Origin of the sequence: Nocardiopsis sp. NPDC101807 (genome assembly GCF_044766605.1) — a bacterium.
GTDB classification, from domain to species: Bacteria; Actinomycetota; Actinomycetes; order Streptosporangiales; family Streptosporangiaceae; genus Nocardiopsis; species Nocardiopsis tropica.
On record NZ_JBIWMK010000015.1, the window covers coordinates 1 to 49,010 of the forward strand.

Sequence of the window (49,010 nt, forward strand, 5' to 3'; positions counted from 1 at the left end):
ACTGTTTCGGGCAGTTACAGAAACCCGTCCAACTCGTCACGCTCGCTGCCTAGCTGATCCAGCAAAACCCCAGTAGAACCAGGGCTTTAGGCCACTCTACCCCGACCAGCGGTCTGGAGTCGAGGCTTTGCATCTGGAGTGGATCTGGAGTGGAGTCGCGAAGACGGCTTCAGAAGCTCCCGAACGACCGCCACGGGCGACTCCACGCCCATGGCACGCCGCTGCTCAAGGGCGGACTCCCACGAGCCCGTGAGCGCCTCCTTGAGATGCTCACGCATCACCTCGGTGGGGTGCGAATACCTCCCCGACACGGTGTGGTCCTTATGGCCCATCCGCTCATCCATCAGCGGCTTCGGAGTCCCCAGCTCCTCCATGAGCGTCTTGTGGGAGTGCCTGAGCCCGTGCGGAGTCAGGTCCGGGGCGATGGGCGCCCAGCACGCCACCGCAGCCTCAGCGCGCTCCTCGCCAACCCGGGAGCTGTCCCAGTCGAACGGCCCCGGGACGCCGCCATTCTCCGCAGGCGCCTGGTAGACGGGCCTCTCACCGGTCATTCCCGGATAGAAGCGCCCCCAAGCCGCCGGATAGAGCAGCCGATACCGGAACGCTGTCTGGTCCCAGTGGTGCCACACGTCGCCGGCGAACAGGTGGACGCCGGGCGCGTGCCGCTCGTCCGCGGGCACCTCATCCCCGCACGGGCACCAGCGGGCACCGGCGGGCACCTCGTGGTGGACCACCTGTCGGGCCTGGATTCGCCATAGCCCCAGAAGGAAGTCCGGGAGGTCGATGGTCCGCTTGGAATCGAACTTCGGACCCTTGTTGTAGAAGGTCTTCGTCTTGCGTCCACGGGAGAGCTGCTTCTGGAGTCGGTATTTACCACTGACGGACCCCAGCTCAACAGCCATGGCTTCGCTGATGCGCATGCCCGTGTAGTACATGCTCGTCAGGAGGATGAACTCGTCGTCTCGCCCCGTGAGCACGGCCGCCCGCTCAGCGAGCAGCAGCGCCGTGAACGGGTTGATGATCGTCGCCGGGCGGGTGGTGGCTTCCCGACGTGAGGTGTACTTGCCGCGGCCCCTGCGGGTGACGGCGGGGTTGCGGTGCATGAGGCCGGCGTCGACCGCGTCAGAGCACAGGGTGCCGAGGAGGCTGATGATTCCCGTGGCGGTCCGGTAGGTGTACCCGGCGTCGTGCAGGGACTTCGCCCAGACCCTGATCTGCGTATCAGCGTTCGCGAGTTCCCGCATCCGCGTCTCCCCCCACCGGGGGAGGATGTGGTTCGTCAGGATGCTCTGGTAGCCGAGGAGCGTATTCAGCTCCAGGTCGAGGCCCTCGTACCACTCTGTGGCCCAGTCGCGGACGAGAAGCTGGGAAGCGTCCTCACGGGCGGCTCCGCGACGGGTCGCTTCGACTTCCTGCTCTTTGGCGTAGTCGAGTGCCTTCTTCTTGGTGGGGAAGCCGGACTGCTTCTCTTGCTTCCCGGCGGCGTTTTTCCAGCACGCACGCCAGCTCTTCACCAGCTTCTCGGCGTAGGCCACGTGTGTCTCCTCGGGGGTCAGGGTTCCATGATGCCCTGCTGGAGTGACGCGTGGGAGGGCTGACACGAAGAAGCCCCGGCCGAGTGGCCGGGGCTGTTCTATGCCCTATGCCGGGCAGGTCCCCGGAGACACTCCGGGATGATCTCGGGGGTCGCGAGCATTTTCGCGAGCTCCCCTAGGAGCCCCGCAGGATCACTTCGGATCGCGTCCAGGGGTGCGTAGATACCGAAGGCGATACAGAGGGTGAGCAGGGGCAGGTCGGGCAGTTCGTGGACGGCCTCGACTGCGGTCAGGGAGACGGGGGCACCGTCCTGGATGGACCAGGTGAGGCCATCGGCGGTCTCAGCGAGCGAGGTCAGGGCACTGTCGCCCAGGTTGGCGACCTGGACCTGGAAGGGGATTAGGGGGTCGTCGGGGCTGTACATCCGGACCATCCTCACGTCGTTGTCGAGAAGGGCCCCGGGGGAAGAAGCGGAGCTGCTTGTGCCATCGGCTGCGGCTCGGTGGCCTTTGGCTGTGAATGCACGGTATGGGACAGGAGGGCAAAAGGTAAAGTCGCGGCCGTTGTCCCAAGATAGATTTTACCTACCCTGAGCAGGCAAAACGCCCGAAGTGGTGGTATAGGGGCATGCTGAAAGCGGCACCCACGGGGTCCCGTGTGCCGCTGGTCGTAAGACGTTCTCCCAGCCTGGGGGGTTCACATGTCGGATCGGTGGATCGCCGCCATGGCTCGGAGCTTGCGCACCGCGTCCTCAAGAGACAGGCCCGCCTCAAAAGCGGTCCGAAGATCAAGGTCGGCCGTGGCGTAGTGGTAGTGCCACTTGTCGTCGTCCCGCACCCACGCCTCTAGAAGCTCTCCGTCACGAAGCGGCGCCTTGCCCTCAAGGCGAAGTTCCGGGTCGGTGTCCTCTATGGGCGGGCGCCCTCCGCGCGGCACGAGGAGGGGGCCTGGATCTGTGGCGGCCGGCGGCGTGGTGCCCGCGAGAATGTGGTCGCTCGCGCCGGGCGCCCATCCGAGGGCGGCCTCGATCTTGCGGAGACTGCGGGCGTTGATCTTCTCGCCCCGACGGGCTTTCCCAAGGGTTTCGACGCTGACCCCGGCTTCGGCTGCGACCGTCCGATACTCCTTCCCGGAGACGAGGATGTGGTCGTCGATAAGTGTGCCTAGTTGTTTGCGCTGGTCAGTCATAGTGTCCACACTACAAAGTTCTCCAATGCACTCCAAGGTTGACCCCGTGATACTGCCATTTTGAGGGGAGCCTTGCCTACCCCTTGGTGGCTACAGCTTGCTATCGGGTGGCTTCTGCACGTGCATGTGGTCCCAAGTAATCCAATGTTACTGATCAGTAGGTCTCCAAAACGCTCCAAAGTACATGTACTTTGAAGCCATGCTCAGTCAGACAGTCGACGGAGCCAAGCTCCGCAGCCTCCGTGAGGCAGCCCGCATGTCGGTCGCCGCGCTCGCTGAGCAGGCCGAATGCAGCCGCTGGCACATCTACGGCATCGAGACCGGGCGCTGGCAGTGCTCCGGAGAGGTCTACGACCTGATCAAGGAAGCACTCGACGCCTCCGATGAAGACCTGCTCGAAGAAGGGGACGCGGCATGACGGACCGGCTGCTCACACGACAGGAAGTCGCCGACCGGCTCGGCATCAAGGCCCGCTGGATCCAGCGCAAGTGCCAGTCCGGAGAGATCCCCTGCACCCGCCTCGGCCCCCGTTACATCCGGTTCACGGAGGCGCAGGTGGAGCAGATCATCGCGTTCCACGCCGACGAGCCGAAGGCGCGGCGCAGGCCGCGGCCGGTCGCTCCGTCGAATGTGACGGAGCTGAAGCCGAAGACCCCGCGTGGGCCCACCAGGCGCAATCGCGCTGGGGCCTGACCACATGAAGATGCCCCCGCCAGGAAGCGACCCCGGCGAGGGCGAAGGCACCTGAACCTCAACGAAAAGGAGAAGTGCCATGGGACACATTACCCGCACCGACACCCACCTCCCACCCCGCATGTACGCGTCGGACCTCAGCGTCACCGACACCGGGGCCCACATCGAGCTCGCGGCCGGCCTGCACATCACGACCCTGCACATGACCGGTGACACCGCCGACCTCCTCGCGGACCTGGACACCCTCACGGTCGCCCTGGATGAGGTGCGCCGGGAGCTGGAGAAGAAGGCTGCGTGGGCTGAGTACGACGTGCCGGCGCCGCGCCCGGCCGCCGAGGTCGAGTTCGTGATCGCCGCTGGCAAGTGGACGCGGGGGGTGGCGGCATGACCGCCGAGTTCGCTGCCGCTGAGGCTCGCCGTCGGGTGCGTGAGCACCGAGAGACGGCCTACCACTCAACCCTGATCCCCGCCCAGTCCGCCCGTGTGTGGCGGATGGACGACGACGGCCTCGGTTTCACTCACATCCGTTGTGGCCGTTGGTTCGGCCCGTACATCGACCCGCAGCAGACCACGGAGCACGCGGTCGCGCACGACAAGGGATGCGAGGTGCGCCGTGAGCGCTGACATGAGCCTTGATCAGATGGGTTTCCGGGACTTCCTCGAAGCCCACCGCCGCAACCTGTCCGCGCTGGAGGCCGCTTACGAGGCCGGGATCGACGGCACGGGGGCGCTCAGCGAGTTGACCGAACTGTTCGACGACGCCGGGTTCTCCCTCGTCCTCGCCCGGTCGAAAGCGACCGCTGACCTCCGCGACCTCGAAGCCGCCGCTGCTGGCGACATGGTCCCGGAGGACGTGGACGGGCTTCCTCAGGAGCTCGTGGACGCGATTCTCGCGGACGCCGAAGACGGGCTGCTGGACCTGGACACGCTGCACGACCCGGTGCCGGTGTGGACCGAGGGGGAGCGCGCCGCTGCTCTGCCCGACCGCGACACGTACCGCGCCGACCACCCGTTCCCGATCGACGACGAGGAGGTGCAGTGGTGACCGCCTACCTGTTCCGTGCCAAAGGGTGCGACGAGACCACCCGCGTCGTCCTGGACCTGACCGACGACGAGGCTGCGACCGCCCGACGGATCGCTGACGCCATCACTGCCGCGTCCGACTACTCGTGCGAGCCGCGCCTGTACGTGGTCCCCGTGTCGGAGGTCGACGAGGACGAGCTTCCCGAGGAGGCCGACCAGTGACCGCCACCGAGGAGCGGACGCTCTCCGCGATCACCCGCCCCGGCGTGTACGACGGCCTCCCCGAGGCTCTTTATCACCGCGACCCCGTGCCCGGCGGTTCGCTGTCCTCCAGCGGCGCCCGGAAGTTGCTCGCCCCCAGCTGCCCCGCACTGTTCCGGTACGAGCAGACGCATCCCCAGCCGCACAAGAAGGCGTTCGACCTCGGCCGCGCCGCCCACGAGCTCGTGCTCGGCGTCGGATCCGGAGTCGAGGTCGTCGAGGTCACGGACTTCAAGACGAAGGCCGCCCGCGAAGCCCGTGACGCCGTCTACGCGGAAGGCAAGACGCCGCTGCTCCCGAAGGAGTACCAGCAGGTCCAGGACATGGCGGAAGCAGTGAAGGCGCACCCGATCGCCGGGCACGTCTTCAAGCCGGGCACGGGCAAAGCCGAGCAGTCGATGTTCTGGAAGGACCCCGCCTCGGGCGTGGTCTGCCGGGCCCGCCTGGACTGGCTGCCGACTCCGACGAAGGGGAAGCGGCTGATCGTCGCTGACCTGAAGTCTGCCCGGTCGGTGGCCCCCGCCGATCTCCAGAAGTCGATCCACGAGTACGGGCTGCACCAGCAGGACGACTTCTACCGGCGGGCGTGCCGGGAGCTGAAGATCGGCGACCGGGACACGAGCTTCGTGTTCGTGTTCGTCGCGAAGACGCCCCCGTACCTCGTGACGGTCGTGGAGCTCGACCACGAGGCCCGCCGGATCGGCAAGGAGCGCAACGACGCCGCGCTGAAGACCTACGCGCGCTGCAAGGAGACCGGTGTGTGGCCCGGATTCTCCGACGACATTGAAGTTCTTTCGCTCCCCGTGTGGGCCGAGCGAGCGCACGACGAGGAGTTCATGGCATGACGATCGACATCCACCAGCAGCAGAGCACCGACGTCGCCACCACGCAGCAGTCCTTCGAGGGTGACGCCCTCGTGCAGTGGGCGATGGCAGCCGACCGGGCGTACCAGATCGCCACGAAGCTCGCGAACACCAGCTTCGTCCCGCAGTCGATGAAGGGCAACGCTGGGAATATCACCGCCGCAATTCTCGCGGGCAACGAACTCGGACTGCCTCCCATGGCGGCGCTCCGCTCGATCGACGTCATCCAGGGAACCCCCGGACTTCGCGCCCACGCCATGCGCGGCCTGGTCCAGTCGCACGGCCACCAGGTGCAGCTCATCGAGTCGACCTCGGAGAAGTGCGTGATGCGGGGCCGCCGCAAGGGCGACGAGGACTGGCAGGAAGTGGAGTGGACGTTCGAGCGGGCTCGTCTGCTCGGTGTGACGGAGCGGAACCCGCAGTGGAAGAAGCAGCCGCAGACCATGTTGGAGGCACGCTCCACCGGCAACATCTGCCGTCTGATCGCGTCCGATGTCCTGCACGCGATGCCCTACGCCAGCGAGGAGCTGGACGGCTACGGGCAGGCCGACGGGGCAATGCAGGTTCGTCCGGTGACCATCCGGGAGCTCGCGCCGGATGCCGCCCCGGGGGAGGAACAGCCGCAGCCTGAGGGTGAGCCGCGCACGGAGCTGCCGAAGGACGACCCGTGGTACGTGCCCACGGACGCCGCCGAGGACGCCGAGACGCTCGCTGAGTACGAGGCCCAGTCATGAGGCCTTCGCCGCAGTCGATGGTGACTCTGCTCCGCCAGCGCCCGATCCAGCTGGTGCCCGCCGCCCCCGCCCCGAAGCCCATCGTGCGCACCGATGGCCCGTGTGGGTTCTGCGAACACGACCGCGCCGACCACGGCACCAGGTACAGCACGTTCGGCGGCGCCCACGAGTGGCTTCCCCGCCACCCCGGCTCGCACATCACCGCCCTGCACCCGATCGGAGACGACCGATGACCGAGTTCTACGCCGACATGCACGGCGGCGAAGAGGTTACCCCCGGGGCGATCGCTGCCGCTGAGACCGCACTCGAAGGGGTTGCTGTGTACGAGACCCCCGAAGAGCTGGTCGAGGAGATCGAGCGGCTGAAGTCGGAGCTGACGGAAGCCGACGCCGCAGCCGAATTCAACTGGAACTCGTACCAGAACGCCATCACCTGGCATCTCGCGATGGCTCGGGAGATTGTCCGGCGCGGCGGCACCATCCCCAAGGACGCGCCCGACCTGCCGGAGACCGTCGCACACCTCGCGAAGATCCACGGCGCTGACCAGGTCCGCGCCGCGCTCGACTCCCTCTGACCATCCCCCTAGGGCGGCCCCGTCGCGGGGGCGCGGGGCCGCCCACCCCCGAAGGAGAAGCACATGGACCACAAGCCCCGAGTCATCGGACTCGACCTCAGCCTCACCAGCACCGGCCTCGCCTCATCCCTGGGATGGACAGACCGCATCAAGACCAAGCCCGACCAGTACCCCACCACGTTCGATCGGCTCCGCGCCATCCGCGCATCGGTTCTCTCGGCGGCCCGGAGCGCCAACCTCGTCGTTGTTGAGCAGCTCGCCATCAGCAGCCAGACCGGGCAGCACCTCACCCGCGCGGGCCTGTGGCACCTGGTTATGGAGGCCATCGACGCTGCTGATGTCCCGTGGGTCGCGGTCACCACGCAGACCTTGAAGAAGTACGCGACCGGCAAGGGCAACGCGAGCAAGGACGAAACCATGCTCGCTGTCGCCCGTCGGTTCTCTGAGTGGGAGGTCAGCGGCAACGACGAAGCGGATGCTCTGGTGCTCGCTGCGATGGGAGCGGACTACCTCGGTCACCCGATCGCGGATATGCCGAAGACCCACCGTGACGCGCTGGACAAGGTGGCGTGGCCGGAGCTGGAGGTGGCCCGGTGAAGCACATCCGCAGCGCACCCAAGGGCACGTCGCTCGTCGCGGACGCCACCCCATGGGCGTGGCAGTCCGAGGCCGCGTGCGCCGGGCTTCCGCTGGAGCTGTTCTACGGAGTCGACGGCGAAACCGACACTGAAGCCGACCTGCGCGAGGAGCGCGCCAAGAAGGTGTGCGACCAGTGCCCGCTCAACACGTGGAAGACGTGCCTGGAGAAGGCGCTCATCCCCACAGAAGGCAAGCAGCACGGCGTGCAGGCGGGCTACACCGCCAAGGAACGCGTGATCATCCGCCGGCGTCGCCAGCGCGCCGCGAAGACCGCAGGGAAGAGGGCCGCGTGATGGGATCCCTCCTCTACTGCTACAAGTCCGGCTGTGGCCACGACGAGTGCCGCCGCCACTGGAACGCCTACGAGATGAACCGCAAGCGCCAGATCGCCTACGGGCGCTGGGAGCCCTACGTGGACGCCGCTCCGGCTCGCGAACACGTCCTGTGGCTGATCGCTGAAGGTGTTCCCATCAAGAACCTCGTGCCGATCTACCCCACGGTTCACGTCCTCGTGTACGGGCGCCCCGCCGAGGGGCAGTCGCCCACCAAGAGGATGCGCCGCGAGTCCGCCGACGCTCTTCTCGCAGTCCGCCCGACCCTGGACATGCTCGGGGAGCGTGCCCGGATCGATGGCGCGGGAGCCCGCCGCAGGGTATGGGCGATGTGCGCTCTCGGGTATTCGCTGGCGGAACAGGCGCGCCGCATGGGGTCGACCGTGTTCCGGTTTCGGCAGCTCCTTGCTGACGACACGGTCACGGTCGGGTTCTACCGGCGGGTCGTCGCCCTGTATGACGACGTGTCGATGGTTCGCCCTGAGGGGTGGGTGGCTGACAAGACGCGTCGGTGGGCCGCTGCGCAGGGGCATCTGCCGCCGCTCGCATGGGACGACGACCTGATCGACCTCCCCGAAGCGGACCTCCAGGTGGAGCTGTCCCGCCGCGTCGCCGCGATGGACGACGACGAGCTGCGCCGCTGCGCCAGCGCCTACAAGGCGGAGGGTGACCGCACGCCGCTGATCTCCGCTGCTGCCCGCGTGTGGCGCCGGCGGCTCGAATCCGACCGCGCCGCCTGACCCAGACTGCCCGCCGTGCCCTCGGATCGCCATGGACACGGCGGGCCCCACCCCAAGGAGGGGACATGAACTCCGCAGCTCTCTGCTACCTCAACAACCTCGCCAACGCCGTCACCGACTGGGACGCCGCCCTCATCCGCCAGGCCGTGCTCGTCACCGCACACCTCCAGAACGGCCGGGTGTCCGCGAACGACTTCCGCGACTACCTGCCCGAGGTCGCCCAGGGCGCCGTCGGCCTCATCATCCGGCAGCTCCCCACGCCCAAGCACGGCGCGCTCGTCCGCAAGGCCACCGTCCAGGGCCACCCGATCACCGTCCCGTCCACCGCGGAGTCCACGCACGGCAAGCCGATTCAGGTGTGGGAGCTGACCTCGGCCGGGTGGGCGGCGGCAAAGGCTCTCATGGAAGAGCGGGTGGCGGCGTGACCCACTCCTACGACCCGTTCACAGCCCCCGCGACCACCAGCCAGCACGATCCCGACGCCGAGCACGACCAGCAGGTCCGCAAGACGTTCGCCCGCGAGCTCGCGATCATGCTCGACGGCGAAGGTCAGGATCGCGCCGCCCACCTCGTCCGCCACGCGCCCACCGACGGGCAGTGGCCATGAGGCACGCCGAAAAGCCCGCACAGCGGCGGGCTGATGCGGACGCGGTCGGCTACGCGTCGGCGGGGCGCTTCGGCAGCTCCGCTCCGGGCTCCCCGACGTACCAGCGCACGAACGTCCGGAGCACCTTCGACCGGTCCGCTTCGGGGTCGGGGCTCTTCTTCACTGCCAGCTCGAACTTCTCCCACAGCTCATCGGTGGCGACGAACCGGCGGGGCTTGTTGGCGGCCATGGCCGGCACTCCTTCTGCTCGGGTCACACGGAGCGTCTCCCCGCGTGGACATAAAGGAGTCTCTCATATGGGTAGCGTCATGGCCATAGTATGGCTATAGTCGAGCCATCAGCAGGGCGCCAGCCCAGCCGAACAAAGGAGAACCGCGTGACCCCCGTCCGCGCCACCCGCGCCGCCACCAGCCCCGTCGTCGGCCACTACGACACCGTCACGGTCACCGACACCGACTGGGACACCGGGCAGCCCACCGGCATCCGCACCATCTACCGCGCCTACCTCGCCAACGGCACCCCCGCCGGGACCCCGATTAGCTGGGGGAACGGCTTCGCCCCCGCCACGAACACCTACCCCACCGAGGCCAAGGCGCGCGCCGGGATCCGCCGTGCCCACCGCCACCTCGCCGAGATCGCGGCCGAACTCGACGCCATCCACGCCCAGTCCGCTACCCACGCCCGCCTGATCGGAGCCTGACCATGACCCCGCGCGTAGGCGCCACCTACATCCACGTTCCCACCGGAGCCCGTTACACCCTCGAAGCGGTCGAGGGCGGGCGGTTCGCAATCCTCGCGCCGCAGGGCAGCACCCTCGCCAGCGCCGACCCGCGCAGTCAGCGTGTGCACGACTCCCACCTGCACGAGAGCGACTTCCAGCCCAACGGACTGCCGCTCCGCCGCGGCTACCGACTCCAGTCGTGGGAGGGCTGATGGAACACCCGCTGCTGCGGGGGCGGGTCGGCATGGACCGGCTCCGCGCGAAGGCCGCGCTGAAGTTGCTGGGAGCCACCCGCAAGGCGCGTGAAAACACTGTCAACCTTCACCCTGTCGCCTCTAGGAGGCTCGTGTGATCCGCCGTCACGTCTGCTTCACCGCCGAGTGCTCCACCTCCGACTGTGAGCCCTTCGACGAGTACACGCCGCACTTCAGCAGCGAGGAAGAGGCCGTCGAGAAGCTCACCCGCGAGTGGGGGTGGACCTTCGACGGCGAGACCGCCCTCTGTGCTGGCTGCACCGCTGTCCGTGAGTGCGAGCAGGCCGGCCATGAGTGGTCATCCGGGTACACCGACCCGTCCACCGGGGTTCGCGAGGAGTACTGCGGGCGGTGTCACGGGGCGTCCCGTCTGCTCGCCACGCAGGGGTCCTGATGGGCGACTCCACGAACCCGTATGACCGCGAGATCGACCACGAAGACGCCTAGGAGGCGCAATGAGCACCACCGCACACCTCTACCGACACCCCAACGGCAGTACCCACCCCGGCCCGCGATGCCAGGGGAAGAGGTGCTTCCCCCCAAAGAGCTACGACTGCGTCCTCCACGGCCAGGACCACCCGCTCACTCCCGACTGCATGTACGCAATCGCCGAGTGGGCCATGGACAACGACCCCGAATGCGGGGCCTCGATCGACGTCCTCCGCATCACCGAGGACCCCGCGTACAAGGCCGCCTGTCGGCGCGCTTGACCCCTGACACGACGGGACCGGGGCGCTCGATTCGCCCCGGTCCCACCCCCAGCAAACCACACCAAGGAGACACGCGTGAATCCCCTGTTCCGCCACCGCAAGTTTGACCTCTCTGGAGGGTGCGGCACTGAGATCGCCGTCTACGAGTCCCGCATGACCATCGGCTTGCTGGATCACCTCGGGCGGACGCTGAGCGACGCGCAGGCTCCCACCCCAATCGGCCCCGACGCTGTCGCTTTGGCCCGCGCGATCCTCGCCGCCGCCGGAAACACCGGGCACCGGGTGATCAGTACCGAGGAGCTCCAGCGTCTCGTCGTGCACAGGGCTGAGCAGAAGGGCGCCCGGTCCATGCGCGAGCGGGCCGCCGAGGTCAGCGACGCCTGGTCCGAGGGGCACGGCGTAGCGGATACGTCGGACTACATCGGAGCCGCGATCCGCGCCCTCCCGCTGCTCCCCGAAGAGCCCGCCCGCACGCCCCTCACCGCCGACAACGACGCCTAGGAGACACCGTGATCACCACCATCCGCCCGACCGGCACCAATGACACCCACTACATCCTCGGGTCCGCCCCCGGATGGGCGCACTGCGACGCGTGGATCGACAGCGGCGAGGTCGCCACCGAAAGCATTCCGACCTGCAAGGCGTGTGCGGCCTACGTGGTGGAGGCAGTCACCACCCCCTAACCCCTCAGCCCGACCGGACCCGCAGCAGCACCAGCGAGCAGCCGGACACCGCGTGCAAGGCGCGGACGGGCACCAGAGCAGACCAGACCGAACCCCCTCAGGAGGGCGCATGAGTCACGAAGACCAGATCAGCCAGCAGATGGACCGCCTCACCATCGCCGCACAGAACACCATCACCCACTGGTCCGACCTCGAAGTCCGAGGCCACCTCAAAGAGCACCCCGACTTCGTCGAACACAGCCTCACCCTCATCGAGGACATGACCCGCACCGTCCGCGCCGCCATTCAGAAAGAACGCCCTGACTGCGGAAACGTCGCCAGCGGGGAGCCCGCACGGGACTTCGACGACCAGGTCAACACGTACAGGGGCCACTCCTGCACCTGCGACTACTGCTACCAGCAGGAGCCCGACCCCGACCTTGACCCCGACTACCTCTACGAGGCCTTCAGCACCCCCGCAGCAGAGCAGGAGGTCAGGCTGGACTACCCCGGATGCAGCCGAGACGACCTCATCCGGCTCCTCGGCACGGCCAAGAACGAAGCCACCGAGACCACCAACACGATCATCGCCGCCGCTGAAGCCGCCGCCAGCTCGGGGCCTGACGCCGCGGTCGCGATCATCGCCCAGTACGTCCTCGACAACGGGCACGTCCTCGACCCCGCAGGGGTCACCACCGGGCGGATGTACACCCTCGCCGCCCAGGACCGAACCGAGCACAACGGCCGGTTCGAGGAGGCCTTCAACCTCTGGGAGAACGCCTGGGAGGAGTGCCACGACATCTACACCGGGCCGCCCACCACGAACGACAACAACAAGGCCGCGACCGCCATCCGTGAGGCCCTCGCCAAGGGGCACGAGCAGGAGTACATCCTCCAGGCCGCCCACCACGCCGGCGCGATGTTCCGCACCGACATTGACTACTTCCTGCCGCGGCAGGACGCCAGATGAGCCCCCTCGGCGTCGCCACGGTCGCCCACGACACCGCGCTCCGCACCCTCGCCACCGTCATGGCCGACGCCATCGCCGAGCGCGGCGGGAGCGCGAAGGAAGTCGTCGAGGCCCTGGAGCTCCTCCGCTCACAGGCCCACCACCTCGTGGACGACCTCATCGACGAAGAGCAACTCCGCCGGCCGCCCGGATACGGGGCGTGGAGAGCGAGACGATACTGCGAACTCAGAGTCCCGACCAGCTGACATAACACCGCCAAGGAAGCACGGAGAAATGAACGAACCCCTGGCCCCCTACACGGCCACACTCGACCACATCAAGCTTCTCGCAGACAAGCGTGACCGCTTGGCCGCCGCACAACTTGAGGCTGAAAACCAAGTCCTCCACCGAGTGGCCGCGGATTTTAACGCTGGGAAGCTCAGCCTCGCCGACCTTTGTGATTTCTGGGACTCCTTTCGAAAGAGTGCCCTTCAGGGCTACTCCAGCCGATGGAAAAAGGCATTCCCCGAGTTCCCTCCCAATCGCCTCTCCGGACATCTCAAGGGGTTCCATCGAGCTCACCTTTACACCCCTGATGAGGACGGTAACTGGCGAGGGAACTACCCCTTCGACGCCGACACGGACCGTCGCCCAAAGTCCGGCGTGAGCGTCGTCTACGTCCTCTACGACATCAAAAACGCTCCCTGCTACGTGGGCAGCACCCACAACCTCGGTGCTCGCCTCGAGAGTCACTACCGCGGGGGCAAGAGGTTCACGAAGTGGCTTGCCTACGCCTGCACAGACAGGGCCGCGGCGTATGCGCTGGAGACCCGCCTTCTCCAGGAGAACAAGCCGTACCTGAACAAGCGCGCCCGAGCCTGAACAACCACTACCAACCGGGGGAGCCATGGGGGTGCGCCTGATGGTCGAGATCTACGACCACTGGAGCGACTTCGGGCTGACGTCCGGCGAGCGCAGCGACCTGCTCGTCATCGCCGAGAACGCCAACGACAAGACCCGAGAGACGTTCGGCAGCATCCACGCGCCGTACATCCTCCACCGCGCTGGCGACAAGTCCCCAGCCGCGTGGAAGAACACCATCGGCAAGCTCATGAAGAAGAGCGCCCTGGAGTACGCGGTCGAGGGCGGTCGGGAAGTCCGCGGCCATCCCGGCCAGACGGCCCGCTACCGGATCCCGCACCTGTGTCCGCTCCGCGATCACGACGGCCTGTGGGGTCAGTGCAAGAGGACCGAAGAATGGGTCACTCCTCAGATGACCCATTCGGACCTAGGTAGTGATCGGACCGAAGGAATGGGTCACTTCTCAGGTGACCCATCCGACGGAATGGGTCACCTGACAGATGCGGAATGGGTCACTTCTCAGGTGACCCCTACCCCTCCTACCCCTCCTACTACTTCCGCCGAAGCGGAAGCAGGCGCCCCCGAGACTCTCTTCGATGTCGCCGCGAAGCCCAAGCCGAAGAAGGCGTCCAAGCCCCCGACGCCGGCCCAGATCGAAGCCCGCAAGATCACTGACGGCTACTTCAAGAAGTACGGCGTCGGATCCAGCCAGACCAACGTGGCCGTCCGCAAGATCGTCGAGACCACCCTGACCAACGGCACCGACCGCGACATCGCGGCTTGGGCCGTCGACGCGATCGGCCGCACCGGCAAGGCCATCACCGCCTGGCGGCTCACCGACGCCATCGCCGACGAGCGCGCAAAGCGCGGCGACACCCCCGGTTCCATGGCTTCCCGCCGCACCGCTGCCGAGTGCTCGGAGCACTCCATGCCCCTGGCGTGCTCCGCGTGCCTGAGCGACATCCGCGCCGGCGACGACGAGGTGCCCCGCCGCCTCCTCGCCGCACACGGCCCCGAGGTCCGCTGGGACCTCGCTGAACAACTCACCAAGGGAGAAGCCGCCTGATGACGGTTCATGACATCACCCCCCGTATTCCTCAGGACGACAGCACTCCGCCGCACGACGTGGGCGCCGAGCAGATCGTCCTGGGCGCGGCCATCCTCGACTCGCGGGTCCTGCGGGACCTGGGGGACCTGATCACCCCGATGGACCTGTACCGGCCCGCGCACCAGGTCATCCTGGAGACCGTCATGGGCATGGCGGACCTGGGTCTGCCCATCGAGCCGGTGGCGGTGCACCGGGAGCTGGTGAAGCGCAAGCAGGCCACCGCGGTTGGCGGCGCACCGTACCTGTACGAGCTCGTGGACAAGGTCCCGACGGTGCAGAACGCCACCTGGTACGCCAAGCAGGTCGCGGACCTGGCGTTCCAGAGGCGCCTGATCGAGGCGGGGACGCGGATCGCTCAGATCGGTTGGGAGGGCGAGGGGGAGCCGACCGTCCTCGCGGAGGTCGCCGACGAGGCCCTGCGGTCCGCTACCGCCGCGGGTGCGACGGGGGAGCCGGACACGCACCGGCTCGGGGATGACGCCGAGTTCATCGACGCGCTGGAGAAGCCGCTGTCGACGGAGAACATGGTGCCCGCCCCCTACGCCGATCTCGGCGAGCGGATCGGTGGCGGGTTCAAGCCGGGCCAGCTGATCTGCGTCGCCGGACGGACCGGTGGCGGCAAGTCGGTGGTGGGCCTGGACATCGCCCGGCACGCGGGGATCCGCCACAAGATGCCGACCCTGTACATCTCGCTGGAGATGCCCGCGGATCAGATCCGGGAGCGCATCTACGCCGCGGAGGCGAAGGTTCCGGGGAAGCGCATCACCGACCACGACCTCACCAACGAGGACTGGGAGCGCATCGCGAAGGTCAGGCCAGCTATCAACGCGGCGCCGATCTGGGTGGCTGCGCCGGCGCAGTGCACGCTGAACATGGTCCGCCAGCGGTTGCAGGCGATGGAGCGCAAGGGCCACAAGCCGCGGCTCCTGGTCGTCGACCACGTCGGGCTGATGTCCTCGACGGGGAAGAACGAGTCCCGGTACACCGAGGTCAGCAACTACGCGCGCGGGTTGAAGCTTGTGGCGATGGAGTTCAAGATCCCCGTGGTCATGCTCTGCCAGGTGAACAGGGCGGTGGGGCAGCGCCCCGACGCGATTCCGCGGGTGTCGGACCTGCGCGACTCGGGCGAGTTGGAGCAGTCCTCGGACCTGGTCGCGATGGTGCACCTGCCCGACTACGACGTGAAGGACAAGGCGGACGGGCACGAGCGCGCTGGCGAGGTGGATCTGTACCTCGCGAAGAACCGCTCCGGCCCGACGGCGGTCGTGACGCTGTCGGCGCAGCTCCACTACTCGCGCTTCACCGACATGGCGCAGGGGTGAGGGCGATGCGACTCCTTGACGTCTACTGCTGCCAGGGCGGCGCGTCCGCCGGCTACGAGGCCGTCGGGTTCGAGGTGACCGGTGTAGACCTGGCCCCGCAGCCGCGGTACGAGGCCCGGTTCCCCGGGCGGTTCGTGCAGGGCGACGCGGTCGAGTTCATCCGTGAGCACGGCGCGGAGTTCGACGCGATCCACGCTTCCCCGCCGTGTCAGGCGTACAGCCTGGCGCAGCGCATCCAGGGCCGCGAGCACCCGGACCTGATCGGTCCGACCCGTGAGGCGCTGGAGGCGACGGGGCGGCCGTGGGTGATCGAGAACGTCGCGGAAGCCCGCGGGGAGCTGCGCGACCCGGTGACCTTATGCGGTGCGGCGTTCGGCTTGCGGACGTACAGGCACAGGTTGTTCGAAGCGGGCGGGGGCCTGGTGTTGGAGCAGCCCGACCATGCCCCGCACGCGACGCCGACAGTGAAGATGGGCCGCGCTCTCCAGCCCGGCGACTTCTACCACGCCGTCGGGAACTTCTCCGGCGTCGAGCAGGTGCGCACCGACATGGGGGTGCCGTGGATGAACCGCGACGGTATCCGCGAGTGCATCCCGCCGGCCTACGCCCGATGGGTGGGAGAGCGGCTGATGGCCGCGGCTTCAATTCCGATCCAACTGTCCCTGTTGGCGTCGCCCGCACTCGACCTGGAGAAGAGCGCCTGATGAAGATCTTGGACCTTTACTGCTGCGCCGGCGGCGCGGGCATGGGCTACCACCGGGCCGGGTGGGACGTGACCGGCGTGGACGTCGTGCGGCACAAGCGCAACCCCCACCCCGTGATCGAGGCCGACGTGCTCGACCTCGACCCGAACTGGATCGCTAACAACTTCCACGCCGTGCACGCGTCGCCGCCCTGCCAGGGGTATTCGGCGATGCGCCACGCGCCCGGCGCGAAGGGGGCCCCGCGGCTGATCGAGCCGACGCGGGATCTGCTGGAGGCGACGGGTCTGCCGTGGGTGCTGGAGAACGTCGAGGGCGCCGCGGAGCACATGCGCAGCCCGATCACCCTGTGCGGCACGATGTTCGGCCTCGGCGCCCAGGGGTGCGAGCTGCAAAGGCATCGCCTGTTCGAGACCGGCGGCGGCCTCACTCTCGACCAGCCGCCGTGCCGGCACTCCGGCGGCCCCGTGATCGGCGTGTACGGCGGGCACGCACGCAACAGGGGTTCCTCCTCCGGCGGCCGCGGAACCCGCGACGTATGGGAGGGCGGACACCGTGCCGCGGCGTCGCAGGCCCTCGGCATCGACTGGATGACCCTCGGCGAGATGTCTGAGGCGATTCCGCCGGCGTACACGGAGTGGATCGGCGAACGGCTGATGACTGTCGCGTCGGCGCCGACGCAGTTGATGCTTCCGGCCGCATAGGTGCGCCCCGCCAGCTGGTATCTGGCGGGGCACGCCCCGATCATCCCACACGCCCTCCATTCGCACGCTGACGGCCTTACGGGACTGTCGGCACCCCGAGTAAGACTCAAGATTCCTGAGCGTCTGACGCTCACTACAGCCCCGGGAGGGGACATGTCCGACACCGACGACCAGATCCGCCTCAAGAGCCTCAACATCGTGGGCGGCGTCGCCACCTTCGAACTCCTGCCGCCGGAGTCCTTCGCCAACGTTTTCGTCGAGTCCGCCCGTGCGTCTCTCGAAGAGGCCAGCGCCGAGAGCTACGTCGAGTACGAGATCCGCGACAACAAGACCAGCGAGCGGTTCGCGGTGGTCGTGCAGCGGGTTGGGAGGCTCACCCCTCATACCGCCCGCCTGAAAGCAGAGAAGGAACGCGACGAGCTCCGCGCCACCAATCTCCGCCTTTGCGATGAGGCTCCTGGGGCCGATGCGTGGGACTGCCTCAAGGCCGAGATCCCGCGCCTGCTCGGCCGAGAGCGCGTTGAGGACCTGCCGTTCGATTCCGAGTACGCGACCGCGCTGCACGACGTTCTGGCGGCGATGAAGCGGATCGAGAGCGACAGCCCGCTGGCGGGGGAGGAGTCCTGATGTCCGACGCCAATCTCCTGCGGGAAGCCGCCACGAAGGTGCGCGAGACCGCGCTTGCCCTCGGCGACTGTCGGGGCCCCTGGTACGTCCTCAACCGCGACCAGAGCCCCTATCCGCAGTCCATCGGCAACATCGGAGTGCCCTACGCCGTCGCGTCCACGCACACCAGCCCGACGAGCCCGCCCGCCATCGCCGATCACATCGCCCTGTGGCACCCGGGGGTGGCTCTTGCCGTCGCGGACTGGCTGGAGCAGCACGCCGCCGAGCACGACGCCCGCGAGTGCGAACGCGAGGTGTGTGCCGCCCTGAAGACCGCCCGCGCTCTGCTTGGAGAGGACCCCCGATGACCCCGACTGACGCTCAGGTCGCTGCTGTGATGGCCGCGATCGTCGCCCCGCCCGAGAAGCAGCCGAACTCGGTCGCCGTGGAGTTCCAGCGGTGGCAGCTGGAGCAGACCATCCGCCGCGTGTGGCCGCACATCGCAGCGCAGGTCCTCGCCGCCGCACCGTGCCCGCACGGCGTCGAGCTGGACATGTGCGACACCTGGGAGTGCGCGCAGCGGCTCAACGAACTCGACGAGGAGGCGTGATGGGAGACCGGACCATCGCCGAATGCGCAGACCTCGCCGCCGAGCTCGTGTTCACCCACACCGACGCGCCACTGGACGTCGTCGACATCGTCCGTCGCGCCGTCCTCGACGCCTACCGCACTGGGTGGCATCCGGCTCTCGTCGATCACCCCGACAAACCCATCGACCCGGAAGCGCCCCGCCATTGGTGCACGTACTGCGGCGACCTGATCACTGGACAGTGGATCGGCCCGGTCCCGCAGCCGGGACAGTCATCCGGCTCGGGGCCTCGCTATCACCTCGACCGTCCGCAGTGCCGGAAAGCCAGCTTCGCCAACAACCCCAAGGAGTCCTAATGGCCGGAGAAACCCAGATCACCCTCGTGGGCAACCTCGTGGACGATCCCGAGCTGCGTTTCACGCCGTCCGGTGCGGCGGTCGCCAACTTCCGTGTCGCGTCGACCCCGCGCACGTTCGACAAGCAGAAGGGCGAGTTCGTGGACGGCGAGTCCATGTTCCTCACCTGCACTGTGTGGCGGCAGTACGCGGAGAACGTGGCGGAAAGCCTGACGCGGGGCATGCGCGTGATCGTGCAGGGCCGGTTGAAGCAGCGGTCGTATGAGACGCAGCAGGGCGAGAAGCGGACCGTGTTCGAAGTGGATGTCGAGGAGGTCGGCCCGGCGTTGCGGTCGGCTACGGCGAAGGTGACGAAGGCGCAGCGACAGGGAGGCGGACAGCAGGGCGGCGGCGGGTTCGGCGGTGGCCAGCCCCAGCAGCCCGGCGGGTTCTCCGGTGGGCAGCAGCAGGCCGACCCGTGGGGGCAGGGCGCTTCCCCTGCGACCGTCGCGGACCCGCCGTTCTAGCGATGACCGCTCTGCGTGGCTTAGACGGGGTGGGCCTTGTGTACGTGGTCGTGTGCGCTTCCTGCGGCACGGACCATCGTTCCCGGCTCACCCCGCGCACCGCATCGGACGCCCGCCATCTCGCCCGGAAGGACGGGTGGCGGGCACCCACCAGCAAAGCCAAGCGCGGTCGGGACCTTTGCCCCGACTGTCGGCAAAGCACAAGCGGCGGGCCAGGTCCCGTAGGACCCTAAGTGGCAAGCCCGCCGCCGCGCTGATTGAAAACTCACAGAGAGCTTCGCGGGAGAGCGTAGCGCCCCCGCCCGCACCAAGGAAAGGAGACCTGATGGACACCCTGACCCGTCTCACTGTCGCCCTGCACGCTGAGCTGTGCCGCCTCCATGACGTCACCCCCGAAGGATGGTCGCTCACCGGGGACTACGCGGCGCTGCGGGACGACGCTGAGCGGCTGGCGGAGGTCGCGGTGAAAGTCATGGAAGAGACGAAGTGACGAAGGGGCGGACCGTCCCCGCCCCGCCCGAGAGAAGATGAAGCATGGACATCCTCGCCCCCCTGATCGACATCCTCCGCGCCCTCAAAGACCCCGCCCTGCTGGTCGCTGGCTCCGTTCTCGCCTGGATCGGCGGCGCCTTGCAAGCGAACCGCACAAACAATCTCCAGGTCGATCGCGAGCGCCAAGCGCACTACGACAAAATCCTCAGGCTGCTATCTGAAGAGCAGGCGAAGCCGTTCGATCACGATCACCTGCACCACTTCACAGACTTGCGACACCTCCTCGACACAATCCCGCGCGGCCACGGAAAGCGTCGGAAGAGGCTGATCAGAGATGTAGAGGCTGAGTGCCTGCGTGCCATTCAGTGGCACGAGCGCCTGCACAGTCCGACCTTCAAGCACTACATGTTGCAGGAGAACCTGCCCGCCGAGACCATTCACCAGGGGCTTCTGGCTCGCCTCTCCGAAGTCGTGCGAGCCGCCTTTCAAGGCGTTCCCCTGCCAGACGCCCCCGCCCTTTACAAGCGACTCGGGAGCATCGACCGCAAGGCCACTGAGCTTGATGTGGAGTATCACGAAGCCGAGGCTGCCGCGTGGGCGGACCGGGACGACGATTCGTCATGAGAGCAGGCAGGACAGGGGTACCATCCCCCAAGCCGAAAAGGAGGCGACCGTGCACGTCGTTGAGATCGACTATGCGAGGCACCCGGGCGGATGGCGTCCGCTACTCACCGAGCCCACCCGCGAGGAAGCACAGGCGGCGGCCGACCGGGCGCGGACGACACTGACCGATCACATCCTCCGCGTTCGCCCCGAGACAGAGCAGGAACGCGCGGACCAGGAGAACGTCCCGCAGCTGGCGGACCCGGCGACGTGCGCACACGAGGACCTGAGGCCCGTTCGGCTCATCGGGTTCGTCGTTCCGGCGTTCCACTGGTGCGAGACGTGCGGCTCCCGAGTGGGGGAGGGGCTGCGATGACCACGCCGACGCAGACCACCCCCGCCGAGCAGCTCGATGCCGCAGAGGCGCAGGCCGACGAGGAGATCCAGGCGATCATCACCGCTGCGGTCGCGGCGGGGCTCAGTGGTGCGACGGTCCTTGCTGTCCTTGCGGCGCTCACGAACGCGGTCAGCAGTGCGGCGCAGCGGGGGTTCACGGTGGGCGCTCAGATCGCGTTGCAGGGCGCGGCGGGCAGGCGGGCACGGATGCGTCAGCTCGTGGTCGAGCCGCTTCCCACGTCGGCTGAGGCGGACGTCAGGGCCGTCGTGGAGGACGTGGCCCGCAGGATCGATGCCGCCATCGCGGGGGAGCCTCCCGAGACGACGACCGCGCCCGTCACGCCGTCGCCAGCGAGCGTGGAGCTGGCCCGGTTCCGGCGGCGGATGCGCATCCTCGCCATCACCAAGATCCACCAAGCGGCGTCGAGCGCGACGTACTCCTATGCCCGATGGCTGGGGCTCGACCTCGAATGGGTCACCCGGCGGGATGGGCGAGCGTGCGCCGTGTGCGGCGCGCTCAACGGGAAGCGCGTGCCATCCGGCGAGAAGTTCGCCAACCCCAGAGGACCCGGCGTTCCGCGGCGGCTATGGGACGGCTTCCAGGGCCTTCCGCCCACTCACCCTTCGTGCCGGTGCAGGGTCATACCCCGGACATAAGGAAAGGGCCCGCATCCCCCGATGGCAGGCCCTCTCCCACTGCTGAGAAGATCGCTCTTCCCCGTGGTCACATAGTACGACGCACGGGGAGATTCCATGACGTACCACCTGTCCTGCCGCCTGTGCCAGTCCGAGATGGACTCGGGTGTGGTGTGCTCACCGTGCGTAGGCGGGATGATGGCGGACCTGCGCGCCCTGTGGGCGACCGGGGACCTGCACGGCCTGGACGTCGACCTCGACATCGCGATCGCGAAGCAGTCGCGGTTCGGAGGCGGTGGAGGCGGGCGCGGCGGGGGCGACGAGATCCCGCTCCTCATCAACGAGGCCGCGTCCGACGTTCGCCGCTACCTGCACTCGATGCTGTCCACCTGGTGCCGGGTCATCCTCGGCCAGTGCGGGGGAACCCCGCCAGCGGACACCATTCCCGCGATGGCTCAGTGGCTCCACGGACAGGGCGTCATCATCCGATCCGCGGAGTGGGGCGACGAGTGCGTGCAACAGATCCGGTACACGGTGCGGGAAGTGCGCAGGTGCGTGGACCGGCCGGCCGAGCGCATCTACGCGGGGGAGTGCCCGAAGTGCGCGGGGAAGGTGTACGGGCTCGCGGGGGCCGATTGGGCGTGGTGCCGGGCGGAAGGGTGCACGGGCGAGATTGAGGACCCCGAAGCGCGACGGGACGCAGCGGTCAAGGAAGCCGTGAAGGCGGCGCCGGAGCGGCTGGTGACCGCAGCGGAGGCGGCGATGGCCAGCAGGGCGCTCGGCAGGCAGGTCAGCGATCGGGCCGTGCGGAAGATGGCGGCGGAGGGGAAGATCCACGCCGTGCCCGGGTCGAAGCCGGCGAAGTACCGGCTCGGGGAGATCATGGACGTCCTCAACTGCAAGGAGCGGGCGACGGCGTAGAGGCCGAGAATGCACTCTGACCTGCAATTATGTTGAACATGCGGGGGGTGGGTCATAGGGTTTCAATGCGGCCCATTCCGGGCCAAGCCCCCATCAGGAAGGCCACGAACGTGACCCTGGAAGAATTCCTTGCGGCTCGCCTCAAGGAAGAAGAGACCCTCGCGCTCGAAGCACTCGGAGAACACGGATACGGGGCCTCGCCCTGGTCCTTCGATGAGGAGAACGGTGAGTTCGACTTCGGGTTCCCCAACGAGCACTTCAACATTGGCATCGGAGTGTTCGACCCCCGGATGCAGCACATGGTCCACCACGAGCCGCGCAAGGTTCTCCGCGAGATCGCAGCTAAGCGTGAGGTAGTCGAAGCCTCCTGGGCTGCCGACGGCGAACGGGCTGCCGGACTAGTTCAGGCCATCCGCCTGCTTGCTGCTGCCTACGACACCCACCCGGACTACAAGACCATCCAGGACATCTGACGACGAATCGCCCCCTCCCGAACGGGAGGGGGCGTTGTTGCGTTCCTCAGACGGCGACGTCGGGGCGGACCACCGGGGACACCTGCTGCCGTGTCGGGTGCGCGAGCAGCGCCACGATCAGGGCGTTGATGGACGCCACCAGGGTCGCGTCCAGGTCGAGCCCGTAGTAGCCGAGCAGGGGCGCGACCGTGGTCACGACAGCAGTGAAAGCCGCCGGGGTGACGGGTCGAACCATGACGGCCTGGACCGCGCCGAACACCGCACCGAGGCAGGCGACGATCAGCGGTACGGCGGCTTCGGTCAGGTGGGGTACGGACAGGGCGACGCCGACGAGGAGCGCGGCCTGCACGATGGACAGGATCTCGACCGGCTCACGGCCGAACAGGGTCAGGGGCTTCATGGGGCCTCTCTTGTGGGTGGTGGGTTACAGCCAGGACCAGCCGTTGCTCATCCGTTCACCACCAATCGCTTGGTGGTCACGGAGTCCACCGTGAGGTTCTTCGGGACTGCCGCCGAACCGCCCTTGGCCTCCTCCGCCTGCCGCTTCGCGACCGCGCTGATGAGCTGGCCCATGGCGATGCCGGTGATCTTGTCCCCGTAGCCCTTCTCTGCCTTCGAGCCGACATAGGCGCGCGCGAGGCGTACCCCCTCGGCGGTGCTGCTGCCGTAGTCGCCGTCCACGCCATCCGAGCCGAGTGCCTTACGGAACCCGGCGTGCGCGACCATCTCCTGGATGGCCTTGACGGCTTCGCCCTTGTCGCCCTTCTTCAGGCCGATCAACTGGTCCTCCCACGTGGTGTTGCCGCTCCCGGTTCCGGTGGCGGTGTAGTCGGGTCGGCCGTAGCCGTGGATACGCGTCGACGACCGGGACACGCTCTTGAGGTAGACGCCATTGCCGTTGTAGTAGGCGCCGTTCAGCGCCCCTGACGTGTTGCCGCCGATGGTGGTGATCGACGATGAGGACACGCCGATGACGAGTTCCACATGGGTTCCGCCGCCCGCGCCGTAGTAGACGAAGTCCCCGACCTTCGGGGTGTTGTGATAGCGGCCGCGGGTGCGGAACCATCCGACTCCGACCTCGCATCCGGCGGTGCGCGGCCCTGCGCCGGCGTTGCCGGTCTGGGCGAGCAGCCACGACAGGAACGCGTGGCACCACGGGTAGCCGTAGCCGTCGTGCGGGTAACCGGGGATGCGGCCGAGCCAGCGGTTGTACTTGGTGTCGTTGTTGCCGGTCTCGCGGTATCCGACCTGCGACCGGGCGAGGGTGATCATCGCCTGTGCGCTCACTCGTCCTCCTTGGTGGGCTGGACGAGCGTGGCCACGTCGGGTGCGCCCGTCTGGTGGAGGATCGCCTCGGTGAGGTGGGCCTGTCGTTCGTGGGCGGTGCGCTCCTCGACGGAGTCCCACGCTTCGGTGGGCTCTTCCTCGGGTGAGGTCACGTGTGCCTCCTGGCATGGGAAAGCCCCGGGCATGCCGGGGCGTATGTGGAGAAATCGGGCTTAGCGCGGGGCGCGGTGCTTCGCCCGGCGGACCCTGCGGTGCAGCAGCCACGCCCACCCGATCGCGACGAACGCGGCAGTGAAGACGGCAAGGCGGGCGAGCGCGTGCCCGGGGAACTCCCCGAACCAGTTCCTCGCAGCGACCAGCGTCAGCACTAGCGCGAGGGACACGAGCGTGGTCATGACCAGACGGCCACCCGGGTTGCCCCACCAGCGGACACGGCTGTAATCGAGAGCGAACACCCACATGAGCAGGGCCGCCAGGGTTGCCATCACGGTTCCTGCCTCATACATCGGGCTCCCCCTGAAGCGCGGACCAGATCAAGGGTCCGAAGTGGTTCTGTTCACGCTGTCGGCGAAGTCGTGACGTGACATCCCGGATCTCGTCGTCGCGGTCGCGGGCCTGCTGCACACCGCGCTCTGTGCGTTCGGCGAGTTCGTGGATTTCCTCGGAGGTGACCGGGGGCGGCGAGAAGGTGCGGACGATCCTGTCGAGCCACCCCTTCATGAGACTCCCCCCGGTCCTTGGTCGGCGGCGACCTTTCGGATCTCCTCCAGGGCGTGCGCGGTGGTGCGCCCGGATTCGAGGAGTGCCGTGATCTGGTCGGCCTGGCGGCAGTTCCGGTCCTGCTCAGAGGTGAGTACCGCCTTCAGCTCGGATATGCGCTCGTCCCGTGCGGCCAGCAGCTTGTCCACCGTCCAGGCGGGCATCAGCCTCCCGGTGAAGATCATGACGATGCCGAGGGACAGGAGCCCGCCCGCTCCGAGCTGAAGGAAGGGCGCTAAAGCGGACAGGGCGTCCAAGAGGCCTCCTACTCTCCGGGCTGAAGCGGCGGGGGCGGCGGTTCGTCGCTGTAGTCGTCACCCTCGCCGGGAGGCGCGAGGTCCTCGGGGTCCAGGTCCGCCGGCGGGTTCGGGTCGGAGGGGTCGACGGGGATGGGGGTGAGGGGTGGCGGCTCGACCGGGTCGGGGGTTGGCTGCTCGGGGGTGGGTTCTGACATGGGCTCTCCTACATGAGTGGGGTGATGAGGATGTGGTTTGCGAGTGCGGTGTCGAAGTACGCGACGGTGCCGCTGGTGATGCGGTACAGGGGTGTGAGGGTGTAGTCGGCGTTTGCGGTGAGGTTGAGCGTGTCCGAGAAATACGCGGACTGGCTGGACCCGAACCCGGCCCCGGCGCTGCGCACGTAGGCGGCGCGTTTGAGGCTTCCGGCAACGGTGGACCCACCGGAGAGGCGGAAGCCCAGTGCGATCGATGAGGCATCCGAGGCGTTGTTGAGGCCGCACATCATGATCTCGACCTTGATGCGCCCCGACCAGCCGGTCTTGAAGGTGAAGGGCGCGAAAGTCCCAGACGGGAAGTCGTAGAAGCTGCTGCCTGTGGAGAACGACGTCAGCGATCCGAGGAGTTCGCCGCGCACGGGTGCGTGTCGGGCCGCGTAGATGCTGTGTGTGTCGGCGAGTTGGACGCTGCCGTCCGTGGTGGTGTCCGTGGATCCGCTGACCAGCTCGCCCTGAAGGTAGTGGATGCGGGCGGCGTGGTTGATGACCGTGCTGGGCCGAGCGGTGTTCGCGCCCTCCACGTGGATGATCGATCGGCGGTCCGCGCCCGATCCCGACGCCGACACAGGGGACTGGAGGCTGAGCGTGGGCGCGTCCGTGCCTGAGCGACGGAAGGCGTAGATGGTGCCCGGGATCGCGGGCGGCTGTCCGACGGCAGACGGCTCCGGGGTGGCGCTCACGCCCGCCCAGGCGTCCTGTGCGGTGATGCGCATGTCTGACCCGGTGCCGCCCCGGGCCTGCACCCGGGCCTCGGTGGGCAGGGCGACCAGGGTTAGAAGCGGGCTCGTCACGGTGTCCGTGACATTGGAGAGGAGGTTGACCTGGCACGACCCGGGGGTCGCCAGCATGCCGCCCGCCGGCGTGGTCGACGACCCGGCGTCCCCCCACACGGAGAATTCTGCCTGCCCTGAGGTCGAGGCGAGCTGTGCTCGCGCACCTGCGGGGGAGACGACCTGGGTTCGGACGACGCCGCTGACGTCCTCGATGACGCCGGTCGCGCCGGAGGAAGACGTGAGGGAGAAGCGGCTGCCGGAGATCTCGGACGCGACAATGTCGCCGGAGAAGACCGCGTTGCCCGTACTGTCCACGGCGAAGACGAGTTCGTTGCCGGTGTTGTAGCCGCGGAGCCCGTCCTGGTCGATCTCCACGCGCGCCCCGCCGGGGACCCCCCCGATGATGGTGGTCGCGAGGACCAGGAGCGCTTCGAGCTTGTCCGCAGTCACGGCCCCCGCCTTGATGTGCACCGCTTCGATCGAGTCGGCTTCGAGGTCGATCCCGGAGGTCTGCAACGGCGTCGCGGACACCTCAGCCGACGCCTCTCCTTGCACGCCCCCGGTGGTCACGGGGATGAGGACTACGTAGTGCGGCACGTAGGGGAGCGGCACGACGGGGAGCATGCCGCCCTCGCCGGCGCGGCGGATGGACCCGACGTAGGTCGCGGCGGACGGGGTGAAGCCGCTGGAGGTCGAGACGTGCACGGCCATGTGGTCGAAGTCCACGGGGATCGCGGGGTCGCCGGCCAGCAGGCCGTCCCACGTGACACGGAGGCCGCCGAGCGACGGGGTGACCGCCGGGGCGGTCGGCGCACTGACGGGGTCGCCGCCCTCCGTCACGAGGCCCACGGCGCCGTCCACCCAGCCCCAACGCCCGCGGAGCGTGCCGGTCTCGTCGCGGGCCTCGATCGTCTGGCCCTCTTCGAGGCTGCTGTTCGCGAGCTGGCCGGCGCGCTGTCCGCGCTGGAGAGTCGTCACCTCGGAGCGAAGCTTCGCGACTTCCCGGGCGTACTCAGCGATGGCGCGTCGAGTCTCGGCATCCACGTCAGGCACCTCCGGGGTAGTCGCAGCGGTCGCTGCGGCGGCACGTCACGGTGACCTCGCCCGTCTCCGGCGCGATGTCGAGTGCGGTGATGCGCACCCACAGGCGGGTCGGCATCCACCCGGCGCGGGTCTGCACGAGGACGTCGTCGCCCACGGCGAAGGACCCGATGGCCGCATTGGGGTGGTCCCTCACGGTGAAGCCGAGGATGTCGACGACCTGCGACCAGCGGCGGAGTTCTTCTTCTGCGGCCGCCTTGCACTCAGCGACGGTGGTGAGGTCGGGCCGGTCGACGGACTTCCCTCGGAGGAGTCGCCCGTCGCGCTTGCTGACGGTGGAGCGGAGCTGCTTGCTGCCCTCGCCGGACCCGTACACGGTGATTGAGTTTGCGTAGTCGTCGCCGTCGCGGCGCACGGCCACGAGCTCGGACACGTTCGCGCCCTCGATGAAGACCTCGCGGGTGAGGCGTTTGCCGAGGCGCGGGTAGCCGAAGTGGATGTGGCGGACCACGTGCTCACGGTCGCTGTCGGCCCACCGGAGGGACTCCAGCCAGTCGAAAGGGGTCTGCGTCGCGAGGGTCGTGACGCGCTGCCCGATCTCGATGTCGTCCCACCACGGGAGCTTGTACTCCCAGTAGACCGTCTTCCCGGTTGCGCCGACGGGCTTCTTGTCCTTGCCCGGGTTCCAGATGCGGTCGATCGGGACCGGCGTCGCGGCGACTTCCTTCGCAGGGCCGAGGCTGCCGTCCTCCTTCAAGGCGCGGGTGTTGTGCCACTCGCCGAGACGGTACGGGGTGGTGGTCGCGTCGAGGGTGACACCGAGGTCGCCGTCGGGCTGGCCTTGCAGCCACCCCCACAGAGCACGGACGACATCAAGGGGATCGACGCCGTTTCCGCTGGTTCCCGCCTCTTTCCCGCCGAAGGTGAGGTTGTTGCGGAGCGGCTGACCCTCCAGCCACCCAGACACCCCGGTCATGTCCAGGGTGAGCTTCGGCCCGGTCGCGGTGATGCCCGTGAGGATCCCGCCGCCGCGCAGCTGCCCGCTGGCCTCGGCGACGATCATGGTCTGCCAGAGTTCCAGGACCAGGCCGTCACTCGGCGTCTTCAGCGCTTGGTACTCGGGGTCGATCGTGGCGGTCATCCGCCCGGGGCCGGACAGGGTCGTCGTCAAGCGGACGTCCGCCAAGGGGAGTTCGCGGTGAAGCCACTCGCCCGTGAGGACGTTGAAGGCGTAGTACCTCCAGGCCGACGCCGGAGGGAGGGGTTCCTGCAAGGGGAGCACGAGACCCCCTACAGTTCAGCCCGCGGAGCGGCGTTTTCCCTGAACTCCAGGTCTACGGAGAAGTTTGCCCATCCGTCAGCGATGAGGTGGACGATGCGGTCCGCGTCCGACTTCGCATACATGCGCAGATCACAGGTCATGCCGCGCATCGCCGTAGGGATGTTTACCTGCGAGGTCAGGCCGATGTTCACCCGGTACCCGTTGGTCGAGGTGATCGGATTGACGTTGTAGGCCGTGGACGGGGTGTTCAGGACATTGCCACCTGACCCCACCAGGCCCACCCGGACGAGCCCGCGGGCGTCGTAGGTGCCACCCGTGCCGTTGGGTGCGGGGTAGAGGACGCTGAACCAGTTCGCGACGACCTGCACTTGTGTCGCCCACTCGGGGATTTCCACAGTCCAGTCGTGCTGTGGCCAGCGTTCGTAGTCGACGGAGTAGTCGGCGTGGTCGTCTCGCCCGTCCTCCAGGCCCTGGCCGCGCTGCACCCGCAGTTCGCGCTGCCGTCGGGGGTTCGCCATGGTGCGGACGTCGGTGATCATGCCGGACGTGATCGTCGCGGTGTTCGCGGGGATGTCGATGCGGGCGAGCGCGACCCCGGTGGTTCCTGGTGGGACGTCGGTGGTGGTGGGGTCGACACCCTCGATGACACGGAAGTAGTAGACCGGGTCGACGGTGACGTCATGCGTCCACGGGGTCCCGGAGATGTTCGGGTCCTCGACGCGGAGGACCACCAGGTCGGAGCGTCCTCCACCGGACCCGGTTGGGCTGATCGGGATTTCCTGGTCGCCAACGTTGAAAGCGAAGTAGCTGCCCTGGAAAGCCGCCTCCGCGCCGAGGATCGTGGCCCCGCCGGAGGTCGCCCGGACGCTCGTGCCGGGCACGGTCAGCGGAAGGATCTGAAGGTGGCTGCTGTCCACCACCCCGTTGCGGGAAGCCGTCCCCGACTGGAGCTGAAGGCGGGCGATTCGCGAAGACGACTGTGCGCCCTCTACCGCCCAGGAGTCCATCTCCAAAGCCATGCCGGTCTCCTAGGGGGTCTCGTAGGCGTCGCGCCACTGGATGGTGCACGTGGACTGGCCGGAAAGGTCCGTGCCGCGGTACGCGAGGACGGTCTGGCCGACGGGCAATCTGAAGTCCGACAGGGCGGCGCCGCGGGCCACGCCGGCGAATGAGGCTCCGTCGTCTCGGAGGATGGTCTGCGCCCACGGGCGGGTGTCGATGGTGATGCTGCGGTCCGCGGCAAGGGTGGTGTCGAGGCGGAGCGCCCGCCCCGTCCCGACGAGCTCGATCGAGGGTTGGGCGACCGGCCCGCGGATGGTGATCACGGGCCACGAGGGCTTGTTGCCGAGGTTGACTACGGCGTCCTGCCGGGCCCCCTGCGCACCCCAGGTGATCGGCCACGTCACAGGCCACGTGATGCCCGAACCTGCCGCGGCGACAAGGGTGAGGGTGATAGAGCTACCTGCCCCGTCCAGGCCATCGGCGTAGAAGGCGCTGTCGAAGGTCTGGAAGGTGGCCGTCAGGTCGACGATTCCGTCCTGGCGTTGCCTCTGAGAGGACGGTGTGAGCCGCCTCGGCCTCCCGTAGGCGATCATCGTCGGAGACCCGGGCAGCCGCATCCGCAGCGGGACCACAGCCCTCGGTGTCGCCCTGGTCGTGCTCGCGTCCCACACGGTGGCGAGCTGCGCCCACGCCGACCGGGAGTCTGCGGCGGTGGTGGTGTCCGTCCACAGGTCGAGGGTGATCGTCCGCCCGTCCTTGTAGTCGATGCCTGCCTGTTCGCCGTCGGTGCCCGGGGTGGGCTGGTCTCCCAGCCGCATCCCCGGGTCGCCGATGGTGATGTCGTCGGACTGGACGGAGGTGAGGTCGCCGAAGACGACCCCATCCAGCTCGTACTGCCGTTCTTCGAGGTCAGCCATCGGCGTACCGACCTCCCTTGCTGATGACCCGGATCTCGTGGGTCATGGTGTCGGCCAGCTCACGGATGCCGTCGTCGGCCGAGTGCAGGTGGAAGGACTGGCTGCCCACGAGGGGCGCGGCCGAGCCGCCCCCCGCTGCCTGCGGTCTTGCGTCAGCGGCGATCCGCTGCGACTGCTCAGCGGAGTACACCTGGCCGGGGCTGGAGAAGCGGACCAGCTCCGGGCCTTCTTCGCCGACCCATGACCACTGGCCGGAGTCGACCGGTCCGCCGCGGGCGCGACGGGTCGGACGTCGGATCGCGATGGGGTTGGAGTACGCCGGCGCGGTCCGCACGACGTCCCCGGTGCGGGGCGCGTGGACCATCTGGTTGCCGCCGAGGTACATGGTGACGTGGCCGCGGTGCGGGAACATGAGGTCGCCGCGCATGGCTTGCGACCTGGACACGGACTGCCCGCTGTTGATCTGGCTGTACGTGACCCTGGGCAGGTTCACCCACGGCGCCCACGCGTACTGCATCAAGCTGGAGCAGTCGAAACCGACGGTGTTCGCGCCACGGCCGAAGCCACGGCTGGGTCCGCCCGGACCACCACCACCCCAGCTGTACGGCACGCCACGCTGCGACAGGGCACGACCAGCCGCTCCGCCACCCCCCTCCGATGCGGCCCTGCGGAGCTGCTCCGCCATGGTCGCGCCGACCCCGTTGACGAGGTCCATGTACATGCGCTGGATCTCGACGCGCACGTCCTCACGGTGGTCGTTGATCTGCGCCGCAGCGTCTTCCCCGACCCCCTTGGAGGTGCGGGTGACGTAGCCGCCGCGGGCGAAACCGGGGAGGTCCTCGCGGTTGATGCGGCCTTCGTTCAGCGCGCTCATGAAGCCCACGCCGTACTTGTCGACCGCGCGCGCTCGCTGCACGAACTCGCCGTCACTGAGGCGGGCGTCGATGCTGTCGGACGTCTTCGTGCCTGGTCCGTGGACCGCGCCACCGGTCGAGTAGAACGCCGGGGCGCCGCCGCGAGGCGACACGTCCGAGGCGTTCGGCACCGACCATGTGCCCGTGGCGCGGGCGATGATCGACGTCTCCACCTCAGCGGGGATGCCGAGGTACTCGTCCGCGAGATCTTCAGCTTCGTCGGCGGTGAGGCCCATCTGGCGGGCGACCGCGATGAACTCCTCCCTGCCCCTCCGGTGCTCGCTGATGGTGGCGCCCATCGCCCCGGTGTCTGTCCAGGTGGCGTCCGTCTTCGTGATCAGGGTGTCGCGGATCGCGGAGAGAGCGTCACGGTTCGCGCGGCCCTGTTCGGTGTTGACGTCCAAGGTCTGACCGTTGACCGCCACGGACTCGGTGGCTCGGTCGATGGCCGCCTGGAAGCCCGCCTCCGCCTCGATCGCGGACACCGCGCCCATGGTCAGCTCGTCCAGGGCGGTCTTCAGATCGCGGGCGTTCGCCGCGCCCTCGGCAAGGGCGCCGTTCACACCGAGCTGCGCCTCCTGGCTGCCCCCCATCGCCTCCTGGTGACGTCGGTACGCCTCCGTGGATTCGTCGACCGCCCCGCCCTCTTCGGCGAGGGAGTCCTTGAGGTTCATCAGTTCAGTGACGTGTCCGGCCCACTGCTGCTGGGAGATCTCGCCCTGGTCATACATCTCGTCGTACTTGGCGATGCGGTCGTCGATGTCCGCGTTGATCTCGCGGAAGGCGTCGCCCTCGCCGAGGACCGCGTCGGTGACGTCCTGGACGGCGTAGCCGAGACGCTCGGCCTCCTGGAGGAGTCCGGCCTTCTCGATCGCGGCGACAGCCGTGGCACGGGTGTTCTCGCCGATCGCGCCTGTGTCCGCTCGGAGGGCGGCGGTGTACTCGTCGACCTTCTGCCTGGCCTGCTGCTTCTGCATGATGAAAGCGCCGAGGGCGGTGATACCGAGCCCGATGGCGACACCCCAGGGTCCTCCGAGGGCACCAACGACTCCACTGAGGGCACCCCGAAGGCGTCCGCCGCTGGCCGCGGCGGTGGTCGCGGTGGTGTCCATGCCGCGCAGCCCGGCCGTGAACTCCTGTACGCGGCCGGGGAGTTCCCTGAGCGGGACGATGAGCCCTTGGTTGATACGGGAGAGCAGTTGCAACGCCATGCGCGCGGTGACGGCGGCGACGGCGAGCCGAAGCAGGCCGGGGGACGTCTCCGTCAGCCACGAGATGCCCTGTGCGAGCAGGCCGATGCCCTGCGCGTAGATCAGGCCGAGGGGGCTGATGGCGACACCGAGGTCGATGGCGGCGCCGCTGATGTCCCCGAGGACGCCCATGAGCATGGGCCCGTTCTCGATGGTCCACTCGATGAACCCGGTGAAGTTGCTGCTGTCGTTCGCCCACGTCGCGAAGGACGCAGCGCTGCGCTCCAGCCCTGCGGACATGGTGTCCCACAGCGGCTCGAAGCTGACCATCAGCCCGGTGATGCCCATGGTGAGGCTGCCGATGGTCCGACCGAGACTGCCGATGGTCGGCTCAGCCTGACGGGCAGCGAAGCTGGTGAACCGGGTCCAGTGCGGGCCAGCGAGGCCCGCTTCGGCGGATTCGAGGAGACTGTCGAAGCCCCTGGATGCACCGATCACAATCGGGGTTAGCTGGCCGAGGTTGTCGGTGAGCAGGCCGACGCCGCGCGACACCACGGGCAGCGTCGCGACCTGAAGGCTCTCCTGCCACTCGCGGAATTCGGTCCCGAGCTCGCCAAGGTCGTCGGCGAGCGTGCGGGCGTGCGGGGACAGGTCGATCAGCGCAGCCTCGTAAGCAGCAGTTGCTTCCTCGCTGCCCGTCGCGGCTTCCCGCTGCAACGCCATGACGTCCGCGACCTGCATGATCGCGGGCACCGCAGCGGTGGCGAAAGCACCCGCACCCATGATCCCCGCTCCGAGGCCGGGGAGGAGCCCGGCGGCGCCACCCACGGCCGCGCCGGCGAGCGGAGCCGCCGGGGGCACGAGGACGGATGCTGCCGTTGCGGCGGCGGGGCTGATGTCGGAGAAGTTCTGGAGCTGCCTGCGGGTGCGTGCGGCGGACTTCGGGTCGACTTCGACCTTGACCCGCGCGGTCTTGCCGTTGAGGGCGGACACCTGCGCGGACACGCCGCGGAGCGCGGTGGTCGCTTGGGTGGTGTTCACGCGGACGGTGCTGGTGCGGTCGCCGCCCACCCCAGCCAGCGGGGTGGACGCCCCGGTGGTCTCCCCGGACGTGGCGGTGCCCATCCGCACGAGGCGACCGTCGAGCTCGTCCGCGAGAGTCCGCAGGGCCCGCAGTCGCGTCATGGCCGCGCCCGTGTCGACGCGCACCCGCACCGCAATGTCGGGGCGGGTGGACGCGGCGATCTGGCGGAGCTGGGTACGCAGTTGCGGGCCGAACCGGCGTGTGTCTGGGAGGACGTCGACGTGCACTGACCCGGCGCTGGGCATCGCCCACCCCCTCTATTCGGCTGGTGGGGCGAACTGCTCCAGGTAGGCGCGCTGCTGCTGAGAGAGCTTCGGTGGGCCGGGAGGCTTCCGCGGCTTCTCACCCGGACGCGGGTACGGCTGCATCGTCTTGAGCTTCGGCTTCATGCCGTGCGCGGTGTGGACGGTGCGCTGCACCACCTGGAGGAGGTCAGCGCACGTCGCCACCGCGTACTCCAGCTCACCGAAGATCGGCTGCCACGGATCGAGCCCCGCCAGTGCGGTGCGCAGCCGCGGCATCCTGGCGACGTCTCGGACGACAAGGAGGTACATGCGGCGGAAGCTGATCCGGCCCCGGTAGAAGTCGAGGAGGTCGTGCCCGCGGTCGAGGAGGTCGAGCTCCACCTCTTCGGCGTGCTCCTCTAGGACTCGGAGGAGCTGTCGTCTTCCCCCTGGCTCACCCGGCTCTCACGGATGATGTGCTGCACGATCCGCACCCACTGCTCGGACGGCTCGTCGAGGAGCTGCTCGAACTGGGCCTTGTCTTCCAGGGCGCCGATGGCCCAGGTGCGGAAGTCGGAGCGCTGGAAGGCGTCCTCGGTGCGGAAGGACCACGTCGCCATGGGCTTCACCTTGTAGAAGGTGTCGCCGACCTTGAACGCGAACTTCTTGTTGAGGGCTTCGTTCTTCTGTCCGGTGGAGTAGTCGAGGCCGGCGACGTCGACGACGTCGTAGCCGTCGAGGTTGGAGGGCTTCTTGGCAGGCATGGGTCTCCTCGCAGGTCTCGCAGGTCAGGTGTGGAGCCGCCCGGGTGGACCTGCGAGAACACCCGGGCGGCAGCTTCTAGGGAGTGGTGACGGTGACGGTCAGGGTGCCGACCGCGCCGCCGATGGACGCGGTGATCTCAGCAGTCCCGGCGGACACCCCGGTGACGACGCCAGCGGCGACGGTCGCGATGGTCGGCGCGGACGTCTCCCACGTGGCGGTGGAGGTGACCACGGCGCCCTCGTCGTCGGCCTGGTAGCCGGTGGCGGTGGCCACGAGGGGCGTGGTCGCTCCCACGGTGACGGTCGCGGTCCCGGTGACTTCGAGGGTCTGCATCGGGACGAACATCCCGTCGGCCTTGATGTACCTGTCGAAGATGTGGCCGGAGCTGAGCTCGTAGGCGGTCCAGGTCAGCGGATAGCCGCGCACCTCCTCGGCGGACTTGACGACCTCGCCGGGCTGGGTGACCTCCGCGCGCGGGATGACGGTGCGGATGTGGTTGGGCCCGTCGAATTCGTCGACGCCCAACATGTACAGCTGCTGCCCGCTCGGCCGGTCGATGGACTGGTGGACGACGCCGCCTTCCAGCTCAGAGAACCCGCTGAGCGGCTGTGAGCTGTGCAGCGCCAGCGTGAAAGGGTTCGTCTCCCAGCACGTGAAGGCCACCGTGTGGCTGATCGTGGTGATGTCCGTGCGGACCGGCGACCGGTACCCCCACGGGCGGCGTTCGGTGCGCTCCTGCTCGCTCGACTCGGTGACGCCACTGTCAGCGATCAGTCCGAGTCGACGCCAGCCGGTGCCCCAGGGGGCGAGTCCGACGGGGGCGACAGTGCCGAGGGGGGCGATGACGGCCATGCCGCCGTCGATCGCTACCCGCAAAGCGTCCGGGTTGTCGGCCATGGGTCATCTCCTTCAGTGCGCCCGCTCAGGGCACGGCAAAGACCCCGCGCGTTTGCACGGGGTCGGGCGGGTCGCAGGTCAGGGTGTGCGTAGGGGACGCAGCAGGAGTTCGCCGCTGAACGCGGCGTCGCGCTGGTCCTGGTTGGAGTCGTCGCCGGCCTCGGGCGCTGACACGTTGCGGACGGTGGACACGGTGGCGGTGCCGCCGAGGATCTCGACGGTCGCCCCGGCCATGGCGCGCACATGCCCGTTGACGATGGCGGCGACGTGATTTGCGGTGGGCTGGTCGTCAGCAATCACGGTGAAGAACAGCCGAGAGGCACTGAGCGCCCACCGGTTCGGCATGGCCGGCGGCCTGAGCGCGGTGATCACGAGCAGCGGCGTCACGAAGTCATCCGGGCCGGGTGGTTCGGAGCTGACGCTCTGGACGATGTCGCCAAGAGCGGCCCGCAGGTACGTCGTGGCGACGAGCTGGGCGTCGGGAAAGATCACCAGCGGGGCCACGACACCTCCTACGAGCCGGGCGGGGCGAGCGCGTCGAGCTTCGCCCTGATGGCCGCCTGCTTCGCGGGGGAGTGGCGCTCATCCAGGCTGTCGTCCGTGACCACCCGGCGGGCGGGGATGGTGAGCATCAGCCCCGGGTGCGCGCCAACGCCGATGACCTGTTGGACGCCGGCGGGGTCCACCTCGAAGGGCAGCGGGACGCCGTCGATGGTGATGGTGAGCTTGTCGCCGTGCCGCTCGACACGGATGACCTCAGCTACGCGCGGGTCACTCACTGGACTTCTTCGCGACGGGCTTGCGCGGGGTCTTGGCGTCGAACGACACGGACTCGGGGCCGGGCTCTCCGCGCACCTCGGTCTTCACAGGGGCCTTCACCTCGGGCGGGGCGCAGGCCACGGCCACACCGTCGCGGATGTGCGCCGCAGCCTTCTCCTCGGACAGGTGGATGGGTTCGCCGACGGGGTGACCGCCGACCGGGTAGCTGAACTTCACGAACGGCATCTGTGCTCCTAGACGTGTGTGTCGCCGCGCGCTGCGAGCTCCAACGCTTCGGCGAGATTGTGGGTGGCCGCTGTGCCCGGATGCCAGACACGGCCAACAGGGTGAGCAGCACCAGGCCAGAACAAGGCACGCTTCACCCGGGGTCTGATCTCGTGCGGACGAGTGCCGCGCTCCACGAACCACGAGTGCCGTGCCGTGGCCTCGACGCGCCATCCAGCGCGCGCCCCCGGGATGCGGCCGACGCCGATCGAGCGCACGTACTCGCCTGTGTCGATCGGTCCGCGCCCTTGGGCCATGGCCTGCACCCGGTAGGCGCGGCGGCGGATGTCGCGGTCGACAGCGGGCAGAGAGCCGAAGGTCTTGATCACGGCGGTGTTGATCTTGACGCGGGCAGCCATGTCACCCCTTCACCCAGTCGGCCTTGAGGATCATGTGGCCGATGCCGCCGACGTCGGGGAGAGTGAACGGATTCCCGTTGACCTGCCACAACACCCCGTCGATCTCGATGCCGTCGGTCGCGACCACGTCCGTCCCGGGCTGAAGGAACACCACGACGGACTTGCTGGTCTGCTCTCTGCCACCCCTGCGTTCCTCCTTGGTGGCCAGTGATGCCCCGAGCGTGGCCGAGTCGGGTTGGACGCTTGCCTCATGCGGGCCTGTGCGTGTGGCAGCGGCCCAGTCCTTCGTGGACCTCGACCTGTTCCCGTGTGCGTCCTCCACGATCGGAGGGCGCAGCACGTACACCTCGTCGGTGATGATCGGCAGGGCCACGTCACACCACCCGGGGATGCGCGGGGATCAGGCCCTCGATGCGGAGGAGGGACACGGCCTGCGCCGAGTAGACGTCCTCCACGACAGCGCCCGTGGTCGGCGAGGTCGCGTAGGTCTTGGACACCTTGTCGACCTTCACCGACGCGAGCTTCCCGCCTTCCGGCGCTGGCGTGTTCGATCCCTTGGGCTTGAAGGCGGCCTGCGCGCACGTCGCGTCCCTCAGGGCGTCGATCACGTGCTGCTCCGTGGGCCTGCCGTCGGCGTCCGTCTCATACACGGCACCGATCAGCAAACCGTCGATGGCAAGAGAGGCGTCCCGCAAGGCCTGCGACGCGCCGGCCGGGGGTTCGTCGACCTCCAGCCATGCCGCGAGTTCCTGCGGGGTGGCGTACACGGGCATGCGGGACACCTCCTACTCGGCGAGAGCGATGAGTTCGGCCTTGGTGAGATCCGCAGCCTCCGCCTCGGACCGGCCCGTGGTCGCGGCGATGTACGCGACCCACGTGGCCTTGTCGTCGCCCGACTTGGGCTTCTCCGATGCCTGATCGGCCTTGCCCTTCGAGCTGACGGGCTCGGACGATGCGTCGGGCTCGGACGTCAGCTCCCAGTTCGGGAGGTTGTCCAGCCGCAGCGACCGCTCCGGGTAGGACACCTCGTCGCCCGTGTTCGCGTTCTTGTACGTGAACATCAGTCGCCCCCCTAAGAGCCGTCGGCACCCTTGATCAGGGTCGCGCGGGCAGCATCCAGAGTCTTCGTGCCGTACAGGCAGTCCAGGGACACGATGTCCCGCTTGCGGGTGATGTCGTAGTCGAACACCACCCGGATACCGAAGCCCTTGTACGAGGCGATCGCGGCGTTCTGCGCACCAGCCGGAAGCTCCAGAGGGCGGGTGACCAGCGCGAACGCGGTCCGGTGGAAGCCCACGCCGACCTCGGTGGTCGACACACCGGCACCCGGGGTGGGGCGCTTGATGTTCTGGGTCTTGTAGGTGTCGAACCCGAACTTGCGGCCGATCCCCGCCTCGATCAGACCCTCCGTGGTGCCGCGCTTGTCGGCCTCGTGGAAGAGGGGGTCCGAAACCCAGTTCGCGGCCATCAGCGGGCCGACGACAGCGCGGCGGTCCCGCTCGGGCACATTCGCCTCGTCCAGGACGCGGCCGGCGTCGATCAGAGTGCGCGGGTCAGACCACGCGTGCATGACGTCGCCCGCGACCACGCCCACTTCCTGGGTGACGTCGTCGCGCAGGGTCAGAAGGTCCCGGTCGATCTTCTGGGAGATCGCCTCCAGGGCCGGGTCGAGGAGCTGCATCGAGAAGTCCTCGATGTCCAGGGTCCGGTCCCGGCTGGTCACGGCGAAGGACACGTCCGCGAAGTGGTTGAGCTCCACGAGGACCTCGTCCTCGTTGGCGTCCTGGATGGTGATGCCGGAAGCCTGGTTGAACTCGGTGGCCTCGAACACAGCGGGCTTGCGGATGGTGACCTTCCCGCCGACCTTCGGGACGAACTCCGGGCTGTAGTCGCGGTGGACGAGGTTCGCCATCACAGTCGTCTCGTACAGGGTCGCCAGGGCGGCCTGAGCGATGACGTCAGGGGTCAGAAAAGCGTTGGCCATGGCCGGTTTCTCCTAGTGTCAAGCGAGTCCGCTACGGGCCCTGCGGGCCTTGCGGAAGTCGTCGATGTCGTTGCGGGTCGGTGGCTTGTCCCCGGACCCGCCGGAGAAATCGCCGCTGGAGGCCGCGGGCGCCGGGCCCATGGCCTTGTACTTCGGGTTGTCCTTCACGGTGGTCTTCACGAGGGCGTCCAGCGCCGCTGGGAAGCCGCCGTCGGAGGGGTTCAGTTCGCCGAGCTTGTCGGCGAAAGATCGGGAGTCGAGAAGCGCGTCCACGTCGGCACCGTGGGCGCGAGCGGCCTTCGCGGCGGCGGTCTCGACGCGCAGCGCGCGGAGCTCGGCGTCACGGTCCGCAGCGGCCTTCTGCGCGGCGGTGAGCTGAGCAGTCAGCTCCCCAGCGGTCGGCGGCTTGGCCTCGGAGTTGTCCTTGATCAGGCCCATCGCGCGGCCGAGCCGCTGCACGAGGTCGTCCTGTGCGTCCTGCGCTGCCTTGGTCTTCGCGGCGGTCCGGTCGGAGGCGTTCTCCTTGCGGAGGTCGCGGACCATCTTCGCGAGGTCAGCGGGGGAGAGGGACTCGAGCTCGTCACCGTCGGCGGGCTTCTCGGCGGGCTTGGGCTCCGGAGCGGCGGGCTTATCAGCCGGGACACTCTCGGGGGTGACGGCGGCCTTCTGTTCGGGGACGGCCTCGCTGGCGGTCACGTCCACCTGATGGGCTGTGGTCGTGGTGTCCGTGCTCGCGACGGTTCCGTCGCCTGCAGGCGTGGTGGTACTGGTGTCGGCGGCGGTGGGCGCCTGGCCCTGCTGCTCGGTCACGTGGTCTCCAAAAGGAAGAGGCCACCGCCCGGGTGGCCTCAGCGGGATGGGGTGAGTCGTGCGTGACGCACGGGTCCTAACGATTGGCCGCAATCCGCGTCTGGCGCGCGAAGGCGGCCTACAGTTCCTGGAACGGTTAACGAACACGATGGGATGCCACATGGACATAGCCGCACTGATCATTTCGGTGCTCGCAGTGATAGCCGCTGGCCTGAGCGCTTACTACGCGTTCAGTCAGAAAGGAGCGGCATGGGAGCAAGCAGGCGATGCCCGGATCTCCGCCACGGCAGCCAAGGAGTCAGCCCGGTACGCCGAAGAGCAAGTTCAGCTATCGCAGCAAGCGCTCGAAGCCGAAGAGCGCGCACGCTACGAAGCTCGCCAGCCCTACGTCATCGTGGACATCCGACCCTCGGACAGCATCCGGAAGATTTACAACCTCGTCATCGAGAACATCGGCCCCTCGGTGGCGCGAGATGTGCAGTTCGCTTGGGACCCACCGATCCGTCGAATGGACGCCGATGACGCGCCCTACCCGATCGCGGATGCGCGCCCGTTCACGCATGGGATTCCGATGCTTCCGCCCGGGGGCAAGATCGTGATGTTCTTCGGGGTGGCAACAACCTTGAAGAACTTCGACGTGGACATGTTCACGGTCACCGTGAGTGCCACGGGCCCTGATGACATCGTGGAGAAGCACACCTACGAGATCGACCTTCGGCTGCGTCGAGGAGTGATGTACCACGATGAGCACAACTTCCACGATGCTGTGACGCAACTGGAAATCCTTGCCGATCAAGCTAGGAAGCTACGAGAGGACCACCGCCCGAAGGACTACTAGGTACATCGCCGTCGAGTCTCTGCCTGCTGACGACCCCAGCAGCGACGAACGGGTCCACGACAGGGTTCTCAGCAGCCAGCCGTTCGACTTCCTCGGCGACCTGCTTCGGACCCCAGTCCGGGTGGACCATGCGCACCCCCACCTCGTCGGAGAGCATGCGCGCGTCCCGCAGGAGCTTCACGGTCTCCGCGGTGGCCTTCGGGGCGTCCTGCACTCCGTCGGGGAAGGTGACCGTGACGGGCGCGGGTCGGATGCTGCTCTTGAAGACGTGCCGGTCGATCTCCAGCGTGGTGAACGCCAGGCGGCGCAGCGGAGGCGACTGGTAGCCGACCTTGCGGTCCCGGGTGGCGTAGGTCCGCCGCTCCCGGTGCTGCACCTCCGTGGCGGTGACCGCGACGTCAGCGGGCCCTTCACCAAAGGTCTGCGCGCTGAACCCGGCCCCGCGCACGACCTGTTCGGCGAGCGCCTGCGTGGTCTGCGCGTGCTCGACCACCCGGATGTCCGGTTGGATGAGCTGGAGAAGATCCCCGATGCCCTGCCCCTGCTGCTGAAGCAGGCCGGACACGGGCTTGTAGATCTCCCGTTCGGGGTCGAACAGCTGCCCCTGGCCGCGCCCCAAGTTCTGGAGGAAGGAGTCGGGTGTGATCAGGCGGGCCTTCGCGAGCCGCAGGTCACGCATCCACGACGAGTACGCCTCGTCCAAGGCGTCCATGAGCTGCTCGATGCCCTGAAAGTCCGACCGTCCCAACGGGCTCCCGCGCATGGTGCGGTTCGGGCGCATGTTCGGGAAGTACTCGATCGCCAGGCCGGTCGCCCCGGTGGTGATGCCGCTGTCAGCGTCGACGAGCCCGGACAGCCACTCCGTCTCCGGGTGGTCCCCAAGCGGCAGCGGACGCCCGAGCCTGTCCTCGGTGCCCATGTACAGGCCGTGGTAGATCCGGCCGGGCTCGTGCCGCTCCAGGTGCCGGTAGATGTGCCCGTCGCGGTCCTCCACGACCCGCCACAAGGTCGCGGCGCGAAGGCGCTGCCCAGCCCACTCAGGGGCGACACAGTCGGGGATGATCGGCTCCCAGTACGGGTGATCGACCCCGGGAGACCACGACACCCTCTGGTACACGCCACCGTAGGGCGAGCACAGCTCCCCGCCCTCCAGTAGCGCGGCGTGCATCCCGTCCTGGAAGATCGTCGCCAGCCGCTTCTGCGTGGGGTCGCCCTCCACCGACAGGGTCGGCGGCTCGGCGTAGAGAAGGTCCGCGTTCACGCTGGCGATGTCCGACGCGATCGGGACGTGGAGACGGGTCGGCTGGTCACTATCCGACGGAGGAGCACCCCACCAGAACCTCGCCGCGGCACCCACGAGCCCACCGCGGTACTGAGAGGAGCGGATCTTCACGTCCGGGTAGCCGCGGTTCCCGCCGTACACGCGCACCAGCTCGTCCGGGTCTCCGGAGTACCAGGCGCCGTGCACGTCCATGAGGGCGCGGGCGTCGTCGGTTTCCTTCGGCGGCCACGGGATGTTCCGGTCAGGAAGCGGCACAATCCACCCCCATCACGTTAGGTAGTCGAAAACGGGAGGGCTTTGGGTCTCGGCCCGGGAATCACGGCAACCACAGTCACGCACAGCTACTCGCGGGAGAGCTTCGCGGACGTCGGGAAGGTGCTCAGCACGACATCGGGCCACGGCAAGGACGGATCGAGGGACACGCTGACCTCAGCCGCCCCAGTGAGGGATTCGACCTGCTCGAACAGGGACACGGCGAGGCGCTTCCAGATGTACGCCTGCCACGTGGGACCGTCGATCTCGTAGCCGCTCACTCAAGCCCCCGCTCTCGCCGGTCGAGGATCTGCGCGAGGATCAGGTACGAATCCGCGACCGCCACGAGCTGCGGAGCAGACTGAAGACCAGCGCACGCACGCGCCTCAGCAAGAGTCGCAGCGGCGAGCTTGGTCGCCTCCTCGAACGTGGGCTGCTTGACGGTTTCGGGCGCGGTGGGTTCGGTCATGCTGCCAACTCCAAGGGGTCGATCAGATACGGGCGCCACAGGGCTTCGGAGGTAGCGACGGAATATCGGCCGGCGTCGCATGAGTGGTCGGCGACCTTGAGCGGCTTGTCCTCGCCCTGCTCCGTGGCCTTCGGGTCCCACGCGTACCCGGGCGCTTCAGTGATCCAGCCCTTACACCGGTCGGATACCAGCAGCTGGTCGTTGCCCAGCAGGGACGTGATCAGCGACAGCCCGTGGATGACCTCGTTGTGCGCGGGCGTCGACGTCACACCGTCACGGTGCATCTGGAGACGGAATCCCGCCGCGGCAGGGTCCACCGCCACATATTCAGGGCGCAGGTGACGTTGCCGCGGGTGGTGCGGAGTGTTGATCCACGCGATCAGCTTCTGCGACATCTCCGCGTCGGTGAGCCGCACAGCGTCACGCTTCGGGTCGTGCCGGAACTCGTCCACGAAGTACAGACGGCCATCCGTGCCGATGCCGAGCAGGACCGCGCTCGTCGGGTTGGTCGTGCCGTGGTCGACGCCCAAGCACAGAAGGCGTTCCATGTCGGGCAGGTCATCCCACGCGACCACGTGCCTGTCGGGATCCCAGACGTCGAAGATCGCGCCCTCAGCAGCTACCCATTCGCCGAGGATGTACCTGCGATAAAAGAGACCCCGATACGACTTCTTGGTGCGCTCCACGTAGTCCGCAGGCAGGTACGGGTTGTCCTCCAGCTTGAAGGAGATCCGCACCAGGTCGAGGGCGTCCTCATCGTCGTTGTGGTGCTCGCGGCCTTCACGGTCGATCCACAGCTTCGCTCGATCCAACCAGTCGACCTTCAGCCAATGCTGCGGGCCGGCCGGGTTCGACGTCAGGAACAGTTGCGCGCCCTCGATGGACAGCCGCGAGTACAGCATCTCGAAGAACGTCTGCGGCATCGTCGACGCCTCATCGACCAGGGCGCCCGCGAGAGTGAGGCCCTGAATCTTCGTCACCGACGACTCGTCGTTCGCGCCGACCACGTAGATCATCCGCCCGAGCAGATGCAGAATGCCCGCGCCGGCCACGTACCGGCACCGCTTCGTACCGAGGATCTCGATCAGCGGGTCGATGACGTTCTGCTTGATGGTCCGCTGTGTCTTCCCGACCATCAGAAGCGTGCCGGCCGGACCGGTGCGCGCGTACTTGATCCACGCGACGATCTCTCCGACGGTCTTCCCGGAACGAACGGTGCCCTCGTAGGCGTTGATGGACGCGGTCGACGCCCGGACCGCCGTGAGGGCTTTCCCGGCGAGGGGTTTGGCGCCCACGCCCACCCCCTACTGTTCGCCGAGCATGGTCTTCAGCCACGCGTCGACGGTAGGAAGGTCGCGGTCGTCGACGTCGACCTGTTCGAGCTTCACGGCACTGGTGATCGCCGCGTTCGCCGCCTGGATCAGCGCCCGTAGATCCTGCGCCGGGAGGTCCTCGGACTCGTACTCGACCAACTTCCCCGCGGACACCTCTTTGAGCTGGTGGCTCGTGCGGTCGAGACGGTCGAACACCTTGTCGGTCTGGTCGTAGAAGCGAGCGATCGCAGCCTGCCTGCGCGCCCGGTTGTCAACGACCTTCGCCTCGGTCGCAGCCTTCGTGGCTTCCCGGTCGAAGCTCAGCCCCTCTTCCTTGCAGACCTTCGTGACCGTGTACCCGCTGATGCCGAGCTCACGGGCGATCGCGTTACGGGCGAGGTCTTGGCCGTGGAGGTCCTTGATGCGCGCGCGTGTGGCGGGGTCAACCGGGTGTCCACGAGGCACAATCCGCTCACCTCCTGCCGTGTCGTCTCGCCCTGGTGCACACTGGTGTCCCGCGTCGCCCGCTCCGACGTCCCCCTACCGGAGGTGTGCCTTGGTATCGAATGTGCAGATCGCGATCACGGCTGGTGTGGCTGTCGCCGCTGGCGGTGTTGCGATGATCCTTTTCCAGGGTGCTTTGGGTCCGGCGTGGATCACGGCTGGGCTGTTCTTGGCGGTGGGTGTGGCTATCCAGATTCCGCCGAAGCCGAAGTCCAAGCCTGCGGAGAAGTAGTCGCCCGGCCGCTCGCCTACCCCCTGTGGTGAGCGGCCGGGACATGTGTGTCCGGTCGCGGGCCATGCGCGGAAGCGCGAAGCGTGTGTGCCCGGCCGGACGGTTCGTGGGTGCAGCCGGAAGAGAAGGTCCGGGCACGAGAAAGGCCCCGGGAGCTTTCGCCTCCGGGGCCTGAAGTCTTGGGGACATTCGTCCAACCATGACAAAGTCTAGCGGAACTGATTGGTTGTGCGCAACCTACCTGTCCCGCCCCAGCTCAGCTCACCGCTCGTCTCCCTCTCCCTGCCTGATGAGCTCTCCCCACCCGCCGTCGTTGATCTCGCACTCCAACCCGTACAGGGTGTGGCTCTCGCTGATGCGCGCTTCCCCGATGACGACCCGCCCCGGACCGGTCACGAGGAACGAGGCGACCCACGAGTACGAGACCGCCGGGACGCCCCTCGCCTGAAGCGCCCCGACCACCCACAGGCCCACCGGGTGCCACCGGACCGAGTCCTTCCACCCGACGATGCCGTCCGCTTCGAGCCGCCGCCCGAGCTGCTCCGTGGTCAGCCAACCCGCCTCCCCGAGGATCTCGTCCAGGGTGGCGTTCACATCCGGCCGCCCCAGACGTGGGGGAGCGGCGATAGTGTTCAGCATTAAGAATCCTTCTTCCCAACCGGTTGAGGTTTCGAGGCCCGGCGGGAGGTGGTGCTCCTGCCGGGCCGTCTCACATCTGGGCGTGCTTCAGGTACCGCCGGTACGCCTCGTAGGAGATGACCCCCGAGTCGACGTCGAGCATGTGCCCGTTGCAGATCGGCCCGTCGTCGCACAGCGCCCCGCACTCCGCGTCGTAGCCCAGCCTGTTCACCTCCACCACGCACGTCGTCTCCACGTCGGGCACCTCCTCCTGGACGTAGTAGCGGTCCTCGATGAGCGTCATGTGGGCCTCCTAGGCGTCAGCGGGCTTGGGCAGCAGGCTTTCGACCTCGCGGGCCCGCAGGGCGAGCACCACCAGGCGGTCGCGCATCACAGCCGCCGGACCGCCCGCCAGCGCCTCCGCGATCGTGGTCAGCTCCACAGCGGTGAAGCTTGACCGGACCAACGGCCCCCACGCGTCATCGACGTCCTCGTAGGTGCGCCGGGTCGGGTTCCCGGCGGCGGTCAGCACCAGGTCGCCGTCGTCGGACAGGTCGGTGTGCCAGGTGGTGCCGCGCATGTCGGTGTAGGTGGTTCCGATGGCGGCGAGAGCGATGGCGTCCATGGGTTCTCCTTGTTGGTGTTCGGGTTAGGCGGCGAGTGCGAGCAGTTCGGCGCGGGCGGCCTTGTACGTGTCCTTGCGGGGCTTGTAGTCGACGAGCCCGCCCATGACCTGCCCGAGGGTGTACCGGGTGCAGGAGCGGCGGATCCCGTCCTTCCGGACGAACCCCTTGATGCCGCCGCTGAGCTTCTTCCGCAGCGTCGCCGCCATCCCGGCCGCGGTCGCGTCGTCGACTCCGAGCGCTCGCAGGTGGCTCGCGATGGTCTTCAGTCCGGCCCTGTGAGCGTTATGGGCCACGGCCCGCTCGGCGACGTTGGCGCGGCGCTGGAGGCGGCGCATCTCCTTCTTGACGCGGGCTTCGGCGATGGTGGGGCGGCGCTTCATGGGGACTCCTTCAAGGCCAGTGGGGTCAGGCGGTCAGGTACTCGATGGCGCGGGCGGCGGACGGGCGGGCGAAGTACTTGCGGGCGGTGCGGATGCTGACCACACGCCCGTTGGAGGCGAAGTAGACGCTGACGTAGCCGCGCCCGTGCTTGCGGTAGGTGGTGACCCCGGTGACCCAGTCGCGCTTCTCGACGTGCCACCCGTAGGCCTCAGCGACGGCGGTGACACGCTGTTCGTTGCGGGAGATGTCGGCGGTCATCGTCATCAGGGCTCCTGTACTCCGTCGTGCTGATGTCTCCACTCTATAGATAGATTCTATGTATAGCAACAAGTCTTAGATCCTAATCTTAGAACCCACTGATAGAATCCAGACATGGAGACCCCGGACCGCGACTTCAAGCCCCTCCCAGAGCGCCCCGAGGGCAACGACCTAGACGACCTGAGCTGGGCCGCTGCCGCCTACGAGGCCGCCAACAACAACATCAAGGTCGCCATCGCCCGCGCGCTGGAGAACCCCGAGAACCCCACGGCCGAGGTGCAGAAGCGTGCACCGTTCAGCCAGGCCACGGTCAACAAGATCGCCCGTGACATGGGCGTCCCCAAGCGCAAGCCCGGAGGGCACAAGTGACCATCGTGGAGTTCGTCAACGCGCGCCTGGACGAGGAAGAGCGGGCGGCGAAGGCGGCTGCCGATGCCTCCGGTTACGACACCTGGCTCAGTATCGGCATCGAAGCCGGACCCGACGACGACGCGAAGTGGACTGCGATAGCTGACAGGTCGTGGGGCATCGTCGCCCCGCACCCCGAACCCCCGGACGACGACACCTTCTATGAGCTGGGCGGGGAACTGTTCCGGCAGCGGGGGAGTCGCGGCCTGACGGACCACATCGCCCGCCATGACCCCGCCCGGGTGCTGCGCGAGGTCGCGGCGAAGCGGGCCGTCCTCGCTCTGCACCAGGACGCCGGGATGGGCGACTGCGCGCACAGCAGCGACCCATGCCCTACCTTGAGGGCACTCGCCGCACCCTACGTCGACCACCCCGACTACGACCCCGCGTGGGCCGTCTGACCCACACCGAAGCCCGCCCCACTTCCCCGGGGCGGGCTTCCGTCATCCCCGCGGCACCGCCACATACGACTGGCCGGCCAGCTGCTCCACGTCGCCCCGTGGCACGTCGTCGACGCACCACCGCCACTGGTACGGCTCGCTGACCCCAGGCCGCACCTGGTACTGCTCAGCCCACCCCACACGCGCCGTGTCCGTACCAACCCACTCCAGCAGGTACGCGTACAGCCGCACGCCGGCCACAGTGGCGCGGACCATCGGTGGGGTGCGGTGAGTGGGCGGGGGCATCAGAGGTCGTCCGGGTCCAGGCCCAATGCCTCGGCGATCTCGTAGGCGCCCTCGGGTCCGACCTCGGCAAGGAGCTGCGCGAGCCACGTCTGGTCGTCCGGGGTCAGGGGAGCGTCATCCATGCAGGTGGTGTACCCGCTCAGGCCGACCCCGGACCGCCCCTGCGCGGCCTGACCGGGATGTCCGCCTGCACGTCCCCGTGTCGCTTCCACCGCTCAAGGTGAGTTCGGCACCACCCGCGCGTGACGTGCTTGCGACCACAACCGGGCACCTCGCACACCCGGTCCGGACGCGACCGGGAAGCGGCCAACGCCGTCTTCCGGCGAGTCTCCAGCGCTTGCGCCCGCAGCGGCTCCCGCGACGCCTTCAGGGACTCTTCCCGAGCCTTGCGGACGTCCCGTGCGGCCTCGAAGCGCTTCCACTCTGGGGAGTCCACCCGCTCGGATGCCTTCTCACTGAAGGTGCGCTGAAGGCCGGGGGAGACCAGCGGCGTCGACCTACCGAGCCCGTGCCGCTCCCGGTACTGGTCAGCGCTCATGCCGTGCTCGCGGACATGGCGTCCGAGGAACTGGCGCTCTTGGCCGCACTCGTGGCAGACGAGACCGCCGTCATCGCCCTTGGCGAGCTGTCCGTAGACGCCGTGGCCGTCCGGGTCGCCGTACTCCATCAGTCCTCCTACGTTGAAAGAGCGGTCCCGCCCACTTGCCCTGGGCGGGACCGCTGTCCACTATGGGTGGGTTGGCTACTCGATACGAAACTCGCTGGAGACTTCCTCCAGCAGCCTTCGAGCTCCACGGAACTTCAGAGCCTTTTCAAGCAGTTCCCGATCAGGGGCATTGCCCTGGGATGCTTCGCCAAGGTCGACGAAGGGCAGTCCGGATGCCAGCTTGTATTCGCGTACCCATCGGAGGGCTTCGGCTTTAGCTTCTTCGGAGGTACGACCGGAACGGCGCAACCCTGACTCCACTGCGCGGCCGATCTCCCACGCCTTGTTCGCCACCTTCCCCTTGAGAACCCGCACCCGCGAAGGCTCTCTTCTTGGCACGAAAATGATCTTCTTGTTGAAGCGGGGACGCTCGTGCATGATCGCGTCGCGTTCTGCCGCGAGGGCCTCTTCGCGACTCGGAAGCCACTTGGAATCCCACTTGGCCACCTGATCCCACCAGTCCTTGGTGGATGCGTGCTGGCTGAACCGGGCGCGCAGATCGCAGCTCGCCCCGATGTACAAGAGCTGGCCTTCGGCGTTGTAGAGCCGGTAGAGAGCCGTTCGGCCTTGCCTGTTCTTCATGCCTGGTTCACGCCCCCTGGCCCCTTGGTGAGCCCACGAGCATCAAGCGCGCTCAACGGCGGCGTACAGGGCGTTGTCGGCGACCTCCCACGGTCCGGTGCGGCGCCACCCGTTGGCTTCGAGGATGGCCTCGGCGGCGGCCTCGATGTCCCCCATGTCCGCGCCGACCTTCGCGGTGGTCTCGATCGGCCCCATGACCAGACGGTCGCTCATGCCCAGGATGGGGATCTCGTTGCCATCGTCGTCGAC

The 49,010-nt window shown here is 68.1% G+C and carries 86 protein-coding genes (1 of these 86 running past the window's edge); 43 read left to right on the top strand and 43 right to left on the bottom strand.

What is annotated here, in order from left to right; all coding sequences use genetic code 11:
* Positions 1 to 86 precede the first annotated feature (86 nt).
* The 3 genes from ACIRPH_RS30795 to ACIRPH_RS30805 form a co-directional block, all read right to left on the bottom strand.
* A complete protein-coding gene (locus ACIRPH_RS30795; RefSeq protein WP_402920852.1) occupies positions 87 to 1,535 on the bottom strand; it encodes a tyrosine-type recombinase/integrase in 1,449 nt (482 codons plus the stop codon).
* A gap of 98 nt (positions 1,536 to 1,633) precedes the next feature.
* Positions 1,634 to 1,960 carry a hypothetical protein gene (locus ACIRPH_RS30800; protein ID WP_402920855.1) on the bottom strand — a complete coding sequence of 109 codons (327 nt, stop codon included), beginning with the start codon at positions 1,958 to 1,960 and terminating at the stop codon, positions 1,634 to 1,636.
* A 272-nt stretch (positions 1,961 to 2,232) separates the two neighbouring features.
* Positions 2,233 to 2,724, bottom strand: a complete 492-nt coding sequence (locus ACIRPH_RS30805) for a hypothetical protein (RefSeq protein WP_402920858.1) — start codon at positions 2,722 to 2,724, stop codon at positions 2,233 to 2,235.
* Between the two features lie 199 nt (positions 2,725 to 2,923).
* Between ACIRPH_RS30805 and ACIRPH_RS30810 the strand changes: the two genes are divergently transcribed.
* From ACIRPH_RS30810 to ACIRPH_RS30880, 15 genes are all read left to right on the top strand, one after another.
* Positions 2,924 to 3,142, top strand: coding sequence for a helix-turn-helix transcriptional regulator (locus ACIRPH_RS30810; RefSeq protein ID WP_402920860.1), 219 nt, complete (start codon positions 2,924 to 2,926; stop codon positions 3,140 to 3,142).
* Positions 3,139 to 3,417, top strand: a complete 279-nt coding sequence (locus ACIRPH_RS30815; RefSeq protein WP_402920863.1) for a helix-turn-helix transcriptional regulator — start codon at positions 3,139 to 3,141, stop codon at positions 3,415 to 3,417. The genes ACIRPH_RS30810 and ACIRPH_RS30815 overlap by 4 nt, the downstream gene beginning before the upstream one ends.
* A gap of 79 nt (positions 3,418 to 3,496) precedes the next feature.
* Positions 3,497 to 3,805, top strand: a complete 309-nt coding sequence (locus ACIRPH_RS30820) for a hypothetical protein (protein ID WP_402920866.1) — start codon at positions 3,497 to 3,499, stop codon at positions 3,803 to 3,805.
* Positions 3,806 to 3,840: 35 nt separating this feature from the next.
* Positions 3,841 to 4,041 carry a hypothetical protein gene (locus ACIRPH_RS30825; protein ID WP_402920869.1) on the top strand — a complete coding sequence of 67 codons (201 nt, stop codon included), beginning with the start codon at positions 3,841 to 3,843 and terminating at the stop codon, positions 4,039 to 4,041.
* Entirely contained in the window at positions 4,031 to 4,462 is a 432-nt protein-coding gene (locus ACIRPH_RS30830; RefSeq protein ID WP_402920872.1) for a hypothetical protein, read from the top strand. The genes ACIRPH_RS30825 and ACIRPH_RS30830 overlap by 11 nt, the downstream gene beginning before the upstream one ends.
* Positions 4,459 to 4,662 (top strand): hypothetical protein, encoded by a 204-nt coding sequence (locus ACIRPH_RS30835; RefSeq protein WP_402920874.1) that lies wholly within the window; start codon positions 4,459 to 4,461, stop codon positions 4,660 to 4,662. Before ACIRPH_RS30830 ends, ACIRPH_RS30835 begins: the two co-directional genes overlap by 4 nt.
* Positions 4,659 to 5,546 (top strand): PD-(D/E)XK nuclease-like domain-containing protein, encoded by an 888-nt coding sequence (locus ACIRPH_RS30840; RefSeq protein WP_402920877.1) that lies wholly within the window; start codon positions 4,659 to 4,661, stop codon positions 5,544 to 5,546. Before ACIRPH_RS30835 ends, ACIRPH_RS30840 begins: the two co-directional genes overlap by 4 nt.
* On the top strand, positions 5,543 to 6,298 hold the full coding sequence (locus ACIRPH_RS30845) for a hypothetical protein (RefSeq protein ID WP_402920880.1): 756 nt from the start codon (positions 5,543 to 5,545) through the stop codon (positions 6,296 to 6,298). The genes ACIRPH_RS30840 and ACIRPH_RS30845 overlap by 4 nt, the downstream gene beginning before the upstream one ends.
* Positions 6,295 to 6,531 (top strand): hypothetical protein, encoded by a 237-nt coding sequence (locus ACIRPH_RS30850; protein WP_402920882.1) that lies wholly within the window; start codon positions 6,295 to 6,297, stop codon positions 6,529 to 6,531. The genes ACIRPH_RS30845 and ACIRPH_RS30850 overlap by 4 nt, the downstream gene beginning before the upstream one ends.
* The gene (locus ACIRPH_RS30855; RefSeq protein ID WP_402920885.1) at positions 6,528 to 6,872 is read left to right on the top strand and encodes a hypothetical protein; all 345 of its coding nucleotides are present in this window, start codon (positions 6,528 to 6,530) and stop codon (positions 6,870 to 6,872) included. The genes ACIRPH_RS30850 and ACIRPH_RS30855 overlap by 4 nt, the downstream gene beginning before the upstream one ends.
* A gap of 63 nt (positions 6,873 to 6,935) precedes the next feature.
* The gene (locus tag ACIRPH_RS30860) at positions 6,936 to 7,469 is read left to right on the top strand and encodes a hypothetical protein (protein WP_402920888.1); all 534 of its coding nucleotides are present in this window, start codon (positions 6,936 to 6,938) and stop codon (positions 7,467 to 7,469) included.
* Positions 7,442 to 7,804: a WhiB family transcriptional regulator gene (locus tag ACIRPH_RS30865; RefSeq protein WP_402920891.1), complete on the top strand. Its 363-nt coding sequence runs from the start codon at positions 7,442 to 7,444 to the stop codon at positions 7,802 to 7,804. The genes ACIRPH_RS30860 and ACIRPH_RS30865 overlap by 28 nt, the downstream gene beginning before the upstream one ends.
* The gene (locus tag ACIRPH_RS30870) at positions 7,801 to 8,583 is read left to right on the top strand and encodes a hypothetical protein (protein WP_402920893.1); all 783 of its coding nucleotides are present in this window, start codon (positions 7,801 to 7,803) and stop codon (positions 8,581 to 8,583) included. Before ACIRPH_RS30865 ends, ACIRPH_RS30870 begins: the two co-directional genes overlap by 4 nt.
* A gap of 65 nt (positions 8,584 to 8,648) precedes the next feature.
* Complete coding sequence (locus tag ACIRPH_RS30875; protein WP_402920896.1) at positions 8,649 to 9,008, top strand: hypothetical protein; 360 nt, start codon at positions 8,649 to 8,651, stop codon at positions 9,006 to 9,008.
* Positions 9,005 to 9,190: a hypothetical protein gene (locus ACIRPH_RS30880; RefSeq protein WP_402920899.1), complete on the top strand. Its 186-nt coding sequence runs from the start codon at positions 9,005 to 9,007 to the stop codon at positions 9,188 to 9,190. The genes ACIRPH_RS30875 and ACIRPH_RS30880 overlap by 4 nt, the downstream gene beginning before the upstream one ends.
* Before the next feature lie 49 nt (positions 9,191 to 9,239).
* Here the strand turns inward: ACIRPH_RS30880 and ACIRPH_RS30885 are convergent, their stop codons facing one another.
* Positions 9,240 to 9,419: a hypothetical protein gene (locus tag ACIRPH_RS30885; protein WP_402920902.1), complete on the bottom strand. Its 180-nt coding sequence runs from the start codon at positions 9,417 to 9,419 to the stop codon at positions 9,240 to 9,242.
* 147 nt (positions 9,420 to 9,566) lie between these two features.
* Here ACIRPH_RS30885 and ACIRPH_RS30890 point away from each other — a divergent pair, with 147 nt between their 5' ends.
* The 24 genes from ACIRPH_RS30890 (at position 9,567) to ACIRPH_RS31005 (ending at position 22,760) form a co-directional block, all read left to right on the top strand.
* The gene (locus ACIRPH_RS30890) at positions 9,567 to 9,890 is read left to right on the top strand and encodes a hypothetical protein (protein ID WP_402920904.1); all 324 of its coding nucleotides are present in this window, start codon (positions 9,567 to 9,569) and stop codon (positions 9,888 to 9,890) included.
* 2 nt (positions 9,891 to 9,892) lie between these two features.
* Positions 9,893 to 10,123: a hypothetical protein gene (locus ACIRPH_RS30895; protein ID WP_402920907.1), complete on the top strand. Its 231-nt coding sequence runs from the start codon at positions 9,893 to 9,895 to the stop codon at positions 10,121 to 10,123.
* On the top strand, positions 10,123 to 10,263 hold the full coding sequence (locus ACIRPH_RS30900; RefSeq protein WP_402920910.1) for a hypothetical protein: 141 nt from the start codon (positions 10,123 to 10,125) through the stop codon (positions 10,261 to 10,263). The genes ACIRPH_RS30895 and ACIRPH_RS30900 overlap by 1 nt, the downstream gene beginning before the upstream one ends.
* A complete protein-coding gene (locus tag ACIRPH_RS30905; protein ID WP_402920913.1) occupies positions 10,260 to 10,559 on the top strand; it encodes a hypothetical protein in 300 nt (99 codons plus the stop codon). Before ACIRPH_RS30900 ends, ACIRPH_RS30905 begins: the two co-directional genes overlap by 4 nt.
* A 391-nt stretch (positions 10,560 to 10,950) precedes the next feature.
* Positions 10,951 to 11,376 carry a hypothetical protein gene (locus tag ACIRPH_RS30910; RefSeq protein WP_402920916.1) on the top strand — a complete coding sequence of 142 codons (426 nt, stop codon included), beginning with the start codon at positions 10,951 to 10,953 and terminating at the stop codon, positions 11,374 to 11,376.
* An 8-nt stretch (positions 11,377 to 11,384) separates the two neighbouring features.
* The gene (locus ACIRPH_RS30915; RefSeq protein WP_402920919.1) at positions 11,385 to 11,558 is read left to right on the top strand and encodes a hypothetical protein; all 174 of its coding nucleotides are present in this window, start codon (positions 11,385 to 11,387) and stop codon (positions 11,556 to 11,558) included.
* A 109-nt stretch (positions 11,559 to 11,667) separates the two neighbouring features.
* Positions 11,668 to 12,507 (top strand): hypothetical protein, encoded by an 840-nt coding sequence (locus ACIRPH_RS30920; RefSeq protein ID WP_402920922.1) that lies wholly within the window; start codon positions 11,668 to 11,670, stop codon positions 12,505 to 12,507.
* On the top strand, positions 12,504 to 12,752 hold the full coding sequence (locus tag ACIRPH_RS30925) for a hypothetical protein (protein WP_402920925.1): 249 nt from the start codon (positions 12,504 to 12,506) through the stop codon (positions 12,750 to 12,752). Before ACIRPH_RS30920 ends, ACIRPH_RS30925 begins: the two co-directional genes overlap by 4 nt.
* Before the next feature lie 28 nt (positions 12,753 to 12,780).
* The gene (locus ACIRPH_RS30930) at positions 12,781 to 13,368 is read left to right on the top strand and encodes a GIY-YIG nuclease family protein (RefSeq protein WP_402920927.1); all 588 of its coding nucleotides are present in this window, start codon (positions 12,781 to 12,783) and stop codon (positions 13,366 to 13,368) included.
* A 40-nt stretch (positions 13,369 to 13,408) separates the two neighbouring features.
* Entirely contained in the window at positions 13,409 to 14,413 is a 1,005-nt protein-coding gene (locus tag ACIRPH_RS30935; protein ID WP_402920930.1) for a hypothetical protein, read from the top strand.
* The gene (locus tag ACIRPH_RS30940; RefSeq protein WP_402920933.1) at positions 14,413 to 15,777 is read left to right on the top strand and encodes a replicative DNA helicase; all 1,365 of its coding nucleotides are present in this window, start codon (positions 14,413 to 14,415) and stop codon (positions 15,775 to 15,777) included. Before ACIRPH_RS30935 ends, ACIRPH_RS30940 begins: the two co-directional genes overlap by 1 nt.
* Before the next feature lie 5 nt (positions 15,778 to 15,782).
* A complete protein-coding gene (locus ACIRPH_RS30945) occupies positions 15,783 to 16,481 on the top strand; it encodes a DNA cytosine methyltransferase (RefSeq protein ID WP_402920935.1) in 699 nt (232 codons plus the stop codon).
* Complete coding sequence (locus ACIRPH_RS30950; protein ID WP_402920938.1) at positions 16,481 to 17,182, top strand: DNA cytosine methyltransferase; 702 nt, start codon at positions 16,481 to 16,483, stop codon at positions 17,180 to 17,182. The genes ACIRPH_RS30945 and ACIRPH_RS30950 overlap by 1 nt, the downstream gene beginning before the upstream one ends.
* Positions 17,183 to 17,335: 153 nt before the next feature.
* Positions 17,336 to 17,809, top strand: coding sequence for a hypothetical protein (locus ACIRPH_RS30955; protein WP_402920940.1), 474 nt, complete (start codon positions 17,336 to 17,338; stop codon positions 17,807 to 17,809).
* Positions 17,809 to 18,156, top strand: a complete 348-nt coding sequence (locus tag ACIRPH_RS30960) for a hypothetical protein (RefSeq protein WP_402920943.1) — start codon at positions 17,809 to 17,811, stop codon at positions 18,154 to 18,156. The genes ACIRPH_RS30955 and ACIRPH_RS30960 overlap by 1 nt, the downstream gene beginning before the upstream one ends.
* Positions 18,153 to 18,398, top strand: a complete 246-nt coding sequence (locus ACIRPH_RS30965) for a hypothetical protein (RefSeq protein ID WP_402920946.1) — start codon at positions 18,153 to 18,155, stop codon at positions 18,396 to 18,398. Before ACIRPH_RS30960 ends, ACIRPH_RS30965 begins: the two co-directional genes overlap by 4 nt.
* Positions 18,398 to 18,733, top strand: a complete 336-nt coding sequence (locus ACIRPH_RS30970; RefSeq protein ID WP_402920949.1) for a hypothetical protein — start codon at positions 18,398 to 18,400, stop codon at positions 18,731 to 18,733. The genes ACIRPH_RS30965 and ACIRPH_RS30970 overlap by 1 nt, the downstream gene beginning before the upstream one ends.
* Complete coding sequence (locus tag ACIRPH_RS30975; RefSeq protein ID WP_402920952.1) at positions 18,733 to 19,239, top strand: single-stranded DNA-binding protein; 507 nt, start codon at positions 18,733 to 18,735, stop codon at positions 19,237 to 19,239. Before ACIRPH_RS30970 ends, ACIRPH_RS30975 begins: the two co-directional genes overlap by 1 nt.
* A 325-nt stretch (positions 19,240 to 19,564) precedes the next feature.
* Entirely contained in the window at positions 19,565 to 19,729 is a 165-nt protein-coding gene (locus ACIRPH_RS30980; protein ID WP_402920955.1) for a hypothetical protein, read from the top strand.
* A 44-nt stretch (positions 19,730 to 19,773) separates the two neighbouring features.
* A complete protein-coding gene (locus tag ACIRPH_RS30985; RefSeq protein ID WP_402920958.1) occupies positions 19,774 to 20,355 on the top strand; it encodes a hypothetical protein in 582 nt (193 codons plus the stop codon).
* Positions 20,356 to 20,404: 49 nt separating this feature from the next.
* Complete coding sequence (locus tag ACIRPH_RS30990) at positions 20,405 to 20,710, top strand: hypothetical protein (protein WP_402920961.1); 306 nt, start codon at positions 20,405 to 20,407, stop codon at positions 20,708 to 20,710.
* A complete protein-coding gene (locus tag ACIRPH_RS30995) occupies positions 20,707 to 21,387 on the top strand; it encodes a phage minor head protein (protein ID WP_402920964.1) in 681 nt (226 codons plus the stop codon). Before ACIRPH_RS30990 ends, ACIRPH_RS30995 begins: the two co-directional genes overlap by 4 nt.
* A 96-nt stretch (positions 21,388 to 21,483) precedes the next feature.
* Complete coding sequence (locus tag ACIRPH_RS31000; protein ID WP_402920966.1) at positions 21,484 to 22,287, top strand: hypothetical protein; 804 nt, start codon at positions 21,484 to 21,486, stop codon at positions 22,285 to 22,287.
* A 110-nt stretch (positions 22,288 to 22,397) separates the two neighbouring features.
* Positions 22,398 to 22,760 (top strand): DUF6221 family protein, encoded by a 363-nt coding sequence (locus tag ACIRPH_RS31005; RefSeq protein WP_402920969.1) that lies wholly within the window; start codon positions 22,398 to 22,400, stop codon positions 22,758 to 22,760.
* Between the two features lie 46 nt (positions 22,761 to 22,806).
* Here ACIRPH_RS31005 and ACIRPH_RS31010 read toward each other — a convergent pair whose 3' ends face one another.
* The 24 genes from ACIRPH_RS31010 to ACIRPH_RS31125 all read right to left on the bottom strand — a co-directional run bounded on the left by ACIRPH_RS31010 (position 22,807) and on the right by ACIRPH_RS31125 (position 39,606).
* Positions 22,807 to 23,160: a hypothetical protein gene (locus tag ACIRPH_RS31010; protein ID WP_402920972.1), complete on the bottom strand. Its 354-nt coding sequence runs from the start codon at positions 23,158 to 23,160 to the stop codon at positions 22,807 to 22,809.
* A gap of 47 nt (positions 23,161 to 23,207) precedes the next feature.
* Positions 23,208 to 24,047 (bottom strand): CHAP domain-containing protein, encoded by an 840-nt coding sequence (locus ACIRPH_RS31015; protein ID WP_402920975.1) that lies wholly within the window; start codon positions 24,045 to 24,047, stop codon positions 23,208 to 23,210.
* Entirely contained in the window at positions 24,044 to 24,199 is a 156-nt protein-coding gene (locus ACIRPH_RS31020; protein WP_402920977.1) for a hypothetical protein, read from the bottom strand. The genes ACIRPH_RS31015 and ACIRPH_RS31020 overlap by 4 nt, the downstream gene beginning before the upstream one ends.
* Positions 24,200 to 24,259: 60 nt before the next feature.
* Complete coding sequence (locus ACIRPH_RS31025; RefSeq protein ID WP_402920980.1) at positions 24,260 to 24,532, bottom strand: hypothetical protein; 273 nt, start codon at positions 24,530 to 24,532, stop codon at positions 24,260 to 24,262.
* Between the two features lie 13 nt (positions 24,533 to 24,545).
* Complete coding sequence (locus ACIRPH_RS31030) at positions 24,546 to 24,767, bottom strand: hypothetical protein (protein WP_402920983.1); 222 nt, start codon at positions 24,765 to 24,767, stop codon at positions 24,546 to 24,548.
* The gene (locus ACIRPH_RS31035; protein ID WP_402920986.1) at positions 24,764 to 25,063 is read right to left on the bottom strand and encodes a hypothetical protein; all 300 of its coding nucleotides are present in this window, start codon (positions 25,061 to 25,063) and stop codon (positions 24,764 to 24,766) included. Before ACIRPH_RS31035 ends, ACIRPH_RS31030 begins: the two co-directional genes overlap by 4 nt.
* Positions 25,064 to 25,071: 8 nt before the next feature.
* Positions 25,072 to 25,260: a hypothetical protein gene (locus tag ACIRPH_RS31040; protein WP_344175576.1), complete on the bottom strand. Its 189-nt coding sequence runs from the start codon at positions 25,258 to 25,260 to the stop codon at positions 25,072 to 25,074.
* Between the two features lie 8 nt (positions 25,261 to 25,268).
* Positions 25,269 to 27,137, bottom strand: a complete 1,869-nt coding sequence (locus ACIRPH_RS31045) for a hypothetical protein (RefSeq protein ID WP_402920990.1) — start codon at positions 27,135 to 27,137, stop codon at positions 25,269 to 25,271.
* A 1-nt stretch (position 27,138) separates the two neighbouring features.
* The gene (locus ACIRPH_RS31050; protein WP_402920993.1) at positions 27,139 to 28,407 is read right to left on the bottom strand and encodes a hypothetical protein; all 1,269 of its coding nucleotides are present in this window, start codon (positions 28,405 to 28,407) and stop codon (positions 27,139 to 27,141) included.
* A 17-nt stretch (positions 28,408 to 28,424) separates the two neighbouring features.
* Complete coding sequence (locus tag ACIRPH_RS31055) at positions 28,425 to 29,435, bottom strand: hypothetical protein (RefSeq protein WP_402920996.1); 1,011 nt, start codon at positions 29,433 to 29,435, stop codon at positions 28,425 to 28,427.
* 9 nt (positions 29,436 to 29,444) lie between these two features.
* Positions 29,445 to 30,335, bottom strand: a complete 891-nt coding sequence (locus ACIRPH_RS31060; RefSeq protein WP_402920999.1) for a hypothetical protein — start codon at positions 30,333 to 30,335, stop codon at positions 29,445 to 29,447.
* Positions 30,328 to 33,768 carry a C40 family peptidase gene (locus tag ACIRPH_RS31065; RefSeq protein ID WP_402921002.1) on the bottom strand — a complete coding sequence of 1,147 codons (3,441 nt, stop codon included), beginning with the start codon at positions 33,766 to 33,768 and terminating at the stop codon, positions 30,328 to 30,330. The genes ACIRPH_RS31060 and ACIRPH_RS31065 overlap by 8 nt, the downstream gene beginning before the upstream one ends.
* Before the next feature lie 12 nt (positions 33,769 to 33,780).
* Positions 33,781 to 34,149, bottom strand: a complete 369-nt coding sequence (locus tag ACIRPH_RS31070; protein WP_402921005.1) for a hypothetical protein — start codon at positions 34,147 to 34,149, stop codon at positions 33,781 to 33,783.
* 17 nt (positions 34,150 to 34,166) lie between these two features.
* The gene (locus tag ACIRPH_RS31075; RefSeq protein ID WP_402921008.1) at positions 34,167 to 34,511 is read right to left on the bottom strand and encodes a hypothetical protein; all 345 of its coding nucleotides are present in this window, start codon (positions 34,509 to 34,511) and stop codon (positions 34,167 to 34,169) included.
* Positions 34,512 to 34,587: 76 nt separating this feature from the next.
* A complete protein-coding gene (locus ACIRPH_RS31080) occupies positions 34,588 to 35,409 on the bottom strand; it encodes a hypothetical protein (protein WP_402921011.1) in 822 nt (273 codons plus the stop codon).
* 78 nt (positions 35,410 to 35,487) lie between these two features.
* Positions 35,488 to 35,901, bottom strand: coding sequence for a hypothetical protein (locus tag ACIRPH_RS31085; RefSeq protein ID WP_402921014.1), 414 nt, complete (start codon positions 35,899 to 35,901; stop codon positions 35,488 to 35,490).
* A 20-nt stretch (positions 35,902 to 35,921) separates the two neighbouring features.
* The gene (locus tag ACIRPH_RS31090; protein WP_402921017.1) at positions 35,922 to 36,188 is read right to left on the bottom strand and encodes a hypothetical protein; all 267 of its coding nucleotides are present in this window, start codon (positions 36,186 to 36,188) and stop codon (positions 35,922 to 35,924) included.
* Complete coding sequence (locus ACIRPH_RS31095) at positions 36,181 to 36,414, bottom strand: hypothetical protein (RefSeq protein ID WP_402921020.1); 234 nt, start codon at positions 36,412 to 36,414, stop codon at positions 36,181 to 36,183. Before ACIRPH_RS31095 ends, ACIRPH_RS31090 begins: the two co-directional genes overlap by 8 nt.
* 8 nt (positions 36,415 to 36,422) lie before the next feature.
* A complete protein-coding gene (locus tag ACIRPH_RS31100) occupies positions 36,423 to 36,812 on the bottom strand; it encodes a hypothetical protein (protein ID WP_402921023.1) in 390 nt (129 codons plus the stop codon).
* 1 nt (position 36,813) lies between these two features.
* On the bottom strand, positions 36,814 to 37,185 hold the full coding sequence (locus ACIRPH_RS31105) for a hypothetical protein (RefSeq protein ID WP_402921026.1): 372 nt from the start codon (positions 37,183 to 37,185) through the stop codon (positions 36,814 to 36,816).
* 1 nt (position 37,186) lies between these two features.
* Positions 37,187 to 37,585: a hypothetical protein gene (locus ACIRPH_RS31110; RefSeq protein WP_402921029.1), complete on the bottom strand. Its 399-nt coding sequence runs from the start codon at positions 37,583 to 37,585 to the stop codon at positions 37,187 to 37,189.
* A gap of 12 nt (positions 37,586 to 37,597) precedes the next feature.
* The gene (locus tag ACIRPH_RS31115; RefSeq protein ID WP_402921032.1) at positions 37,598 to 37,873 is read right to left on the bottom strand and encodes a hypothetical protein; all 276 of its coding nucleotides are present in this window, start codon (positions 37,871 to 37,873) and stop codon (positions 37,598 to 37,600) included.
* Positions 37,874 to 37,884: 11 nt separating this feature from the next.
* Positions 37,885 to 38,796, bottom strand: coding sequence for a P22 phage major capsid protein family protein (locus ACIRPH_RS31120; protein WP_402921035.1), 912 nt, complete (start codon positions 38,794 to 38,796; stop codon positions 37,885 to 37,887).
* Positions 38,797 to 38,814: 18 nt separating this feature from the next.
* A complete protein-coding gene (locus ACIRPH_RS31125) occupies positions 38,815 to 39,606 on the bottom strand; it encodes a hypothetical protein (protein ID WP_402921038.1) in 792 nt (263 codons plus the stop codon).
* 58 nt (positions 39,607 to 39,664) lie between these two features.
* Between ACIRPH_RS31125 and ACIRPH_RS31130 the strand changes: the two genes are divergently transcribed.
* Positions 39,665 to 40,444, top strand: a complete 780-nt coding sequence (locus tag ACIRPH_RS31130; protein WP_402921041.1) for a hypothetical protein — start codon at positions 39,665 to 39,667, stop codon at positions 40,442 to 40,444.
* On the opposite strand, the gene ACIRPH_RS31135 is transcribed toward ACIRPH_RS31130, so the two are convergent.
* From ACIRPH_RS31135 to ACIRPH_RS31155, 5 genes are all read right to left on the bottom strand, one after another.
* Positions 40,404 to 41,981 (bottom strand): phage portal protein, encoded by a 1,578-nt coding sequence (locus ACIRPH_RS31135; protein ID WP_402921044.1) that lies wholly within the window; start codon positions 41,979 to 41,981, stop codon positions 40,404 to 40,406. The genes ACIRPH_RS31130 and ACIRPH_RS31135 overlap by 41 nt on opposite strands.
* A gap of 86 nt (positions 41,982 to 42,067) precedes the next feature.
* Positions 42,068 to 42,259, bottom strand: coding sequence for a hypothetical protein (locus tag ACIRPH_RS31140; RefSeq protein WP_402921047.1), 192 nt, complete (start codon positions 42,257 to 42,259; stop codon positions 42,068 to 42,070).
* The gene (locus ACIRPH_RS31145) at positions 42,256 to 42,447 is read right to left on the bottom strand and encodes a hypothetical protein (RefSeq protein ID WP_402921050.1); all 192 of its coding nucleotides are present in this window, start codon (positions 42,445 to 42,447) and stop codon (positions 42,256 to 42,258) included. The genes ACIRPH_RS31140 and ACIRPH_RS31145 overlap by 4 nt, the downstream gene beginning before the upstream one ends.
* Complete coding sequence (locus ACIRPH_RS31150; protein ID WP_402921053.1) at positions 42,444 to 43,742, bottom strand: PBSX family phage terminase large subunit; 1,299 nt, start codon at positions 43,740 to 43,742, stop codon at positions 42,444 to 42,446. The genes ACIRPH_RS31145 and ACIRPH_RS31150 overlap by 4 nt, the downstream gene beginning before the upstream one ends.
* A gap of 9 nt (positions 43,743 to 43,751) precedes the next feature.
* Positions 43,752 to 44,225: a hypothetical protein gene (locus tag ACIRPH_RS31155; RefSeq protein ID WP_402921056.1), complete on the bottom strand. Its 474-nt coding sequence runs from the start codon at positions 44,223 to 44,225 to the stop codon at positions 43,752 to 43,754.
* Between the two features lie 103 nt (positions 44,226 to 44,328).
* On the opposite strand from ACIRPH_RS31155, the gene ACIRPH_RS31160 reads away from it, so the two are divergent.
* Positions 44,329 to 44,496 (top strand): hypothetical protein, encoded by a 168-nt coding sequence (locus ACIRPH_RS31160; RefSeq protein WP_402921059.1) that lies wholly within the window; start codon positions 44,329 to 44,331, stop codon positions 44,494 to 44,496.
* 261 nt (positions 44,497 to 44,757) lie between these two features.
* Here ACIRPH_RS31160 and ACIRPH_RS31165 read toward each other — a convergent pair whose 3' ends face one another.
* The 5 genes from ACIRPH_RS31165 to ACIRPH_RS31185 form a co-directional block, all read right to left on the bottom strand.
* Positions 44,758 to 45,135, bottom strand: a complete 378-nt coding sequence (locus tag ACIRPH_RS31165) for a hypothetical protein (RefSeq protein WP_402921062.1) — start codon at positions 45,133 to 45,135, stop codon at positions 44,758 to 44,760.
* Between the two features lie 70 nt (positions 45,136 to 45,205).
* A complete protein-coding gene (locus tag ACIRPH_RS31170; RefSeq protein WP_402921065.1) occupies positions 45,206 to 45,418 on the bottom strand; it encodes a hypothetical protein in 213 nt (70 codons plus the stop codon).
* Between the two features lie 9 nt (positions 45,419 to 45,427).
* Positions 45,428 to 45,739 (bottom strand): hypothetical protein, encoded by a 312-nt coding sequence (locus tag ACIRPH_RS31175; RefSeq protein WP_402921067.1) that lies wholly within the window; start codon positions 45,737 to 45,739, stop codon positions 45,428 to 45,430.
* A gap of 24 nt (positions 45,740 to 45,763) precedes the next feature.
* On the bottom strand, positions 45,764 to 46,120 hold the full coding sequence (locus ACIRPH_RS31180) for a hypothetical protein (protein ID WP_402921069.1): 357 nt from the start codon (positions 46,118 to 46,120) through the stop codon (positions 45,764 to 45,766).
* Positions 46,121 to 46,145: 25 nt separating this feature from the next.
* The gene (locus tag ACIRPH_RS31185; RefSeq protein ID WP_402921071.1) at positions 46,146 to 46,385 is read right to left on the bottom strand and encodes a hypothetical protein; all 240 of its coding nucleotides are present in this window, start codon (positions 46,383 to 46,385) and stop codon (positions 46,146 to 46,148) included.
* A gap of 108 nt (positions 46,386 to 46,493) precedes the next feature.
* Here ACIRPH_RS31185 and ACIRPH_RS31190 point away from each other — a divergent pair, with 108 nt between their 5' ends.
* Together ACIRPH_RS31190 and ACIRPH_RS31195 are read left to right on the top strand one after the other, a co-directional pair.
* Positions 46,494 to 46,748 (top strand): hypothetical protein, encoded by a 255-nt coding sequence (locus tag ACIRPH_RS31190; RefSeq protein WP_402921073.1) that lies wholly within the window; start codon positions 46,494 to 46,496, stop codon positions 46,746 to 46,748.
* Entirely contained in the window at positions 46,745 to 47,188 is a 444-nt protein-coding gene (locus ACIRPH_RS31195; protein WP_402921075.1) for a DUF6221 family protein, read from the top strand. Before ACIRPH_RS31190 ends, ACIRPH_RS31195 begins: the two co-directional genes overlap by 4 nt.
* A 42-nt stretch (positions 47,189 to 47,230) precedes the next feature.
* Here ACIRPH_RS31195 and ACIRPH_RS31200 read toward each other — a convergent pair whose 3' ends face one another.
* From ACIRPH_RS31200 to ACIRPH_RS31220, 5 genes are all read right to left on the bottom strand, one after another.
* Positions 47,231 to 47,419 carry a hypothetical protein gene (locus tag ACIRPH_RS31200; protein ID WP_402921077.1) on the bottom strand — a complete coding sequence of 63 codons (189 nt, stop codon included), beginning with the start codon at positions 47,417 to 47,419 and terminating at the stop codon, positions 47,231 to 47,233.
* Between the two features lie 53 nt (positions 47,420 to 47,472).
* Positions 47,473 to 47,595 carry a hypothetical protein gene (locus ACIRPH_RS31205; RefSeq protein ID WP_402921080.1) on the bottom strand — a complete coding sequence of 41 codons (123 nt, stop codon included), beginning with the start codon at positions 47,593 to 47,595 and terminating at the stop codon, positions 47,473 to 47,475.
* A 17-nt stretch (positions 47,596 to 47,612) separates the two neighbouring features.
* On the bottom strand, positions 47,613 to 48,140 hold the full coding sequence (locus tag ACIRPH_RS31210; protein WP_402921082.1) for a MucR family transcriptional regulator: 528 nt from the start codon (positions 48,138 to 48,140) through the stop codon (positions 47,613 to 47,615).
* Between the two features lie 75 nt (positions 48,141 to 48,215).
* Positions 48,216 to 48,761: a GIY-YIG nuclease family protein gene (locus tag ACIRPH_RS31215; protein ID WP_402921085.1), complete on the bottom strand. Its 546-nt coding sequence runs from the start codon at positions 48,759 to 48,761 to the stop codon at positions 48,216 to 48,218.
* 42 nt (positions 48,762 to 48,803) lie between these two features.
* Positions 48,804 to 49,010: the 3' end of a hypothetical protein gene (locus ACIRPH_RS31220; RefSeq protein WP_402921089.1), read on the bottom strand. 375 nt of this gene lie beyond the right edge of the window; the window shows 207 of its 582 coding nt (coding positions 376–582); its start codon lies beyond the right edge, outside the window; its stop codon occupies positions 48,804 to 48,806.

Bases quoted from the DNA above. Each gene is read 5' to 3' on its own strand.
- ACIRPH_RS31115 (WP_402921032.1), bottom strand. From the start codon at position 37,873: ATGTTCACGTACAAGAACGCGAACACGGGCGACGAGGTGTCCTACCCG.
- ACIRPH_RS30815 (WP_402920863.1), top strand. From the start codon at position 3,139: ATGACGGACCGGCTGCTCACACGACAGGAAGTCGCCGACCGGCTCGGC.
- ACIRPH_RS30945 (WP_402920935.1), top strand. From the start codon at position 15,783: ATGCGACTCCTTGACGTCTACTGCTGCCAGGGCGGCGCGTCCGCCGGC.
- ACIRPH_RS30965 (WP_402920946.1), top strand. From the start codon at position 18,153: ATGACCCCGACTGACGCTCAGGTCGCTGCTGTGATGGCCGCGATCGTC.
- ACIRPH_RS31170 (WP_402921065.1), bottom strand. From the start codon at position 45,418: ATGACGCTCATCGAGGACCGCTACTACGTCCAGGAGGAGGTGCCCGAC.
- ACIRPH_RS31210 (WP_402921082.1), bottom strand. From the start codon at position 48,140: ATGGAGTACGGCGACCCGGACGGCCACGGCGTCTACGGACAGCTCGCC.
- ACIRPH_RS30960 (WP_402920943.1), top strand. From the start codon at position 17,809: ATGTCCGACGCCAATCTCCTGCGGGAAGCCGCCACGAAGGTGCGCGAG.
- ACIRPH_RS31145 (WP_402921050.1), bottom strand. From the start codon at position 42,447: ATGACCGAACCCACCGCGCCCGAAACCGTCAAGCAGCCCACGTTCGAG.
- ACIRPH_RS30810 (WP_402920860.1), top strand. From the start codon at position 2,924: ATGCTCAGTCAGACAGTCGACGGAGCCAAGCTCCGCAGCCTCCGTGAG.
- ACIRPH_RS30955 (WP_402920940.1), top strand. From the start codon at position 17,336: ATGTCCGACACCGACGACCAGATCCGCCTCAAGAGCCTCAACATCGTG.
- ACIRPH_RS30820 (WP_402920866.1), top strand. From the start codon at position 3,497: ATGGGACACATTACCCGCACCGACACCCACCTCCCACCCCGCATGTAC.
- ACIRPH_RS31190 (WP_402921073.1), top strand. From the start codon at position 46,494: ATGGAGACCCCGGACCGCGACTTCAAGCCCCTCCCAGAGCGCCCCGAG.
- ACIRPH_RS31030 (WP_402920983.1), bottom strand. From the start codon at position 24,767: ATGAAGGGGTGGCTCGACAGGATCGTCCGCACCTTCTCGCCGCCCCCG.
- ACIRPH_RS31060 (WP_402920999.1), bottom strand. From the start codon at position 30,335: ATGGCTGACCTCGAAGAACGGCAGTACGAGCTGGATGGGGTCGTCTTC.
- ACIRPH_RS30800 (WP_402920855.1), bottom strand. From the start codon at position 1,960: ATGTACAGCCCCGACGACCCCCTAATCCCCTTCCAGGTCCAGGTCGCC.
- ACIRPH_RS30885 (WP_402920902.1), bottom strand. From the start codon at position 9,419: ATGGCCGCCAACAAGCCCCGCCGGTTCGTCGCCACCGATGAGCTGTGG.
- ACIRPH_RS30925 (WP_402920925.1), top strand. From the start codon at position 12,504: ATGAGCCCCCTCGGCGTCGCCACGGTCGCCCACGACACCGCGCTCCGC.
- ACIRPH_RS31065 (WP_402921002.1), bottom strand. From the start codon at position 33,768: ATGCCCAGCGCCGGGTCAGTGCACGTCGACGTCCTCCCAGACACACGC.
- ACIRPH_RS30970 (WP_402920949.1), top strand. From the start codon at position 18,398: ATGGGAGACCGGACCATCGCCGAATGCGCAGACCTCGCCGCCGAGCTC.
- ACIRPH_RS30805 (WP_402920858.1), bottom strand. From the start codon at position 2,724: ATGACTGACCAGCGCAAACAACTAGGCACACTTATCGACGACCACATC.
- ACIRPH_RS30980 (WP_402920955.1), top strand. From the start codon at position 19,565: ATGGACACCCTGACCCGTCTCACTGTCGCCCTGCACGCTGAGCTGTGC.
- ACIRPH_RS30975 (WP_402920952.1), top strand. From the start codon at position 18,733: ATGGCCGGAGAAACCCAGATCACCCTCGTGGGCAACCTCGTGGACGAT.
- ACIRPH_RS31100 (WP_402921023.1), bottom strand. From the start codon at position 36,812: ATGGCTGCCCGCGTCAAGATCAACACCGCCGTGATCAAGACCTTCGGC.
- ACIRPH_RS30900 (WP_402920910.1), top strand. From the start codon at position 10,123: ATGGAACACCCGCTGCTGCGGGGGCGGGTCGGCATGGACCGGCTCCGC.
- ACIRPH_RS30855 (WP_402920885.1), top strand. From the start codon at position 6,528: ATGACCGAGTTCTACGCCGACATGCACGGCGGCGAAGAGGTTACCCCC.
- ACIRPH_RS31205 (WP_402921080.1), bottom strand. From the start codon at position 47,595: ATGGATGACGCTCCCCTGACCCCGGACGACCAGACGTGGCTCGCGCAG.
- ACIRPH_RS31120 (WP_402921035.1), bottom strand. From the start codon at position 38,796: ATGGCCAACGCTTTTCTGACCCCTGACGTCATCGCTCAGGCCGCCCTG.
- ACIRPH_RS31175 (WP_402921067.1), bottom strand. From the start codon at position 45,739: ATGGACGCCATCGCTCTCGCCGCCATCGGAACCACCTACACCGACATG.
- ACIRPH_RS31185 (WP_402921071.1), bottom strand. From the start codon at position 46,385: ATGACGATGACCGCCGACATCTCCCGCAACGAACAGCGTGTCACCGCC.
- ACIRPH_RS30845 (WP_402920880.1), top strand. From the start codon at position 5,543: ATGACGATCGACATCCACCAGCAGCAGAGCACCGACGTCGCCACCACG.
- ACIRPH_RS31010 (WP_402920972.1), bottom strand. From the start codon at position 23,160: ATGAAGCCCCTGACCCTGTTCGGCCGTGAGCCGGTCGAGATCCTGTCC.
- ACIRPH_RS30875 (WP_402920896.1), top strand. From the start codon at position 8,649: ATGAACTCCGCAGCTCTCTGCTACCTCAACAACCTCGCCAACGCCGTC.
- ACIRPH_RS31040 (WP_344175576.1), bottom strand. From the start codon at position 25,260: ATGTCAGAACCCACCCCCGAGCAGCCAACCCCCGACCCGGTCGAGCCG.
- ACIRPH_RS31075 (WP_402921008.1), bottom strand. From the start codon at position 34,511: ATGCCTGCCAAGAAGCCCTCCAACCTCGACGGCTACGACGTCGTCGAC.
- ACIRPH_RS31095 (WP_402921020.1), bottom strand. From the start codon at position 36,414: ATGCCGTTCGTGAAGTTCAGCTACCCGGTCGGCGGTCACCCCGTCGGC.
- ACIRPH_RS31055 (WP_402920996.1), bottom strand. From the start codon at position 29,435: ATGGCTTTGGAGATGGACTCCTGGGCGGTAGAGGGCGCACAGTCGTCT.
- ACIRPH_RS30930 (WP_402920927.1), top strand. From the start codon at position 12,781: ATGAACGAACCCCTGGCCCCCTACACGGCCACACTCGACCACATCAAG.
- ACIRPH_RS31080 (WP_402921011.1), bottom strand. From the start codon at position 35,409: ATGGCCGACAACCCGGACGCTTTGCGGGTAGCGATCGACGGCGGCATG.
- ACIRPH_RS31000 (WP_402920966.1), top strand. From the start codon at position 21,484: ATGACGTACCACCTGTCCTGCCGCCTGTGCCAGTCCGAGATGGACTCG.
- ACIRPH_RS30850 (WP_402920882.1), top strand. From the start codon at position 6,295: ATGAGGCCTTCGCCGCAGTCGATGGTGACTCTGCTCCGCCAGCGCCCG.
- ACIRPH_RS30895 (WP_402920907.1), top strand. From the start codon at position 9,893: ATGACCCCGCGCGTAGGCGCCACCTACATCCACGTTCCCACCGGAGCC.
- ACIRPH_RS30920 (WP_402920922.1), top strand. From the start codon at position 11,668: ATGAGTCACGAAGACCAGATCAGCCAGCAGATGGACCGCCTCACCATC.
- ACIRPH_RS30935 (WP_402920930.1), top strand. From the start codon at position 13,409: ATGGTCGAGATCTACGACCACTGGAGCGACTTCGGGCTGACGTCCGGC.
- ACIRPH_RS31165 (WP_402921062.1), bottom strand. From the start codon at position 45,135: ATGCTGAACACTATCGCCGCTCCCCCACGTCTGGGGCGGCCGGATGTG.
- ACIRPH_RS30995 (WP_402920964.1), top strand. From the start codon at position 20,707: ATGACCACGCCGACGCAGACCACCCCCGCCGAGCAGCTCGATGCCGCA.
- ACIRPH_RS30940 (WP_402920933.1), top strand. From the start codon at position 14,413: ATGACGGTTCATGACATCACCCCCCGTATTCCTCAGGACGACAGCACT.
- ACIRPH_RS31180 (WP_402921069.1), bottom strand. From the start codon at position 46,120: ATGAAGCGCCGCCCCACCATCGCCGAAGCCCGCGTCAAGAAGGAGATG.
- ACIRPH_RS30950 (WP_402920938.1), top strand. From the start codon at position 16,481: ATGAAGATCTTGGACCTTTACTGCTGCGCCGGCGGCGCGGGCATGGGC.
- ACIRPH_RS30860 (WP_402920888.1), top strand. From the start codon at position 6,936: ATGGACCACAAGCCCCGAGTCATCGGACTCGACCTCAGCCTCACCAGC.
- ACIRPH_RS31215 (WP_402921085.1), bottom strand. From the start codon at position 48,761: ATGAAGAACAGGCAAGGCCGAACGGCTCTCTACCGGCTCTACAACGCC.
- ACIRPH_RS31110 (WP_402921029.1), bottom strand. From the start codon at position 37,585: ATGCCCGTGTACGCCACCCCGCAGGAACTCGCGGCATGGCTGGAGGTC.
- ACIRPH_RS31025 (WP_402920980.1), bottom strand. From the start codon at position 24,532: ATGGCAACCCTGGCGGCCCTGCTCATGTGGGTGTTCGCTCTCGATTAC.
- ACIRPH_RS30985 (WP_402920958.1), top strand. From the start codon at position 19,774: ATGGACATCCTCGCCCCCCTGATCGACATCCTCCGCGCCCTCAAAGAC.